The 53,786-nt window shown below is 57.9% G+C and carries 62 protein-coding genes and 2 pseudogenes (1 of these 64 running past the window's edge); 31 read left to right on the top strand and 33 right to left on the bottom strand.

What is annotated here, in order from left to right; translation table 11 throughout:
* Positions 1 to 63 precede the first annotated feature (63 nt).
* From ABLV54_RS09925 to ABLV54_RS09940, 4 genes are all read right to left on the bottom strand, one after another.
* Positions 64 to 1,185, bottom strand: a complete 1,122-nt coding sequence (locus ABLV54_RS09925) for a cupin domain-containing protein (protein ID WP_004206634.1) — start codon at positions 1,183 to 1,185, stop codon at positions 64 to 66.
* Between the two features lie 85 nt (positions 1,186 to 1,270).
* A complete protein-coding gene (phoQ, locus tag ABLV54_RS09930; protein ID WP_004206635.1) occupies positions 1,271 to 2,737 on the bottom strand; it encodes a two-component system sensor histidine kinase PhoQ in 1,467 nt (488 codons plus the stop codon).
* On the bottom strand, positions 2,737 to 3,408 hold the full coding sequence (phoP, locus tag ABLV54_RS09935) for a two-component system response regulator PhoP (RefSeq protein WP_004206636.1): 672 nt from the start codon (positions 3,406 to 3,408) through the stop codon (positions 2,737 to 2,739). The genes phoQ and phoP overlap by 1 nt, the downstream gene beginning before the upstream one ends.
* Positions 3,409 to 3,449: 41 nt before the next feature.
* Entirely contained in the window at positions 3,450 to 3,668 is a 219-nt protein-coding gene (locus tag ABLV54_RS09940) for a hypothetical protein (RefSeq protein ID WP_123822730.1), read from the bottom strand.
* Positions 3,669 to 3,689: 21 nt separating this feature from the next.
* Between ABLV54_RS09940 and ABLV54_RS09945 the strand changes: the two genes are divergently transcribed.
* Together ABLV54_RS09945 and ABLV54_RS09950 are read left to right on the top strand one after the other, a co-directional pair.
* Positions 3,690 to 4,496 carry an AraC family transcriptional regulator gene (locus tag ABLV54_RS09945; RefSeq protein WP_023289162.1) on the top strand — a complete coding sequence of 269 codons (807 nt, stop codon included), beginning with the start codon at positions 3,690 to 3,692 and terminating at the stop codon, positions 4,494 to 4,496.
* An 83-nt stretch (positions 4,497 to 4,579) separates the two neighbouring features.
* Entirely contained in the window at positions 4,580 to 4,942 is a 363-nt protein-coding gene (locus tag ABLV54_RS09950) for a cupin domain-containing protein (RefSeq protein WP_032452456.1), read from the top strand.
* 54 nt (positions 4,943 to 4,996) lie between these two features.
* Here the strand turns inward: ABLV54_RS09950 and purB are convergent, their stop codons facing one another.
* Genes purB through rluE form a run of 5 tightly spaced genes read right to left on the bottom strand, consistent with a single transcriptional unit; the run spans position 4,997 to position 9,355 of the window.
* Positions 4,997 to 6,367, bottom strand: coding sequence for an adenylosuccinate lyase (gene purB / locus ABLV54_RS09955; protein WP_004176557.1), 1,371 nt, complete (start codon positions 6,365 to 6,367; stop codon positions 4,997 to 4,999).
* A 3-nt stretch (positions 6,368 to 6,370) separates the two neighbouring features.
* Entirely contained in the window at positions 6,371 to 7,012 is a 642-nt protein-coding gene (hflD, locus tag ABLV54_RS09960) for a high frequency lysogenization protein HflD (RefSeq protein WP_004140557.1), read from the bottom strand.
* 54 nt (positions 7,013 to 7,066) lie between these two features.
* Entirely contained in the window at positions 7,067 to 8,173 is a 1,107-nt protein-coding gene (mnmA, locus tag ABLV54_RS09965) for a tRNA 2-thiouridine(34) synthase MnmA (protein ID WP_012542211.1), read from the bottom strand.
* A 56-nt stretch (positions 8,174 to 8,229) separates the two neighbouring features.
* Positions 8,230 to 8,688 carry an NUDIX hydrolase gene (locus ABLV54_RS09970; RefSeq protein WP_004150802.1) on the bottom strand — a complete coding sequence of 153 codons (459 nt, stop codon included), beginning with the start codon at positions 8,686 to 8,688 and terminating at the stop codon, positions 8,230 to 8,232.
* A 16-nt stretch (positions 8,689 to 8,704) separates the two neighbouring features.
* A complete protein-coding gene (gene rluE / locus ABLV54_RS09975) occupies positions 8,705 to 9,355 on the bottom strand; it encodes a 23S rRNA pseudouridine(2457) synthase RluE (protein ID WP_050534265.1) in 651 nt (216 codons plus the stop codon).
* A gap of 240 nt (positions 9,356 to 9,595) precedes the next feature.
* On the opposite strand from rluE, the gene icd reads away from it, so the two are divergent.
* The 4 genes from icd to ABLV54_RS09995 all read left to right on the top strand — a co-directional run bounded on the left by icd (position 9,596) and on the right by ABLV54_RS09995 (position 13,662).
* Positions 9,596 to 10,846 (top strand): NADP-dependent isocitrate dehydrogenase, encoded by a 1,251-nt coding sequence (gene icd / locus ABLV54_RS09980; protein ID WP_023289166.1) that lies wholly within the window; start codon positions 9,596 to 9,598, stop codon positions 10,844 to 10,846.
* Positions 10,847 to 11,441: 595 nt separating this feature from the next.
* Positions 11,442 to 11,708, top strand: coding sequence for a hypothetical protein (locus tag ABLV54_RS09985; protein WP_123822728.1), 267 nt, complete (start codon positions 11,442 to 11,444; stop codon positions 11,706 to 11,708).
* Between the two features lie 797 nt (positions 11,709 to 12,505).
* Positions 12,506 to 12,892, top strand: a complete 387-nt coding sequence (locus tag ABLV54_RS09990) for a hypothetical protein (protein WP_050533972.1) — start codon at positions 12,506 to 12,508, stop codon at positions 12,890 to 12,892.
* A 350-nt stretch (positions 12,893 to 13,242) separates the two neighbouring features.
* Positions 13,243 to 13,662 carry a hypothetical protein gene (locus ABLV54_RS09995; RefSeq protein ID WP_050533970.1) on the top strand — a complete coding sequence of 140 codons (420 nt, stop codon included), beginning with the start codon at positions 13,243 to 13,245 and terminating at the stop codon, positions 13,660 to 13,662.
* A gap of 204 nt (positions 13,663 to 13,866) precedes the next feature.
* Here the strand turns inward: ABLV54_RS09995 and ABLV54_RS10000 are convergent.
* The 4 genes and pseudogenes from ABLV54_RS10000 to ABLV54_RS10015 all read right to left on the bottom strand — a co-directional run bounded on the left by ABLV54_RS10000 (position 13,867) and on the right by ABLV54_RS10015 (position 15,952).
* Positions 13,867 to 14,637 (bottom strand): annotated as a pseudogene (locus ABLV54_RS10000) (metalloregulator ArsR/SmtB family transcription factor).
* Positions 14,634 to 15,026, bottom strand: a complete 393-nt coding sequence (locus tag ABLV54_RS10005; RefSeq protein ID WP_017899009.1) for an amino acid-binding protein — start codon at positions 15,024 to 15,026, stop codon at positions 14,634 to 14,636. The pseudogene ABLV54_RS10000 and the gene ABLV54_RS10005 overlap by 4 nt, the downstream one beginning before the upstream one ends.
* On the bottom strand, positions 15,019 to 15,342 hold the full coding sequence (locus ABLV54_RS10010) for an antibiotic biosynthesis monooxygenase (RefSeq protein ID WP_044522228.1): 324 nt from the start codon (positions 15,340 to 15,342) through the stop codon (positions 15,019 to 15,021). Before ABLV54_RS10010 ends, ABLV54_RS10005 begins: the two co-directional genes overlap by 8 nt.
* A gap of 136 nt (positions 15,343 to 15,478) precedes the next feature.
* A complete protein-coding gene (locus tag ABLV54_RS10015) occupies positions 15,479 to 15,952 on the bottom strand; it encodes an OsmC family protein (protein WP_050533969.1) in 474 nt (157 codons plus the stop codon).
* A gap of 157 nt (positions 15,953 to 16,109) precedes the next feature.
* Between ABLV54_RS10015 and ABLV54_RS10020 the strand changes: the two genes are divergently transcribed.
* Positions 16,110 to 16,751, top strand: a complete 642-nt coding sequence (locus ABLV54_RS10020) for a GntR family transcriptional regulator (RefSeq protein WP_032452462.1) — start codon at positions 16,110 to 16,112, stop codon at positions 16,749 to 16,751.
* A gap of 290 nt (positions 16,752 to 17,041) precedes the next feature.
* On the top strand, positions 17,042 to 17,587 hold the full coding sequence (locus ABLV54_RS10025) for a cysteine hydrolase family protein (protein WP_101881581.1): 546 nt from the start codon (positions 17,042 to 17,044) through the stop codon (positions 17,585 to 17,587).
* Positions 17,588 to 17,641: 54 nt separating this feature from the next.
* On the opposite strand, the gene ABLV54_RS10030 is transcribed toward ABLV54_RS10025, so the two are convergent.
* Both ABLV54_RS10030 and ABLV54_RS10035 read right to left on the bottom strand, forming a co-directional pair.
* On the bottom strand, positions 17,642 to 17,869 hold the full coding sequence (locus ABLV54_RS10030) for a DUF1272 domain-containing protein (RefSeq protein WP_044522234.1): 228 nt from the start codon (positions 17,867 to 17,869) through the stop codon (positions 17,642 to 17,644).
* A gap of 111 nt (positions 17,870 to 17,980) precedes the next feature.
* Positions 17,981 to 19,174: a zinc-dependent alcohol dehydrogenase gene (locus ABLV54_RS10035; RefSeq protein ID WP_023289212.1), complete on the bottom strand. Its 1,194-nt coding sequence runs from the start codon at positions 19,172 to 19,174 to the stop codon at positions 17,981 to 17,983.
* Between the two features lie 610 nt (positions 19,175 to 19,784).
* Between ABLV54_RS10035 and ABLV54_RS10040 the strand changes: the two genes are divergently transcribed.
* From ABLV54_RS10040 to cydB, 6 genes are all read left to right on the top strand, one after another.
* A complete protein-coding gene (locus ABLV54_RS10040; protein ID WP_004150795.1) occupies positions 19,785 to 19,970 on the top strand; it encodes a general stress protein in 186 nt (61 codons plus the stop codon).
* A 90-nt stretch (positions 19,971 to 20,060) separates the two neighbouring features.
* The gene (locus ABLV54_RS10045) at positions 20,061 to 20,555 is read left to right on the top strand and encodes a ferritin-like domain-containing protein (protein ID WP_023289213.1); all 495 of its coding nucleotides are present in this window, start codon (positions 20,061 to 20,063) and stop codon (positions 20,553 to 20,555) included.
* Positions 20,556 to 20,581: 26 nt separating this feature from the next.
* Positions 20,582 to 21,088, top strand: a complete 507-nt coding sequence (locus tag ABLV54_RS10050) for a ferritin-like domain-containing protein (protein ID WP_023289214.1) — start codon at positions 20,582 to 20,584, stop codon at positions 21,086 to 21,088.
* A 15-nt stretch (positions 21,089 to 21,103) separates the two neighbouring features.
* Entirely contained in the window at positions 21,104 to 21,991 is an 888-nt protein-coding gene (locus ABLV54_RS10055) for a manganese catalase family protein (protein ID WP_050533966.1), read from the top strand.
* Positions 21,992 to 22,046: 55 nt separating this feature from the next.
* The gene (locus ABLV54_RS10060; RefSeq protein WP_023289216.1) at positions 22,047 to 23,453 is read left to right on the top strand and encodes a cytochrome ubiquinol oxidase subunit I; all 1,407 of its coding nucleotides are present in this window, start codon (positions 22,047 to 22,049) and stop codon (positions 23,451 to 23,453) included.
* On the top strand, positions 23,450 to 24,460 hold the full coding sequence (gene cydB, locus ABLV54_RS10065) for a cytochrome d ubiquinol oxidase subunit II (protein ID WP_348814053.1): 1,011 nt from the start codon (positions 23,450 to 23,452) through the stop codon (positions 24,458 to 24,460). Before ABLV54_RS10060 ends, cydB begins: the two co-directional genes overlap by 4 nt.
* Here cydB and ABLV54_RS10070 read toward each other — a convergent pair.
* Genes ABLV54_RS10070 through ABLV54_RS10080 form a run of 3 tightly spaced genes read right to left on the bottom strand, consistent with a single transcriptional unit; the run spans position 24,454 to position 27,633 of the window.
* Positions 24,454 to 25,374, bottom strand: coding sequence for an HlyD family secretion protein (locus ABLV54_RS10070; protein WP_050533963.1), 921 nt, complete (start codon positions 25,372 to 25,374; stop codon positions 24,454 to 24,456). The two genes, cydB and ABLV54_RS10070, sit on opposite strands and share 7 nt — an antisense overlap.
* The gene (locus tag ABLV54_RS10075) at positions 25,371 to 25,583 is read right to left on the bottom strand and encodes a DUF1656 domain-containing protein (RefSeq protein WP_049014926.1); all 213 of its coding nucleotides are present in this window, start codon (positions 25,581 to 25,583) and stop codon (positions 25,371 to 25,373) included. Before ABLV54_RS10075 ends, ABLV54_RS10070 begins: the two co-directional genes overlap by 4 nt.
* Positions 25,576 to 27,633, bottom strand: a complete 2,058-nt coding sequence (locus tag ABLV54_RS10080; protein WP_050533962.1) for an FUSC family protein — start codon at positions 27,631 to 27,633, stop codon at positions 25,576 to 25,578. Before ABLV54_RS10080 ends, ABLV54_RS10075 begins: the two co-directional genes overlap by 8 nt.
* 77 nt (positions 27,634 to 27,710) lie before the next feature.
* Between ABLV54_RS10080 and ABLV54_RS10085 the strand changes: the two genes are divergently transcribed.
* Positions 27,711 to 28,505, top strand: coding sequence for a helix-turn-helix transcriptional regulator (locus ABLV54_RS10085; protein ID WP_032452468.1), 795 nt, complete (start codon positions 27,711 to 27,713; stop codon positions 28,503 to 28,505).
* A 59-nt stretch (positions 28,506 to 28,564) separates the two neighbouring features.
* On the opposite strand, the gene ABLV54_RS10090 is transcribed toward ABLV54_RS10085, so the two are convergent.
* Positions 28,565 to 28,762: a hypothetical protein gene (locus tag ABLV54_RS10090; protein ID WP_023289222.1), complete on the bottom strand. Its 198-nt coding sequence runs from the start codon at positions 28,760 to 28,762 to the stop codon at positions 28,565 to 28,567.
* A 568-nt stretch (positions 28,763 to 29,330) separates the two neighbouring features.
* Here ABLV54_RS10090 and ABLV54_RS10095 point away from each other — a divergent pair.
* The 4 genes from ABLV54_RS10095 (at position 29,331) to ABLV54_RS10110 (ending at position 31,825) form a co-directional block, all read left to right on the top strand.
* A complete protein-coding gene (locus ABLV54_RS10095; RefSeq protein ID WP_050533961.1) occupies positions 29,331 to 29,963 on the top strand; it encodes a helix-turn-helix domain-containing protein in 633 nt (210 codons plus the stop codon).
* A 45-nt stretch (positions 29,964 to 30,008) separates the two neighbouring features.
* Positions 30,009 to 30,164 (top strand): hypothetical protein, encoded by a 156-nt coding sequence (locus ABLV54_RS10100; RefSeq protein WP_048298651.1) that lies wholly within the window; start codon positions 30,009 to 30,011, stop codon positions 30,162 to 30,164.
* 428 nt (positions 30,165 to 30,592) lie between these two features.
* A complete protein-coding gene (locus ABLV54_RS10105; RefSeq protein ID WP_050533960.1) occupies positions 30,593 to 31,279 on the top strand; it encodes an EAL domain-containing protein in 687 nt (228 codons plus the stop codon).
* 135 nt (positions 31,280 to 31,414) lie between these two features.
* Complete coding sequence (locus ABLV54_RS10110; protein WP_050533959.1) at positions 31,415 to 31,825, top strand: Spy/CpxP family protein refolding chaperone; 411 nt, start codon at positions 31,415 to 31,417, stop codon at positions 31,823 to 31,825.
* 84 nt (positions 31,826 to 31,909) lie between these two features.
* On the opposite strand, the gene ABLV54_RS10115 is transcribed toward ABLV54_RS10110, so the two are convergent.
* Positions 31,910 to 33,412, bottom strand: a complete 1,503-nt coding sequence (locus tag ABLV54_RS10115) for a UbiD family decarboxylase (protein WP_348814058.1) — start codon at positions 33,410 to 33,412, stop codon at positions 31,910 to 31,912.
* Positions 33,413 to 33,531: 119 nt separating this feature from the next.
* Here ABLV54_RS10115 and ABLV54_RS10120 point away from each other — a divergent pair, with 119 nt between their 5' ends.
* Entirely contained in the window at positions 33,532 to 34,431 is a 900-nt protein-coding gene (locus ABLV54_RS10120) for a LysR substrate-binding domain-containing protein (protein WP_023289227.1), read from the top strand.
* Here ABLV54_RS10120 and ABLV54_RS10125 read toward each other — a convergent pair.
* Together ABLV54_RS10125 and ABLV54_RS10130 are read right to left on the bottom strand one after the other, a co-directional pair.
* Positions 34,428 to 36,212 (bottom strand): sensor domain-containing diguanylate cyclase, encoded by a 1,785-nt coding sequence (locus ABLV54_RS10125; RefSeq protein WP_348814060.1) that lies wholly within the window; start codon positions 36,210 to 36,212, stop codon positions 34,428 to 34,430. The two genes, ABLV54_RS10120 and ABLV54_RS10125, sit on opposite strands and share 4 nt — an antisense overlap.
* A 72-nt stretch (positions 36,213 to 36,284) precedes the next feature.
* Positions 36,285 to 37,493, bottom strand: coding sequence for an HD domain-containing phosphohydrolase (locus ABLV54_RS10130; protein WP_023289229.1), 1,209 nt, complete (start codon positions 37,491 to 37,493; stop codon positions 36,285 to 36,287).
* A gap of 303 nt (positions 37,494 to 37,796) precedes the next feature.
* Here ABLV54_RS10130 and fraE point away from each other — a divergent pair, with 303 nt between their 5' ends.
* The 4 genes from fraE (at position 37,797) to ABLV54_RS10150 (ending at position 41,551) form a co-directional block, all read left to right on the top strand.
* A complete protein-coding gene (fraE, locus tag ABLV54_RS10135; protein ID WP_044522254.1) occupies positions 37,797 to 38,840 on the top strand; it encodes a fructose-asparagine asparaginase in 1,044 nt (347 codons plus the stop codon).
* Positions 38,841 to 39,514: 674 nt separating this feature from the next.
* The gene (gene lpxP, locus ABLV54_RS10140) at positions 39,515 to 40,429 is read left to right on the top strand and encodes a kdo(2)-lipid IV(A) palmitoleoyltransferase (protein ID WP_044522256.1); all 915 of its coding nucleotides are present in this window, start codon (positions 39,515 to 39,517) and stop codon (positions 40,427 to 40,429) included.
* Between the two features lie 89 nt (positions 40,430 to 40,518).
* Positions 40,519 to 41,157: a leucine efflux protein LeuE gene (gene leuE / locus ABLV54_RS10145; RefSeq protein ID WP_004203730.1), complete on the top strand. Its 639-nt coding sequence runs from the start codon at positions 40,519 to 40,521 to the stop codon at positions 41,155 to 41,157.
* Between the two features lie 130 nt (positions 41,158 to 41,287).
* On the top strand, positions 41,288 to 41,551 hold the full coding sequence (locus ABLV54_RS10150; protein ID WP_004203731.1) for a DUF2534 family protein: 264 nt from the start codon (positions 41,288 to 41,290) through the stop codon (positions 41,549 to 41,551).
* 59 nt (positions 41,552 to 41,610) lie between these two features.
* Here the strand turns inward: ABLV54_RS10150 and ABLV54_RS10155 are convergent, their stop codons facing one another.
* From ABLV54_RS10155 to ABLV54_RS10165, 3 genes are all read right to left on the bottom strand, one after another.
* Positions 41,611 to 41,736 carry a hypothetical protein gene (locus ABLV54_RS10155; protein WP_004203733.1) on the bottom strand — a complete coding sequence of 42 codons (126 nt, stop codon included), beginning with the start codon at positions 41,734 to 41,736 and terminating at the stop codon, positions 41,611 to 41,613.
* Between the two features lie 192 nt (positions 41,737 to 41,928).
* Positions 41,929 to 42,030: a YoaK family small membrane protein gene (locus tag ABLV54_RS10160; protein WP_004150782.1), complete on the bottom strand. Its 102-nt coding sequence runs from the start codon at positions 42,028 to 42,030 to the stop codon at positions 41,929 to 41,931.
* 57 nt (positions 42,031 to 42,087) lie between these two features.
* Positions 42,088 to 43,101, bottom strand: a complete 1,014-nt coding sequence (locus ABLV54_RS10165; protein WP_017898645.1) for a sensor domain-containing diguanylate cyclase — start codon at positions 43,099 to 43,101, stop codon at positions 42,088 to 42,090.
* A 300-nt stretch (positions 43,102 to 43,401) separates the two neighbouring features.
* Here ABLV54_RS10165 and ABLV54_RS10170 point away from each other — a divergent pair, with 300 nt between their 5' ends.
* The gene (locus ABLV54_RS10170; RefSeq protein WP_023289245.1) at positions 43,402 to 43,641 is read left to right on the top strand and encodes a DUF333 domain-containing protein; all 240 of its coding nucleotides are present in this window, start codon (positions 43,402 to 43,404) and stop codon (positions 43,639 to 43,641) included.
* Here ABLV54_RS10170 and ABLV54_RS10175 read toward each other — a convergent pair.
* Positions 43,631 to 43,969 (bottom strand): DUF488 family protein, encoded by a 339-nt coding sequence (locus ABLV54_RS10175; protein ID WP_072096655.1) that lies wholly within the window; start codon positions 43,967 to 43,969, stop codon positions 43,631 to 43,633. The genes ABLV54_RS10170 and ABLV54_RS10175 overlap by 11 nt on opposite strands.
* Before the next feature lie 4 nt (positions 43,970 to 43,973).
* On the bottom strand, positions 43,974 to 44,483 hold the full coding sequence (locus ABLV54_RS10180; protein WP_023289247.1) for a DUF523 domain-containing protein: 510 nt from the start codon (positions 44,481 to 44,483) through the stop codon (positions 43,974 to 43,976).
* 145 nt (positions 44,484 to 44,628) lie between these two features.
* Here ABLV54_RS10180 and ABLV54_RS10185 point away from each other — a divergent pair, with 145 nt between their 5' ends.
* On the top strand, positions 44,629 to 45,321 hold the full coding sequence (locus ABLV54_RS10185) for a CTP synthase (RefSeq protein ID WP_032452478.1): 693 nt from the start codon (positions 44,629 to 44,631) through the stop codon (positions 45,319 to 45,321).
* A 31-nt stretch (positions 45,322 to 45,352) separates the two neighbouring features.
* On the opposite strand, the gene ABLV54_RS10190 is transcribed toward ABLV54_RS10185, so the two are convergent.
* Positions 45,353 to 46,528: a CynX/NimT family MFS transporter gene (locus ABLV54_RS10190; protein ID WP_072096660.1), complete on the bottom strand. Its 1,176-nt coding sequence runs from the start codon at positions 46,526 to 46,528 to the stop codon at positions 45,353 to 45,355.
* Positions 46,529 to 46,635: 107 nt separating this feature from the next.
* On the opposite strand from ABLV54_RS10190, the gene ABLV54_RS10195 reads away from it, so the two are divergent.
* A complete protein-coding gene (locus ABLV54_RS10195; protein WP_072096654.1) occupies positions 46,636 to 47,430 on the top strand; it encodes a helix-turn-helix transcriptional regulator in 795 nt (264 codons plus the stop codon).
* Here the strand turns inward: ABLV54_RS10195 and ABLV54_RS10200 are convergent.
* From ABLV54_RS10200 to ABLV54_RS10210, 3 genes and pseudogenes are all read right to left on the bottom strand, one after another.
* Positions 47,414 to 47,860, bottom strand: a complete 447-nt coding sequence (locus ABLV54_RS10200) for a DUF441 domain-containing protein (RefSeq protein WP_004203746.1) — start codon at positions 47,858 to 47,860, stop codon at positions 47,414 to 47,416. The genes ABLV54_RS10195 and ABLV54_RS10200 overlap by 17 nt on opposite strands.
* A gap of 117 nt (positions 47,861 to 47,977) precedes the next feature.
* Positions 47,978 to 48,478, bottom strand: a complete 501-nt coding sequence (locus ABLV54_RS10205) for a YbaK/prolyl-tRNA synthetase associated domain-containing protein (RefSeq protein WP_050533957.1) — start codon at positions 48,476 to 48,478, stop codon at positions 47,978 to 47,980.
* Positions 48,479 to 48,573: 95 nt separating this feature from the next.
* A pseudogene (locus ABLV54_RS10210) lies at positions 48,574 to 48,730 on the bottom strand (hypothetical protein).
* On the opposite strand from ABLV54_RS10210, the gene ABLV54_RS10215 reads away from it, so the two are divergent.
* Positions 48,725 to 49,861: a glycosyltransferase family 9 protein gene (locus tag ABLV54_RS10215; RefSeq protein ID WP_072096653.1), complete on the top strand. Its 1,137-nt coding sequence runs from the start codon at positions 48,725 to 48,727 to the stop codon at positions 49,859 to 49,861. The pseudogene ABLV54_RS10210 and the gene ABLV54_RS10215 overlap by 6 nt on opposite strands.
* A 161-nt stretch (positions 49,862 to 50,022) precedes the next feature.
* Here the strand turns inward: ABLV54_RS10215 and ABLV54_RS10220 are convergent, their stop codons facing one another.
* Positions 50,023 to 50,265: a DinI family protein gene (locus ABLV54_RS10220; protein WP_004203750.1), complete on the bottom strand. Its 243-nt coding sequence runs from the start codon at positions 50,263 to 50,265 to the stop codon at positions 50,023 to 50,025.
* A 270-nt stretch (positions 50,266 to 50,535) separates the two neighbouring features.
* Between ABLV54_RS10220 and ABLV54_RS10225 the strand changes: the two genes are divergently transcribed.
* Positions 50,536 to 50,955 (top strand): translesion error-prone DNA polymerase V autoproteolytic subunit, encoded by a 420-nt coding sequence (locus tag ABLV54_RS10225; RefSeq protein WP_044522269.1) that lies wholly within the window; start codon positions 50,536 to 50,538, stop codon positions 50,953 to 50,955.
* Positions 50,956 to 50,957: 2 nt separating this feature from the next.
* On the top strand, positions 50,958 to 52,223 hold the full coding sequence (locus tag ABLV54_RS10230) for a Y-family DNA polymerase (RefSeq protein ID WP_044522271.1): 1,266 nt from the start codon (positions 50,958 to 50,960) through the stop codon (positions 52,221 to 52,223).
* A 6-nt stretch (positions 52,224 to 52,229) separates the two neighbouring features.
* Here the strand turns inward: ABLV54_RS10230 and ABLV54_RS10235 are convergent, their stop codons facing one another.
* Positions 52,230 to 53,135, bottom strand: coding sequence for a LysR family transcriptional regulator (locus ABLV54_RS10235; protein ID WP_050533956.1), 906 nt, complete (start codon positions 53,133 to 53,135; stop codon positions 52,230 to 52,232).
* A 167-nt stretch (positions 53,136 to 53,302) separates the two neighbouring features.
* Here ABLV54_RS10235 and ABLV54_RS10240 point away from each other — a divergent pair, with 167 nt between their 5' ends.
* Positions 53,303 to 53,786, top strand: partial view of an SDR family oxidoreductase gene (locus ABLV54_RS10240; RefSeq protein WP_023289256.1) — the 5' portion only. Its footprint extends 266 nt past the window's final position; 484 of the gene's 750 nt are visible here — the first part of the coding sequence; the start codon lies at positions 53,303 to 53,305; its stop codon lies off the right edge, out of view.

Here is a 53,786-nt window from a genome sequence, read left to right on the forward strand (position 1 = left end):
TCCAACCGGTGACTGCGGAACCCGTAGGCCCGGCAAGCGCAGCGCCGCCGGGCAGGATGCCACTCAGTCGCCAAAGAACCAGTAGCCGCTGTTGACCAGCGCCGCCAGCATGGCGAGGAAAGAGGGATCTTCCAGCGCATCGCCAAAATGGTCTGCGCGCAGCGTCAGGTGGGTGGCTAAGGCGTCCAGCGCCGGGCGGTGCGGAGAGTTGATCTTCTCGCCATTGACGAACACCTCGCCGTCAATGCGCAGCACCCGCAGGCCGCCCAAGCGTTCCAGGGTATCGCCCTGCTGCAGGGCATCGTAAATTTCATCGGGCTGATACGGCGGCTCCGGCGGCGCGACGTCGAGCTCATGACGCGACTGAGTGATAAACTCGCCGAACCACTGCTTAAAGTGCTCCGGTTGGTTAATCAGCCCCAGCATCATCTCGCGCAGGCGGTCGAGTTCGGCCGGTAAAATATCCGCCGGATGGTCGCGGGAGGGCACGTCCGGATCGGCGTAGCGCTGGCTGCCCAGTTCGCGCTGGAGAACGTAGTCGGCAAAGCCGCTGAACAGCTCGCGGGCATTCGGCGCGCGATAGCCGACCGAATAGTTCAGCGAATTTTCCAGCGAATATCCCTCATGCGGGAATCCTGGCGGAATATAGAGAATATCGCCCGGCTCCATCTCTTCATCGATGATCGCCTCGAAGGGGTCAACCTGCAGCAGGTCCGGATGCGGGCAGTGCTGTTTCATCGGCACTTTTTCCCCGACGCGCCAGCGCCGACGGCCAGTGCCCTGGATGATAAACACATCATACTGATCCAGATGCGGGCCGACGCCGCCGCCCGGTACAGAGAAGGAGATCATCAGGTCGTCGATACGCCAGTCCGGCAGGGCGCGGAACGGGTGCATCAGCGCCGCCGACGGCTCATGCCAGTGGTTGACCGCCTGTACCAGCAGGGACCAGTTGTTTTCGCTCAGGTGATCGTAGCTTTCGAAGGGACCGTGACTGACCTGCCATTTTCCATCCTGATGGCTGACAAGGCGGCTATCGACCTCGCTCTCCATGGCCAGTCCAGCCAGTTCGTCCGGGCTCAGCGGGTCGATAAAATTGGCGAAGCCGCGCTTCAATACCACCGGCCGTTTTTGCCAGTAGCGTTCGATAAAGTCGGGCCAGTTAAGCGTTAATTGATAATCCATATTGATATTCCACTGCAGGTGTCTGACAGGGATTATAACGGATGCGGCGCCCCGGCGATGCAGGCGCCGTGAAAAAACTCAACGATTAACTCTCTTTGTCTTCCATCAGCTGGCGGCCAAACACCACCTCCATGCAGGCGCCGCCGAGCAGGCTCTCGCCGGCGATGATCTCCCCGTCATATTGTTCGACGATTTCCCGGGCGACGGAGAGCCCCACCCCCTGGCCGGGACGCAGAGTATCCGCCCGCTGACCGCGGTCGAAGACCGCGCGGCGCTGGCTCGGCGGGATCCCCGGCCCATCGTCTTCCACCAGAATGTGCAGATGGCTGTCGGTGGTCTGGCGCACGGAAACCTCCACGAACTCCAGACAGTACTTACAGGCGTTATCGAGAACGTTACCCATCACTTCCATAAAATCGTTCTGCTCGCCGACAAAACTGATCTCCGGCGAGATGTCGAGCGAGATATTGACCCCCTTGCGCTGATAAACCTTATTGAGGGCGGAGGTCAGGCTGTCGAGCAGGGGGGCGATCGGGTGCAGCTCCCGGCTCAGCAAGGTGCCGCCGCTGCGCATGCTGGCGCGATGCAGATAGTAACCAATCTGCTGCGAAATACGGCTGATCTGCTCCAGCATCACAGGCTCCGCCTCGTCGACGCTGATCTTCTCGCCGCGCAGCGAGCGCAACGTGCTCTGCATCACCGCCAGTGGCGTTTTCAGGCTGTGGGTAAGATCGGTGAGGGTGGTGCGGTATTTGTCATAGCGTTCACGCTCGCTGCGAACCAGCCGGTTAAGGTTGCTGACCAGCCGGGTCAGCTCGCGGGTGGTGTTGGGATTGAGCTTCTCGCGGTGATGTTCCTCCAGCTCGCGCACCTCTTTGGCCAGCGACTCGATGGGGCGCAGGCTCCACCAGGCGGCGACCCACAGGAGGGGGATCACCAGCAACAGGTTGGCGGCCAGCACGTAGATAAACCAGCTCCACACCATATAGCTGCGCTTGAGCTCCACCGGGATGGTGTCGACCACCACGATACTGAGCTGGGGCATTTTGCTGGTGGCCGGGTAGAAGTTGATCGCCACCGAGTGGGTCATCTCCGAATCGTCGCCCTGTTCGCGGATGGCGTCCAGCTGTTCCTGAACCTCATGGTTATTGCGCAACAGCATACTGCTGCTGTCGACATCGGCTTCAATTTCATGGAAGCCATTGCGTTTCAGCCAATCCGGTTGAATGCGTTTTGTCAGCCAGGGAACATCGCGCTGCGCCCACAGCAGTTTGCCCTTCTCATCGTAAATAAGGGTCACCGTCGGGCTTTCCATATTCAGATTTTCCGGGATATCGACGTCAATGGCGCCGTTCTCCCATTTGGCCAGCATATAAAAGAGATTGCTCTCGCCGCGCAGCAGACGGAAGGTGGTTTTATCGAAGCTGACGCTGTAGCCCACCAGCGCCACCATGCCATAAGCCAGGGAGAGCACCAGCACCACCCCGGCGGTCGCCAGCAGAAAGCGAACCCGTAACGACAGCGGGAAAATATGCCGCAACAGTCCCTTCATCAGCGCAGTTCGAACAGATAGCCCTGGCCGCGCACCGTAGTGATGACGTCCTGCGGGTATTCAGCCTGAATTTTCTTACGCAGCCGGCCCATCAGCACGTCGATGGTATGGCTTTCACGCAGTTCGGCATCCGGGTAAAGCTGGAGCATCAGCGAATCCTTACTGACCACTTTGCCGCGATTGCGGATCAGGGTTTCCATAATGGTGTACTCAAAAGCCGTCAGCTTGATCGGCTGGTCGTTCACCGACAGCTCGCGCCGCGAGAGGTCGACCTGGAACGGCGGCAGAGAGATCACCTGCGAGGCCAGGCCGCTGTTGCGGCGCAGCAGCGCCTGCATGCGGGCGGCAACCTCTTCAATATGGAAAGGCTTGGTGACGTAATCATCCGCCCCGGCGCTCAGCACTTCGACTTTATCCTGCCAACCTTCGCGGGCGGTAAGCACCAGCACCGGCAGTGACACGTCGTGGCTGCGCCAGCGGCGGATCAACGATAATCCATCTTCGTCCGGCAGACCGAGATCGACGATGGCGATATCCGGGAGATGTTCGCCCAGATAGTAATCCGCTTCCTTGGCATCCTCTGCGGCATCGACCTGATGGCCCAGCTCCTGTAGCTGAACTTTGAGGTGGTGACGCAGCAGGGCATTATCCTCAACCACGAGTACGCGCATGGCTGTTCTCCCTTGCAATTTCGAAAGTAGTCTAACGCTTATTATATACGCAAAATATAAACAGCTGTTAAATAAAGCTTTTTATACAAACGGCGTGCAGCATCGCCGGGCAGGTCGGCGTTGGGCGGCGCCTTTTGCGCACGGGCATGGAACTCCTTCATTCTATGCGTAATTTCAGCAAACGCCCAGCGGCAGGGCGCGGGCAGCGGCGGGTTGGTGATGTTAATTTTTTGTGTAATAGTGCTGGAATTATCCCTCAATGACGCCGCAGGTTATCCATTATGTCTCAGCAGCAGAGCGCGGACTGGGTCAGGCTGGCGCAGTCGCCCAGTCGGACGGAGCGCATCGAAGCCTTCTTCGGCGGCCACGGCTATGAGCCGCACCGGCATGACACCTACGCCATCGGCCAGACGATCGCCGGCGTGCAGAGCTTTCACTATCGCGGCGGGCTACAGCACAGTCTGCCCGGCGGGACGATGGTCCTTCACCCGGACGAAATACACGATGGCGAGGCGGGCACTGAGGCGGGGTTTCACTACCGCATGGCCTATATCGAACCCGCTCTGATCCAGAAGATACTCGGCGGCAGGCCATTGCCGTTTATCCCCGGCGGCCTGTCGGCGGATCCACGGCTACGTCGCGCCGCGCAACCGCTGTTGAAAGCGGTCACGGCTACCTTCGAGCCGCTGGAGGAAGAGGACGCCCTGTACGACCTGGCGCAGACCCTGGCCGTGGTCGGCGGGCAGCGTTCCCGTCGCCAGGCGTTTGATTATCAGGCGGCGGAGAGGGCCCGGGAGTATATCCATGCCTGTTTTATGCAGGATATGACCCTCGACATCCTGTCGCAGGTCAGCGGCCGGGACCGCTGGAGCCTGAGCCGCGATTTCAGAACGCTGTACGGCACCAGTCCGTGGCGATACGTCATGATGCGCCGGCTCGATTTTTGTCGCCAGCGGATGCGCGCCGGGGAGCGTCTGGTGGATATTGCCGCCGAGGCGGGCTTTGCCGACCAGAGCCACATGACGCGCCAGTTTATCAGCCGCTTTGGCCTCTCTCCGGGGCGCTGGCTGCGGGCGATCCGCGGCTAAAGCGGCGCAGGTTGCACAATCGTTCAAGCGTGACCGCGGCGCGGCGAACTATGCTGACTGCCTTTATCACAAGGAGACAGCCTATGTATCAACTCGTTAATCTTGCTCACAAATTTTCCCTGTTCAGCGAACAATGGCAGCCCAAAGTGGTGGCCGAAATGAACGATTATCAGTTCAAGATCGTGCGCATCGCCGGCGACTTTATCTGGCACAGCCATCCGGAAACCGATGAGACGCTGATGGTGGTGGAGGGGGTATTGCGCGTGGACTTCCGCGACGGACATGTGCTGGTGAAGGCCGGGGAGATGATCGTCGTGCCGCGCGGGGTGGAACATAAGACCTCGGCGGAGATGGAAGCGAAGCTGCTGCTGATTGAACCGCGCGGGGTGCTGAATACCGGCCACGAGGGCGGCGAGCGGACGGCGGTGAACGACGTCTGGATCTGATCGCCTTCCGGCGATAAAACGCCCCTCTTTCCGGCGGAAAGAGGGGCAGGGCGATTACTTCAGCTCGTCAACCATGGTGGTTGCCCGACCGATATAGTTGGCCGGGGTCATCGCTTTGAGACGCACTTTTTCCTCTTCCGGCAGGGCGAGGCTGTCAATAAACTGCTTCATCCCTTCCGCGTCAACGCGTTTGCCGCGGGTCAGCTCTTTCAGCTTCTCGTACGGTTTTTCGATACCGTAACGACGCATCACGGTCTGGATCGGCTCAGCCAGTACTTCCCAGTTGTGATCCAGTTCGTCCAGCAGGCGATCCTGGTTCAGCTCCAGCTTGCTGATCCCTTTGAGGGTGGACTGATAGGCGATCAGCGCATAGCCGATGCCCACGCCGAGGTTACGCAGGACGGTGGAGTCGGTCAGGTCGCGCTGCCAGCGGGAAACCGGCAGTTTGCTGGCCAGGTGCTGCATGACCGCATTGGCCAGGCCGAGGTTGCCTTCGGAGTTTTCGAAGTCAATCGGGTTCACCTTGTGCGGCATGGTGGAGGAGCCGATTTCCCCGGCGATGGTCTTCTGTTTGAAGTGGTTGAGCGCGATGTAGCCCCACACGTCGCGATCGAAGTCGATCAGAATGGTGTTGAAGCGCGCGATGCAGTCAAACAGCTCAGCGATATAGTCATGCGGCTCGATCTGCGTGGTGTACGGGTTCCACTGAATGCCCAGCGAAGTGACAAACTCTTCGCTGAACTGATGCCAGTCGACTTCCGGGTAGGCGGCGATGTGGGCGTTGTAGTTACCCACCGCGCCGTTGATTTTACCGAGGATTTCCACCTGGTTCAGCTGACGGTACTGGCGCTCCATACGGTAGGCGACGTTCGCCATCTCTTTACCCATGGTGGACGGCGTCGCCGGCTGGCCGTGGGTACGGGAGAGCAGCGGTACATCGCGGTACTGGGTCGCCAGATCTTTTACCGCGTCAATCAGCTTGCGCCAGTAAGGCAGAACCACTTCGTCGCGGGCGGTTTTCAGCATCAGCGCGTGGGAGAGGTTATTGATATCTTCGGACGTACAGGCGAAGTGAATAAACTCCGACACGGCGTGCAGTTCGGCGACGTCAGCGACTTTCTCTTTCAGAAAGTACTCTACCGCTTTCACGTCGTGGTTAGTGGTGCGCTCGATGGTTTTGATGCGCTCGGCGTCTTCGACGCTGAAATCGGCGACGATTTTGTCAAGGAAACCGTTTGCGTCGGCAGCAAAAGCAGGAACTTCCTTGATCGCTGCGTGGGCGGCCAGTTTTTGCAGCCAACGTACTTCCACCTGAACGCGGAATTTCAGCAAACCGAATTCGCTGAAGATACCGCGCAGCGCGCTGACTTTATCGCCGTAGCGGCCGTCTACAGGGGAAACGGCGGTCAGTGAGGATAATTCCATAGATCACAACTCCGGGGTTAAATGAGCAAGAATTTGCTTTGCCTGGTTAACCAGACGATTACGGGAAAACATAAGCTGCAGACGTCCGCCGCCCACCTGATGCCAGAGCACCGCGGCGCGAATCCCCGCCAGCAGCGCTGAGCGAACTTTCGCCTGCACCTGCGGGCTTTGCAGCACGGCAGGGGAGCCGGTCACCTGAATACGCGGGCCCAGCGGGCTTATCACATCGACATAGATGCCCGCCATGGCGCTGAGCAGTGTTTCGGACTGAAGGTCAAAGTGCTCCAGCTGACGGTGCAGGCCGGCGATGCGGTTGCCGAGCGTGTCCATCGCCCCTTTACTGGCGGCGAGCTTGCGCTCCAGCACCATCAGGCTCAGGGTATAGCGGGTGAGTTCCGCATTGAGGCCCTGACGGCTGCTGGTATTGAGCACCCCGAGCAGCGTTTCAAGGCCGAGGCGAAGATTGGCTTCACTGCCACCGAACACCGCCAGCGTCGACTCGGGATCGAGGTCGATGATGCTGTTCAGCGACACATGCAGGGCATCGCTGTCGCAATGTCCCTGATGCGCCAGTTGCTGAACCAGTCGCGCCGCCTGGCAAACGCCAGCCAGCGCCAGGGTGATGTCATAGTAATTCTTCGCCACACATACTCCTTGTCAGCCGCCGGGGCGGTTCGTCCCGGCGGAAATAACGCGCGTTCAGGACTGCAGAGGCAGTCGTTGTTCAATAATTCCGCCGCCGAGGCACACTTCACCCAAATAGAACACGGCGGACTGGCCCGGGGTCACCGCCGCGACCGGCTCATCGAAGCGGACTTCGATGCGGTCTTCATCCAGCGCGGTAACGGTGCAGGGGATATCGGTCTGGCGATAGCGGGTTTTCACCGTGCAGCGCAGGGTGCCCTGCAGCGGTTCACGGTCAACCCAGTGCAGCTGTTGGGCAATCAGGCCGACGGACATCAGGCGCGGGTGGTCATGGCCCTGGGCGACGATAAGAATATTATTCTCAACGTCTTTATCGACCACGTACCATGGGTCTTCGCTACCCTCTTTGGTGCCGCCGATACCCAGTCCTTTACGCTGGCCCAGGGTATGGTACATCAGCCCCTGATGGGTACCGATCTCCTCGCCGTCGACGGTGAGGATTTTGCCCGGCTGCGCCGGCAGATAGCGGCCAAGGAAATCGCGGAATTTACGCTCGCCGATAAAGCAGATGCCGGTGGAATCTTTTTTCTTCGCGGTGATCAGATCCAGCTCTTCGGCGATCTTACGCACCTGCGGTTTTTCCAGCTCACCCACCGGGAACAGGCTCTGGGCAATCTGCTCGTGGCTGAGGGTATAAAGGAAGTAGCTCTGATCTTTGTTGCCGTCGAGACCGCGCAGCAGCTGGCTTTTACCGTCGACATCGGCGCGGCGCACATAGTGCCCGGTGGCGATGTAGTCGGCGCCGAGGTCTTCAGCGGCAAACTCGAGGAAGGCTTTAAATTTGATCTCTTTATTGCACAGAATATCCGGGTTCGGCGTGCGGCCGGCTTTGTACTCTTCCAGGAAGAGCTCAAAGACGTTATCCCAATATTCGGCGGCAAAGTTAACGGTGTGCAGTTCAATGCCCAGCTTATCGCAGACCGCTTGCGCATCGGCAAGGTCGGCGGCGGCGGTGCAGTATTCCTCGCCGTCGTCTTCCTCCCAGTTCTTCATGAACAGGCCTTCCACCTTATACCCTTGCTGCAGCAGCAGGTACGCGGAGACCGAGGAGTCGACGCCGCCGGACATGCCGACGATCACTTTTTTCTGGCTTTCTGACATGGAAATACTCGCTACATTGAACTTCGAGGCGGCGTATTCTAGCACGCGCTCACCGTTCATTCACCCCCTGTGAACGGCCAGTTAAATGCGCCAATCAGCGACAGCGGCTGGCGCGGGTCCTGCAGGTAGCAGCGAATGCTTTCGGCAACCAGCGGCGAGCGCAGGTTTGGCGCGTTAAGAATTTCCTCAGCACTGAGCCACAGGCAGCGATCGATATCGCTGTCGTGCGGTTCAGTGGCGCACAGATCGCTAAGTTCGATGGCGAACAGGAAGCGCAGAAACGGGGTGTTATCGGGGGCCAGCCACTGATGCATGCGGATGAAGTGCTGCGGCGTGGCGCGAATGCCGGTCTCTTCCCACAGTTCACGTTCGGCGGCCTGCAGCAGCGTTTCATTGGCCTCGAGATGGCCCGCCGGCTGGTTCCACAATGCTTTGCCGTTAATGGTCTCTTCGACGATGAGAAATTTATCCTGGGCATGAACCACGCAGGCAACAGTGACATGAGGTTTAAACATCGCTTTTCCTTTTCGGTTATTCGGCTTTGCGCCAGTCGCCGTTGCCCAGCCCGTCGAGGGTGTAGCCGCCCATAGCGTAGCGGATCAGCCGCAGGGTGGGGAAGCCGACGTGGGCGGTCATCCGGCGCACCTGACGGTTGCGTCCCTCGTAGAGCGTGATCTTCAGCCAGCGGGTGGGGATCGATTTGCGCTCACGAATCGGCGGGTTGCGCGGCCACAGCCAGGCGGGCTCATCCACAAGTTCTACGCCGGCAGGCAGGGTGGGGCCATCGTTGAGGGTGACGCCGTCGCGCAAAGCGGCCAGCGCCTCGGGGGTGGGTTCGCCTTCCACCTGGACGTAGTAGATCTTGCCGGTGCGTTTACCCGGCTGGGTCAGCTTCGCCTGCAGCGCGCCATCGTTGGTCAGCACCAGCAGCCCTTCGCTGTCGCGATCGAGTCGACCTGCGGCGTAGACGCCCGCCACGGGAATAAAATCTTTCAGCGTGCTGCGCCCGGCCTCGTCGGTAAATTGCGGCAACACATCATAGGGTTTATTGAACAAGATCACAGTTTTTGGCTGGCGTTCTTTGCGTTGTCTGGTGACTTGTTGTGTGCTGAATCGCTCAACGCGATGTTTTCTAAATGAAGTTTTCTGCATGGTATTTTCAGGCTCTATCAATTGCCGCATTATAGCCTAATTACGAATGCCTTTCATGGACGCAAACATTCAGGTAGTATTGACATGCTCATTACAAATTATTAACAAAAAATTGCTCAAACCGATTCGCAACACAGGCAGGAAGGCGACACGGACGCGATAGCTCCGGTTAGCGGGAAGACCCGGTACTCCGAAGCTGGCCGACTCAGCCAACACCAGGCTCGCGTGAAGAGGGAAGAGCAGAACCAGAAGCGCTCGAAGGAGAGGTTAATGGAAAGCAAAGTAGTAGTTCCGGCGGAAGGTCAAAAAATCACCCTGCAAAACGGCAAACTGAACGTCCCTCATAATCCGATTATCCCGTTCATTGAAGGTGACGGTATCGGCGTTGACGTTACCCCAGCGATGCTGAAAGTGGTTGATGCCGCCGTTGAGAAAGCCTATAAGGGCGAGCGTAAAATTTCCTGGATGGAAGTTTACACCGGTGAGAAATCGACCCACGTCTATGGCCAGGATGTCTGGCTGCCAGCTGAAACCCTCGATCTGATTCGTGACTACCGCGTTGCTATCAAAGGTCCTCTGACTACCCCAGTCGGCGGCGGCATTCGTTCCCTGAACGTGGCGCTGCGTCAGGAGCTGGATCTCTACGTTTGCCTGCGTCCGGTACGTTACTACCAGGGCACTCCGAGCCCGGTTAAGCACCCGGAACTGACCGACATGGTTATCTTCCGTGAAAACTCCGAAGATATCTATGCCGGCATCGAGTGGAAAGCCGACTCTGCTGAAGCAGACAAAGTGATCAAATTCCTGCGCGATGAGATGGGCGTGAAGAAAATTCGCTTCCCGGAACATTGCGGCATCGGCATCAAGCCGTGCTCTGAAGAAGGCACCAAACGCCTGGTTCGTGCAGCCATTGAGTATGCGATCACCAACGATCGTGACTCTGTGACCATCGTTCACAAAGGCAACATCATGAAGTTCACCGAAGGCGCGTTCAAAGACTGGGGCTACCAGCTGGCTCGCGAAGAGTTCGGCGGCGAGCTGATCGACGGCGGCCCGTGGGTGAAAATCAAGAACCCGAACACCGGCAAAGAGATCGTGGTAAAAGACGTGATCGCCGATGCCTTCCTGCAGCAGATCCTGCTGCGTCCGGCGGAATACGACGTTATCGCCTGTATGAACCTCAACGGCGACTACATCTCTGACGCGCTGGCGGCACAGGTTGGCGGTATCGGTATCGCCCCGGGCGCCAACATCGGCGACGAGTGCGCGCTGTTCGAAGCGACTCACGGTACTGCGCCGAAGTATGCAGGCCAGGACAAAGTGAACCCGGGCTCCATCATCCTGTCCGCAGAGATGATGCTGCGCCACATGCAGTGGTTCGAAGCCGCAGACCTGATCGTTAAAGGCATGGAAGGCGCTATCGCCGCCAAGACCGTGACCTATGACTTCGAACGTCTGATGGAAGGGGCTAAACTGCTGAAATGTTCAGAGTTTGGCGACGCGATTATCGCGAACATGTAATCTGGCCCCCAGATTATGTCAAAACGGGAACCTGGTGGTTCCCGTTTTTGTTATTAATTTTTGAACGGTTATCAAAATTTTATCAAAACAAATTATCAAAACCCCTCCCGAAAAACCTCATAAGGCCACTTCTTTCCACTCCTTACCTCGATCACCAGGTGACCTATCCTTTGCTGTTGCTTTTTATGTACGAGCACATTGACTGGTCTCCCCATTGGTTAATACATGAGCGATGTGAGCCACGACATTATAAATTACGTGAGGGCAACCCAATGAAGAAGCAATGCACCAATAAAGCGAACATCCCTATTTTTCACGCAGTTGAAGCAGTAAGTTCTGCCAGGGACCTCTGCCGCAAGCATGCTACTTCAGTCGACACTTTGTACACACCGTTTCATGAGGAAGGGGATAAACGGGGCGCATCTGAACCTGAAGAAGAAAAGAATCGCCGGATATTTGGTGAAATATTCTGAAATCCACACAAAAAGTAATGGGATGTTTCTTGAAGAATAGGTCATTTACTCTTATTTTATGCTGAAAAATAATTAAATGTTTAGTGGGGCTTCCCCTCGAAAATAATTAATGATGATACAACATGAATAATACAACAGGCGCTTCCGTTCCATCGGTCACGCTCGCACAGTTTCCAGTCGAACGCCCGTCAGAATTTAATGAAAATATTAATTTTTTGTGTGCTGTTATTGAATGTGAGTTAACACATCTAATCATAGCTATTAACAATAAATATAATCCAACTTTTTGCACCGAATTACACAAACTTTTTGAATTGCAAAAAAACTTCGCAAAGATCAGTGATGAATTATTTTATGCGCTGGGTGTCGCTAATGAAAAACAAGCCTGAGGACTCCGTCGGTCATCCGCCGCGGCCTTTTACAGTACGTATGGCATGGCGGTACTTGAGTCGGTGGTGGTTAGCTTTTTATATCATGATTTTGATAAACCTTGCTTATGTTATCATGAATTATCACAGGGGGAATTAATGTGAATGCATATTATTTATCAGTGGGCAATAAAATACGCAATGAGCTTCATGGGGTTAATCTGTAAGTCTTGCCCCATTCCGATATGATAAGATGAAGCTTATACTGAGGTGGCAGGGATAGAGATCAAAAAGCATACTAGATTTATGCATCCTCCCGTGGCGAGAAATTAATTATCGATAAAGCGATGCATTGACTTTACCTCAATACAAATCACATTTCACAAGTTAATAACTTTGTGTTCTCATTTATTTTGCTGACAATTGCCCGATCCTACGAGTACGGGAAAAGTAAAAGCCAGACATTTGAAACATCTAACTATTATCAAAAATACAGGATTATAAATGGAAAAGGATTAATACCGTCATTGTTGTCACGATGTTATTCCTGGCTAGCCCTGCTTTTGGGGACGTCATTACGCAGATGAGAAGTGAGGCAAATGAGATATCAGGGGCCGCTCACGTTATTAGCTACCAAGGCCTGCAGTTGATTCATGGGCTCATAGTCGAAAGTAACGCTGTATGCGGCAGGAGACGTGCTGGGTCTGTTGCTTGGTGATTCATCTACTGGAACGAAGAGCGTATCAGCCTGGATCGACAGTCGTCCGTTGAAGCACTGACTTATAAATTTGAATATAACCACATGGAAACACAACCATATGATGAAGAAAATCCCCCCCACCGCGCTGCTGTTAGCTTGCGCACTGGTTGGTTGCACCGGAAACCAAATAAACGATCAGGAAAAGCACGTCGCGAAGTTTCGCGAAACCAGGAGCCTTTACAACAAAGCGCTACTGCTCTGCGAGGAGATAGCTAACAAGAAATATCATGGCCAGTTGTATGGCTCTGTCCGGGTTGAAGGTGAAGCGCGTGTCGCGGTCTCCCGCGGGTATGAGAAAGAACGCCGTGTCTGCGCTGACAATTATGACAGGAAAATGAGAGCATTGTGGGATGCTCAACCTGCCGATGTTCATGCGTTTTATGAGCAGCGCCGCGCTGAATTGCATCAAGAAAACAACGCCGTTAATGAAGAGGCAAAAAGATGAACATCCTGAAGACGCTTTCTGGCGTAGCACTGACGACGGCGCTGGCCGGGTGTGCCGTTCCCCCTCTAATGGGCGTCACTAACGCGCGCCGACGCCACCGTTAAATTTTCGTACCTGCTAAACGGTAGTCAGCCTGCCAACTTCACGCCGACCTTTAACGGCGCGCAGGAGAAGGCGGCGGCAATCTGCAAAAAATGGGGGTACACCGGCGCGGAGGCCGTCGACGAACTCGCCAAAACCGAATGCTACGAGACGAATATGTTCATCCGGGGTTGCCTGAAAGGCGAAGTGTCAGAACTGTACATGTGTAGTGGCAAGATCCAACAATAGAGAAAATAATGAAAAAATTGATGATAGCAATCATCCTGGCGACCGTCGCTGCAGCACCGGCACACGCCATTAACGCTAAATATCGCGAACAGCTGGAGCGCTCCGGATGCAATGAGATGAACGCCGGGCAGGGCTGCGACATTCACAAAACTAAAGCGCAAAACGCCGCAGAAGCGAAGAAGAGCCAGAACTTTTCGAAATTCGCCGGTAACTACTCCGTTTTCCTTCGGAATGGTCAGCGCATTGGCAACAAAATCATTGTGGTGAAGCCTCATGAGGTGCGTTACAACGGCCACCTGGCGGAGCGCCCGCGGATCGTCAACGGCGTGCTGTTGTTTTCCGTGCAGGAGGCACAATTCTCCATCACCAGCACGCACGGTAATGAGCTGGGAACCTGGTTCAACGATGCGAACGATACCGGCGGCACTATTGGCCGATAGGCTGCCCGGAAAAAAGACCCGCTGCGGCGGGTTTTTTTACACCACCGCTTCCTCCAGTGTCGCGAGTGGAGAAAGCAGGTAATACGAAGCCAGTGTTTAATTTTGAGCTCGGCAGCGTCGGCAATAAATATACGCTGAAGCTGAAAAATGGGGCCCGGAACTCAACCATTTTCTGCAGGTACGCCAGAAAAAAACGTGAGTAATCTATGCGTTGCGCTCACTATGATTAACGTTTTCTGGTGGCTCAATATGGTCTAATCTGCGGATGCTATCTTTGAGATTAAACAGCCGGGACAGCGCCGCTCTGCCGCTATCCGTCACTTGCACTTCCCGATATCCCGGTGCGCGGGTTATCCATCCTTTCTGCTCAAACAGCGCCATTAGCGCCGATCCGGCGTCGCCTCCCAGATGAAAACGTCTTTCGCTCCAGTCAAGACAGGGGCAGCAAGGCTTACGTCGCGGTCGAGCGTTAAGTACTGCGCCCAGGCTTTCAAGCTGGGTTTTACCGGCTGACGTCAGGGACTGCCCATCGGCCGTCAGCTATTTTTCCCGCAGCATAGACTCATAAATATTCACCGCCAGTTCGCCCGCCAGATGGTCGTAGCAGGTGCGGGCGTAGCGAAGCGTAACCGGCGTGCTGGTGGCCAGCGCCTTATGCGCCTGCATTGAGACGCCCATCATGTTTTCCAGCAGCCCGGCGATATGCGGGCCCGCCAGGCGGTAATAGCGGTGGCGCCCCTGCGCGAGACACAATACCAGCCCGTTGCTGAGCAGTCTGGCAAGATGTCCGCTGGTGGTGGAGGCGGAGACCTCGGCGACCGTGCTGAGCTCGGTCGCCGTCCATGCGCGCCCGTCCATCAGCGCGCAGAGAATACTCACCCTTGACGGGTCAGAGAGGGCTGAGGCCACCATCGCCATCGCGGTTTCCAGCGCCGCCTCTGGCTCACTGTCTTGCTGCGTTTTCAGGAGATTCATTCAGAAAGTATGGCCCATTTTTTGGTCACTTCCGCTGCCCGGGTGTCATCATCGGTAAGGAGAATGAGCCGGTTACGGTGGTCGCTGTACTGTACCAGAATATTAATGCCGTTGCGGGCCAGGGTGTCGGCAATGTCTCCCAGTTCCCCGGGTCGTTCCTGGGGTAACTTGCGTATCAGAGGACGGCATACATCGCTGACCGTAAATCCTGCCTCGGTCAGCACCCTGCGGGCTGTCTCACCATCTTCCACCAGAAAATGCGCATGTCCGGCATCAGGCGTGGTGAATACCCCACCACCTTCGAGCCCTACACCGTTGTTGCCCAGCGCTATACCCATTGCGCCAAGCGAGCCCGGCGTGTTGCTGAGAATGACGTGAATATCATACATCTGGCTGTGCTCCCCGCTCCGATGAGTAATCCCGGAACACGCGGGCAACGCGTATTCTGTAATATGAAAAAATCGATGCTTTGCCTTCGCGCTGGGCAGCCAGATGCCGCTCATTTTGCTGCCAGTTGGCCACCGATGCTTCATCTTCCCACCAGGATAACGAAAGGATTTTGCCGGGTGAATTCAGGCTCTGAAAACGCTCGATGGCGATAAACCCCGGCGTGTCTGAAAGCAAAGGCGTCAGCCCGGCCGCCAGCTGAAGATATCTTTCCTGTGCTTCCGGTAAGGCGTCGGCCTCAAAAAGTACCGCAATCATAAGTCTGCTCCGTGGTGAATTTCCCTGCAGTCTAATGACGGCCAGAGCAGGATGCTTCGGCGTGCAGCGAAGTGTGGCTGAGGTTGGATACCCCAGCCACATTTCCTGAGCGCCGGATGACCGCGCCAGAAACGAGTTACTCTGCGTTAAAAATAATAAATTCAGGCTGGTAGCTGACCGGGAAATTGACCGAGCGGGCGATAAAACAGACGTGATGGATCTGCTGATGAATGGCCGCGGCGGCGTCGAGATCGGTACCTGGTAATACGGTGATTTTCGGCCTGAGGGTAGCAGAAATAAAGCGACCCGCGCCCCCTTTTAATACTTCACCCGTTGCCACCGGCGAGTCCTGATATTCCATGACCGTAATGCCGGCATCTGAGGCCAGATGTAAGTACCACAGCATGTGACAGGCAGAGAGAGAAGAGAGCAGGAGATCTTCCGGGTTCATTTTGCCGGGATCGCCGCCCAGTAATGGATCATTTGAACAATGAATAGGTTCTTTTCCCTTTACCGCGATATCCCAGGTTCGGGCATAAGTCTTGTAACCCGAGGTACCCGTGCCCTGATTGCCGGTCCATGTGATATGACTGGTATAAGCATGTTCCATTGGTTTGCCTTTCTCTAGAGAGGGATGAATTTCTTCACTGCGGTATCGTCCAGGTGCATTGCCTGAACGAAGCCGCAGGTAGAATCGCAAGGTTGTCATAACGTTGGCTAGAATGGCATAATGGTATACCATTTATGAATGATGTAAAGAGAGCCAAATGAACGCTGCTACCCGTTCGACCGCCGACATCCTTGCCAGTGAGTTAAAAATCTTAATCAACAAGGGGGCATTGCGAGATGGCGACCGGCTTGTGGAGCGCGACCTGGCCTGCCAGTTTTCTGTCAGCCGTATCCCAATGAGAGAAGCGATACAGCAGCTTGAGCGCGAAGGTCTGGTTGAGATTTACAGAAATCGCGGCGCGGTGGTGAAAACGCTGACGGCCGCAGATGTCGATGAAATTTATCAGCTGCGGGCACTCCTGGAAGGTGAAGCCATTTTTCATAGCCTGAAGAATATGGACCCGGAAACGCTTGCCCGGGCAGAGCTGGCGCATCAGCTGCTGAGCAGCGCTTCTGAACCCGAGCAGCAGGGGAGGTATAACCGGGAGTTTCATGAACTGCTGTATCGGAAGTGTAACAATCAGCGCCTGTTGAAGATGATCGGTGAATTGCGCGAGCAGATTGAAAGATATGAGCTTTTTCAGAACAGACTGCTGTCGGATACGCTGAAATTCCAGGATGAGCATCAGCAGATCCTGATGGCCTGCCAGCAAAATAATCCGCAGGAGGCTCGGGCATATACCGTGAAACATATTCTTTCAGCAGGCGAAACCCTTCGCGCCTATATTGTAAGCCGTTAATGGTTGCGTAAAGCGGCTGCGTTGTTCACGCATAAATTGCAATCCGTCTCAGCTCAATGCTATAAGAAAAGAGCCGTTTTAATGGCGCTTATGTTTTATCTGTAAAGAATAAGTGAAGGTCAGATAATGATTACGTCAGGGCAGCCAACCACCACCGTCACCACCACGACCGTAACCTGCGGTGGTGTGGGCGTATCTGTGACCGGCTCCTGACAAACAGATCCTTACTCCCCGCCAATGTGGACGGGGAGCGTCCTCTCCGTTCGTGACAGACTGAATGGAGACCCATCATGATTTCATCTGAACATGCCCTGTTAATTATCGATATGCAGCAGGGGCTTTTCCGTGGCCCGGTTTCCCCGTATCAGGCCGATGCGCTTCTGGCGAACGTTTGCCTGCTGATTGAAAAAGCGAGACAGGCTGAGGTGCCAGTCTTCTTTGCCCGCCATACCGGACCTGACGACTCTCCGTTCTCCGCGCAAAGTCCATTAACCCAACTGCGGCCTGAGATGGGGGTTAACTGCGAGCGGGATATCGTTTTGATTAAAAAATACCCCTCCTGTTTCCAGCAAACTGACCTTGAGCATCAGCTCGCCCAGGCCGGAGTAAAACAGCTGGTTATTGCCGGGATGAAAACCGAATTCTGCGTGGACACGACCTGCCGAGCGGCATCGGCGCTGGGATTACGGACGGTGTTAATCTCGGATGCGCACTCAACCATGGATAACGAACGTTTATCAGCGCCTGACATCATTGGCCATCACAATGTCACCCTTGCGGGGCCCTTTGTGACGCTGTCGACCGCCGCGGAGTGGCGCTTTTCGGCAGAGAAATAAGGGTGAAGAAAGGGAGCCTGAGGGCTCCCGTTCGCGACGCCTGCTCATCCGGTTTTACTGCGTAGGGCGACGCAGGGTGGAGGCGGGGTGACGCCGGAGCGCCTCTTCGGGACGCACCGGGCGCCGCACCAGCTCGCCGCCGCAGTTCGGGCAATGGCCGTTCAGCCGGGCCGTCATGCAGTCCTGGCAAAAGGTACACTCGAACGAACAGATAAACGCTTCGGGTGAGTCTGGCGGCAGATCTTTATCACAGCATTCGCAATTCGGGCGTAACTCGAGCATGACCTTCTCCTGTGGTTAATGGCGGTATCCGCCACGGCGGGCCAGCGGATGCTGTTTTTATATCACGGCCCGCACTGGCCGCCGAAGGGTTTCGCTGCGTTAACCTCCGCCTCAAAGCGTTGCCTTTCCGGGCTGCATCCCCGGCACGAGGATCACTTTGCGGCATGCCTCTTCACGCTTCTCAAAGATCTGATAGCCGCGCGCGGCCTCCTCCAGCGGCATATGGTGCGTGATAATCTCCTCCGGGGTGAGCAACCCTTGCTCAATTAGCGCCAGCAGATCCGGCAACCAGGCATGGACGTGGGTTTGCCCCATTTTGAAGGTCAGCCCCTTATCAAAGGCATCGCCAAACATAAATCCGTGAATGAAACCGGCGTAAACCCCGGGCACGCTGACGATGCCGCCGCGGCGCACGGCGGCGATGCACTGGCGCAGCGCTTTCCCGCTGCTGCCCTCGATTTTCAGGGTGCTGAGAACGGTTTCCGTGAGGCTGCCTTTCGCCTCGAAGCCGACGGCGTCAATCACCGCGTCGACGCCGCGATGGCCGGCGGTGTTGTCGATAATCCACTGCGCCGGGTCGTCATGGTGGTCGAAGTTTATCGGGATCGCGCCATAGCGCTGCTGCGCGAAGTCGAGTCGGTAATCGTTATGATCAATGATGAATATCTGCTCTGCGCCATTGAGCCTGGCGCAGGAGGCGCACAGCAGGCCAACCGGGCCGGCGCCAAAAATAGCCACGCTGCTGCCGGGTTTGACCTCGGCGTTTTTTACCGCCTGCCAGGCGGTGGGCAGAATATCCGACAGAAACAGCACCTTTTCATCGGGTAAGGTGTCCGGTACTTTAAACGGGCCGGTATTGGCTTTGGGAACCCGCACATATTCCGCCTGGCCGCCGGGGATCCCGCCGTACAAATCACTATAGCCAAACAGCGCCGCGGGTGGCGAAATACCTTTGCGATTGAGCGTCGCCCCCTGGCCGCTATTGGTGCTTTCGCAGGCGGCATATTGCTGCAGGCGACAAAAGAAGCAGTCTCCGCAGGCAATGACAAACGGGATAACCACCCGATCGCCTTTACGAACCGCGGTGACGTCCGAACCGGCGTCCACTACTTCCCCCATAAATTCATGGCCGAAAATATCACCATGGTGCGTGCCGGGGATCTTTCCGCGGTAAAGGTGCAGATCGGAACCGCAGATCGCCGTCGCCGTGACGCGCAGAATAATATCGTCCGGCGCCTCAAGGGCCGGGTCGGGCATGGTGTCAACGCTGACATGATGGGGGCCATGATAAGTGAGTGCTTTCATAGAGTCTTCTCCTGGAGAGAATGGCTGATCGCATCAGGCGCAAAGGCAAAGTGACCTGACGCTATTGCCGCCGATAAACCACCGTGAAAATAAAGCGTAGAGTACTAATAATGGAACTGCGTGATATTCCAGTCGCTGAATATATGCCACGCTTCGCTTATTTATTGGCGTTATTTGCCTGTTTCCCCTGAATATGCCAGGCTTAATCGGGCATGATATTCGCTCCATTTTATTTTTCCAGCCGCTTCCCCAGCGGCTTTTTTTTGCCTTAAAAACAAGAAAAATTCCTAATTTCAGTCGGGCTACAGGCAATACTGCCGCTTCGTTATATAACCCAACGGGAGTAACCCGCCGGTATAAATAATTCTTTGCCGCATGGGTGGTCTCTATGCATTATTTCCCTGAACACAGTAAGTTAGCCGAAATGTGCCGTCTGGTTGTTTTTGATGTGTTTTGTAGAATTATTCCGAATTGCTGCTAAAAGACATCGAAAGCACCGGATAATAATTTGACTAACCAGCATTACCCGCTAGATTTAAATATCGAACGACGAGTGATACGGAATATTTTCGTATCGTACTGACATAACCGATATACATGAGGTGAAAATATGGCAGAGCATCGTGGTGGTTCCGGAAATTTTGCTGAAGATCGTGAAAAAGCTTCTGAAGCAGGTCGTAAAGGTGGTCAGCACAGCGGCGGGAACTTTAAAAATGATCCGCAGCGTGCGTCCGAAGCGGGTAAAAAAGGCGGACAAAACAGCCACGGCGGTGGCCGCAAGTCTGATAATTCCTGATTATCCTTTTCCTTGCACCCTGAAGTGAAAGTATCTCCTGCGAGTCTGTCACAGACTCGCAGTTATTTTCTGACTCCGGAAGGTATTTCTATGAATATGAAAAGCATTGAAGATGTATTTATTCACCTGCTCTCAGATACCTACAGCGCAGAGAAACAATTAACCCGCGGGCTGGCTAAACTGGCCAGAGCGGCGTCCAGTGAAAAACTCAGCGCGGCGTTCAATGCTCATCTTGAAGAAACCCAGGGCCAGATTGAACGTATCGACCAGATCGTTGAGCAGGAATCCGGTCTGAAAATCAAACGCATGAAATGCGTGGCCATGGAAGGATTAATTGAAGAGGCCAATGAAGTCGTTGAGAGCACGGAAAAAAATGAAGTACGTGATGCCGCGTTAATTGCCGCTGCGCAAAAGGTCGAGCATTACGAAATTGCCAGTTACGGTACCCTGGTGACCCTGGCGGAACAGCTGGGTTATAAAAAAGCGGTCAAACTGCTGGCCGAAACCCTGGAAGAAGAAAAACAAACCGATGTGAAATTAACCGACCTGGCGGTAGGTAATATTAATAAAAAAGCAGAAAAATAAACGCTCCCTGACACGAGGAAATCACGATGAATCACATTGAACATTATCATGACTGGCTACGAGATGCGCATGCCATGGAAAAACAGGCAGAATCCATGCTGGAATCAATGGCTGGCCGTATCGATAATTATCCGGATCTCCGTGCCAGAATCGAACAGCATATTAATGAGACCAAACGGCAAATTACCGTGCTGGAAGAGATCCTCGACCGCAACGAGATTTCGCGCTCGGTGATTAAAGATTCGATGAGTAAAATGGCGGCTCTCGGCCAGTCCATCGGCGGGATGTTTCCTTCCGATGAAATAGTCAAAGGCTCGATCAGCGGATACGTCTTCGAGCAGTTTGAGATCGCCTGCTATACCTCTCTGCTGGCGGCGGCTGAAAAAGCGGGCGATACCGCTTCCATTCCGGCCATTGAGGCCATCCTGGCGGAAGAGCAGGCCATGGCCGACTGGCTGATCAAACATATTCCTCAGACCACGGAGCAATTTCTCCTGCGTTCAGATGCTGACGGCGTAGAAGCGAAAAAATAACCAGGAGGCAGGCCTATGTTTCGTCATGTGAAACAACTGCAGTATACCGTGCGCGTTGCTGAACCCAATCCGGGGCTCGCGAATTTACTGCTCGAACAGTTTGGCGGCCCTCAGGGCGAGCTGGCCGCCGCGTGTCGTTATTTCACTCAGGGATTAAGCGATGACGATCCCGGCCGCAAAGACATGCTGATGGATATCGCGACAGAGGAGCTGAGCCATCTGGAGATCATTGGCACCCTGGTCGGCATGCTAAATAAAGGCGCCAAAGGGGCGCTGGCGGAGGGCACCGAGAGCGAGGCGGAACTCTATCGTTCGCTCACCGCCAACGGCAACGACAGCCATATTACGTCGTTACTGTACGGCGGCGGTACCCCGCTGACCAATTCGGCGGGCGTGCCGTGGACGGCGGCCTACATTGATACTATCGGCGAACCCACCGCCGACCTGCGGTCGAACGTCGCGGCGGAGGCGAGGGCGAAGATCGTCTATGAACGGCTGATCAACGTGACCGACGATCCCGGCGTAAAAGACGCGCTGGCGTTCCTGATGACCCGCGAAGCGGCGCATCAGCTCTCTTTTGAGAAGGCGCTGCAGTCGATTCGCAACAACTATCCGCCGGGCAAACTGCCGCCCATTAGCGAGTACGCGAACACCTACTACAATATGTCTGAAGGTGGAGAAGTACGCGGCAGCTGGAACAGTGACAAACACTTCGATTATGTCCAAGATCCGCAGCCGGCCGTGGATGGCGGAGATGGCAGCGCCTCTGTCGGCCTGACGCCGGAGCAGGAAGCGCTGTGCAAAGCGATGCTGAAGCGAACAGAGTCTGACCCACAGGGTGATCCTTTGACCGGCGCTGAACTGGGCGCCGGTAAGCAAAACACGTCATCATCGGCTAAGTGATGTTCGCATAAGCCCCGGCTGCGGCCGGGGCGTTTCATAATGATGGGTGCGGATTATGTTTGAATTTGACGCGTTTCATCTGGCCCGACTGCAATTTGCCTTTACCGTTTCCTTCCATATTCTGTTTCCGGCCATCACCATCGGCCTTGCCAGCTACCTTGTGGTGCTGGAAGGGATGTGGCTGCGAACCCGGGATAACGTCTGGCGCTCGCTCTACAACTTCTGGCTGAAAATTTTCGCCGTCAATTTTGGCATGGGCGTGGTTTCCGGATTAGTCATGTCCTATCAGTTCGGCACCAACTGGAGCGGATTCTCCCAGTTTGCCGGCAGTATTACCGGCCCGCTGCTGCTGTATGAAGTGCTGACCGCCTTCTTCCTCGAAGCGGGATTCCTCGGCGTGATGCTGTTCGGCTGGAGCAAGGTGCCGCCGGCGCTGCATTTTTTTACCACCTGCATGGTAGCCCTTGGCACCCTGGTCTCCACCTTCTGGATCCTCGCCTCCAATAGCTGGATGCAGACGCCGCAGGGTTTTACCCTCGAAAATGGCCACCTTATCCCGCAGGACTGGCTGGCGATTATCTTTAACCCCTCATTCCCGTATCGCTTGTTCCATATGGCGATCGCCGCGTTCCTCAGCAGCGCCATGTTCGTCGGGGCCTCCGCCGCCTGGCATCTGCTGCGCGGCAACGACTCGCCGGCCATCCGCAAAATGCTGTCGATGGCGATGTGGATGGCGCTGCTGGTGGCGCCCATCCAGGCGGTGGTGGGGGATATGCATGGCCTTAACACCCTTGAGCATCAGCCGGCGAAGATTGCGGCGATTGAAGGACACTGGGAAAACCGGCCGGGCGAGGCCACCCCGCTGCTGCTGTTTGGCCTGCCGGATATGGAAGAGGAGCGGACCCGCTATGGCCTGGAGATCCCGGCGCTGGGCAGCCTGATCCTCACCCACAGCCTGCATAAGCAGGTGCCGGCCCTGAAAGATTTCCCGAAAGAGGACCGGCCCTATTCGCCCGCCGTGTTCTGGTCGTTCCGTATCATGGTTGGGATGGGCGTGTTGATGATCGCCTTAGGGATCTGCAGCGCCTGGCTGCGCTATCGGCGGCGGCTGTACCATTCGCGTCCCTTCCAGTGGTTTGCGCTCTGTATGGGGCCCGCCGGTCTTATTGCGCTGGTCGCCGGGTGGGTGACCACCGAGATGGGCCGTCAGCCGTGGGTGATCTACGGTTTGCTGCGCACCCGGGACGCGGTGTCGTTGCACAGTACGCTGCAGATGGCTATCAGCCTGCTGGTGTTTATCGTGGTCTACTGCGCGGTGTTTGGCGTGGGGTATTACTATATCTTCCGGCTTATCAAAAAAGGGCCGCAGCCGGTGACGGAGCTGACCTCGCAAACCGCAGGCACCCCGGCGCGTCCGCTCTCGGCGGCAGAGCCGGTGCGGGATGAGGAGAACGCATCATGAGCATCGATATCTCGGTGATTTGGTTTGTCATCATTGTCTTCGCCACGTTGATGTATATCGTGATGGATGGTTTCGATCTAGGCATCGGGATGCTGTTCAGCGTGGTGCATGACGCCGAAGAGCGCGATGTGATGGTTAACAGCGTGGCGCCCGTCTGGGATGGTAACGAAACCTGGCTGGTGCTCGGCGGGGCAGGGCTATTCGGCGCGTTTCCGCTGGCTTACGCGGTGATCACCGATGCGCTGGTTATCCCGCTGACGGCGATGCTCATCGGCCTGATTTTCCGCGGCGTGGCGTTTGAGTTTCGTTTTAAAGCGATTCCCTCGCATCGCACCTTCTGGGACTATGCCTTCGCCGGCGGCTCGCTGCTGGCGACCTTCAGCCAGGGGATTGTCGTCGGCGCCTTTATCAACGGCTTTGCGGTAGCCGACCGCCGCTTCGCCGGCTCGACGCTGGACTGGCTTACCCCCTTTAACCTGTTCTGCGGTCTGGGGCTGGTGGTGGCCAATCTGCTGTTAGGCACCACCTGGCTCATCATGAAAAGCGAAGGCGCGCTGCAGCAGCGGATGCGCGAGCTGACCCGCAAGGTGCTGCTGGCGCTGATGGTGGTGATCGCGGTGGTCAGCGTCTGGACGCCGTTGGGCTGGCGCTACGTGGCGGAACGCTGGTTTACGCTGCCCAATTTCTTCTGGTTCGTGCCGGTGCCGATCCTGGTGCTGACCCTGAGCCTGTGGATCTGGCGCCTGAGCGCGCGCCCCGCCAGCCACGCTCGTCCCTTTATCCTGACGCTGGGCCTGATATTCCTCGGCTTCAGCGGGCTGGGGATCAGCGTCTGGCCGAACATTATTCCGCCGCACATCTCCCTGTGGGATGCCGCCGCGCCGCCCTCCAGTCAGGTGTTTATGCTGCCGGGGGCGCTGCTGATCATCCCGGTGATCCTGATGTATACCGCCTGGAGCTATTACGTCTTTCGCGGCAAAGTGTCCGGCAGCGAAGGCTATCACTGAGAGGACAGCAAGTCGGCTATTGATGATTGACCGGCGCGCCGCGCCGTCCGGTCAGGGATGACCGAAATGGTCGCGGACAGACCGGCGACCCGTTCCACCCCCGCGGGCAGGGTATCGATATGGATACGCACCGGCACACGCTGCGCCAGCCGCACCCAACTGAACGTTGGCTCGACCTGCGGCAGGCCCAGGGCGCCGGTTTCATCATTGGTATCGCCGATCCCGTGCCCGATGCTCTCCACATGGCCGGTAATAACCGGGTCATAGCCCATCAGCGTGATGTGCGCGGTATCGCCAATGTGGATGTGGCGCAGACGGGTCTCTTCAAAATACCCCACCACCCAGAAGCTCTGACCATCGATAATGGCGACGGTCGTCACCCCGGCGGTGGCATAGTCGCCGGGGCGCAGCCGGAGATGGGTCACGTAGCCGGATACCGGCGCCCGCACGGTGGCATGCGCTACATTCAGCTGCGCCAGCGCCAGTGCCGCCAGCGCGCCCTGGTAGTTAGCGGCCGCGACGCTGGCCGCGCTGTTGGTCTGTTTCAGATCTTCGCTGGAGATGACGCCCTGGATCTGCGCCCGACGTCTGGCGGCATCCTGGCGCATCGCCATCTCCTGGCGTCGGGCTTCCACCTCCGCCTGGGCGCTGCTGACCGCCAGCTTCAGCCAGCGCGGATCGATGGTATAGAGTACCACTCCCCGATTGACCCACTGGTTGTCTTTCACCGCCACGCTGGCCACCGGCCCCGAGACATTGGGGGCGATCTGCACCACGTCGGCCCGCATCCGGCCATCGCGGGTCCAGGGCGTCTGCGCCTCCTGTTTCCAGAAAATGAAAGCCAGTAGCGCGGCGGCGGCGACGGCGCCTAAGGTCAGGGCATAGCGGCCCAGAAGTGTCAGATACAGTGTCATACGGATAACCCCAGCGAGTGAACGCCCTGCAGGAGCAGGAAGAAAAGCGCGATAAAAAGGGACAGTCCCCACAGCGGCCGGCACGGCAGGCGACCCGGGCCGCGGGCGGAGAAGATAAGCGGTTGCAGCAACAGCGTAGCGAGCAGGGCGATAAGGCCGACAATCAGCAGGCCGGGGAAAAATACCCCGCCCAGCGCGAGGTCACGCATGGTTCTGGCTCTCCTCAGGCAGGTGTAAGGCGCAATACAGCGCGATGAGCGCTTCCGCGCGTTCGCGCGAGGCGGCATCGGTCGCCGGTAAAGCCTGGGCCAGCAGCGCATTGACCGGTTGCTCCAGGGCCGTCATGTCCGGCTGCGAGTTCAGCGCGTCCAGGAGCGCTTGCACTGCGTCCGCCGACGCACTGTCCGCCTGCTGATAGCGACGGCGCAGATGGATCACGGCGAGACCGGTACGAATATCGCGCAGCATCTTGTCAAGCAACTGACCGGCTGCCGGTCCGCTCTGCGGCAGGCGGGGCAGCAGTAATGCGGTGCGGTCGATCATCAGGTTGGTCCAGCGGTGGGCATTGTGCGCCAGCCGGCCGCGAGCGGCGCGGCGGATATCGCGCTGGCACAGCGTCAGCAGTCGACGGATAGCGGTTTCCGCCTGCACGGTTTGCAGCAGGCGCATACCAAACGCCGCATAACCGACGGCGATAAACAGCGCGAGCGCGGTATTGATCGCCGTCGCGAAGTCGCCGCGGTAGCTGGCCCCCAGCTCGCACAATATCGGCAGCGTCAGGGTGATGCCCATCGCCATAAAGGTGGTGGCTGGCCGCGCCTGCAGCGAGCCGGCCAGCAGATAGACCGGGGCGAGCACCGCCGCCAGCAGCGCAAATTCGTTCACCTGCGGCAGCAGGACGAAGCTGTAGAGCAGGCTGAACAGCACGCCCCACACGCAGCCGATCAGGTATTTCACCAGATGCGCCGCCGGCGCGTCGAAGCTGGCGAACAGGCTACAGCAGACCCCGAGGATCGAGACCGCGGTGCCGCCATCGGGCCAGGCGGATCCTATCCAGATCAGGCAGCCGCTAAGGATGATGACGAAGGCGCCGAAGGAAGTCCGCAGGGCGCTGAGCGGGTCGCGATGGAAAACATAACCCTTCGCCGCGCCGGCGTCGGGGGGCAGGGCAGGCGACTGCCGACGATAAACCGCCACCGCCAGCCGCTCGCTCTCCTGCAGGAGGCGGATGGCTTCCGCCAGATGGCGCGCCAGGCTGAGCCGCAGCGCCTCGTCCATGGTCTGCGCGTCAGCAGCGTACCGGACGATGAGCCGCTCGCAGCGGGAGAGAAGTCCGTCTGCCGAGGGCGCCGACCTGGCGGCTTGCGGGCCTGTTAGCCAGGCCTCTGCCTCCGCCAGCAGCGCCTGCAGGTCGTCAGGTGGCGGCCCGCTCCGCTGTAAACGGTCATATAATTCGCCATTGACGATCAACAGTCGCGCCAGCCGGTCGTGGATCGCTTTTCTCGCCTGGCGGTGAGGGACAGACAGGCCGTCATCCCAGGGCAGGTGGTGGTTGATGCCCTGGAGAAACTGCAGGCTCAGCGCCAGCCGCAGCGTTTCCGCCGCCACCGGCTTGCCTGCCAGCGTATCGGCGATCCGCTGCCGAGCGGTTGCCAGCGTCTGTGCCAGCGTGCTGTTAAACCGCCCGGCGATGCGCACCGGCAGCACGAAGCGATGGATCAGGCCGGCGCATAAGATACCGATGGCGATCTCTTCCACCCGGGTGACGGCGAGATCAAAGATCGTCCCGGGCGCGGAGACGGCGGGAAAGCCAATCAGGCTCGCGGTGTAACCCGCCAGCAGGAAGGCGTACCCGCGCGGCATGCGTTCAAGCAGGGACAGGCAGAGGCTACCCGCGATCCACAGGGCCAGCACGACGCTGCACAGGATCGGCTGGTTAACGAACGTGGGCACGATGATTACGGTGGCCGCCGCGCCGACGACGGTCCCGACCAGCCGATAGACGCTACGGCTCAACGAGGCGCCCGCCGAGGTCTGCGAGACGATATAGACGGTGATGATGGCCCAGGAAGGCCGCTGCAGACCGATGGAGAGCGCGAGATAGTAAGCCAGCATCGCCGCGGAGAAACTCTTCGCGGCATAGATCACCGCCTGGCCATCGCTGCGCAGCGCGGCTGAGGGTGTTTGCGGCATGAAACGGCGCGCGACGGCGCCTGCGGCCTGCAGCCAGCGGGCCTGACGAAAGAGGATGATGTTCATGCCGCCGATTATTGCCGGCTTGCGCTTGCGGAGAAATACTCTATTCTGTCAAAAAATACCTGAATATTGCCAACCGTATGCCATCACCCTTTGCCAATACGCTGTACGATCCGGACGCGTCTTCCTGCCCGGCCGTCGCGCGTCATCTTGATTTTGTCGAGTATGAAGCCGAAGTGCCGGTGCATAGCCATCGCAAAGGACAACTGATTATCGTGCTGTATGGCGCGGTGCGTTGTCGGGCGGAAAATAACCTGTGGATCGTGCCGCCTCGCTGCGCGGTATGGATCCCGGGCGGTATTGCCCACAGTGTGACCGCCACCTGGAACGCGCGCCTCAACTACCTGTTTATTGAACCCGGGGCGGCGGCGCTGCCCGACAGCTGCTGCGCGCTGGCGCTCTCTTCCCTGATCCATGAGCTGGTGGGGCGGCTCACCCGCGAAGGGGCGGACTACGCGGCGGATAGCCATGCCGGGAGACTGACCCGGGTGACCCTTGACGAGCTGGCGACCATGCCGGCGCAGCGCCTGAATCTACCCGTCTCAGCACACCCCAAAATACGCGCCATGGCCGACAGGCTGGTGAGTCATCCTGACGATCGCAGTACCCTGCCGGTGTGGGCGAAACGTCTGGCGCTGAGTGAACGCTCCCTGGCGCGCCTGATGCGGCGGGAGACCGGCCTCACCTTCGGACGCTGGCGCCAGCAGCTGCATCTGATTATTGCCCTGCAGGAGCTGGCCAGCGGCGTTTCGGTACAAAACGTGGCGGCTAAGCTGGGGTATGAGTCGGTGAATGCTTTCATTACCCTGTTTAAAAAAACGATGGGGACGACGCCGGCGCACTATTTTGCCGAACGGCAGACCGGCACTCGTTAAGAAAAAGGGACGGGCGACGACCGCTGGCCTGACGCCCGCCAGAGAGGGCGGGCAGGGGCTTAGGCTTTCGGCGACTTGATCTTAATAATAAATCGCTCATTCAGCCGGGTGATCCTCGCGCCAATGTCGCCAAACTCGGTGGCGATTTTAAAAAAATCGTCCGCGGCGACGTCGAAATCGAGTTCAATTTTCTGATGTTGTCCTGTCGCCAGTAATTCATAGAAATGGTCAAGGCTGCGGGCTTTTTCGCTGGGCATCGTATTTCTCCATGGTCAACCAATCAGCAGGGCGTTTATGACTTATCGCGCTTTCCGGATTATTCAGCAGAATGGCAATGGGGCCTGATATAAGATTATGCAATGACAGTAAGAGTGGGGTAGGGCGATATTATTCCGTGTTGTTAAACCGTGCGGTCGCGCGTTTGCCGGCGATACCATGACGGCAGGAACAATCCTGAGGCGTCGGCTGATGATAGACATTGTTTGATGACAATTTGATGTCAGTAAAATGAACCTGCAAGGGCTCGGGATTTCATATCGCTAAATAATTTTTATTCTGTGGCTGTTAAGGTAGTTCTTAACTACTTTATGGTGATGGGGCTTTATATTTTATGGCCAACGGCGAGGGAACAACGATGCAATTACTTGATTTATTCGCAGGCTTATTGTGGTTAAGCAGCGTTATTTTCCTGCTGTTTGTTCTTGATGTGGTCATCACCCGTTATCTTTATCGTAAATAACCGACAGCGGCGACGGCGCTCGGCGTAGGGTACAGCGCCGGAGGATGATAGTATAACGCCGGGACTGATTCAGGAAGGAATGCGCGGTGGCCGGGAGAGTTGATTACGATATTGAAAAATACCAGTTTACCGAAGCCGGTGAAACGTCGCGGCTGCGGGAGCAGTGGCGCGAAGTCTATCAGGAGTGCCGTCAGATGCAGGCCGGGGCAGAGGAGCGCCTGCGCATTGCGTTACTGAACGTCGACTATGTCACCAGCTTCGAGCTGCCTTTTCGCCTGCTGCTGGTGCGCGCGCCGCAGCTGATCGCCGACGTCCGCGAGACGCTGCAGCTCAGCCGTAAAGCCGCCGTGTTCAACGGCAAACGTTACGGCTGCGTCTACAGTTTGAGGCAGGATTTACAGGCTGTACCGGAGAGCTTTCATTACCACCTGACAAACCGCATTCGTCGCGTCGAAGCGACGGGCCTGACGGCGGCGCCGTACCAGCAGATCGCCCGGGAGATTAAACCTGCCCGGGATCGACTCCGCCAGGCATTAATCGCCGGCCTGCCGGTTACCGCGCTTGATGCCCTGTTCTGGTTCGGCAGTCAGCGGGTGGCGGCGGACATTGCCCAATTGCGCCGGTCCGGGATGGCTATTGTCACTGAGGAGGTGGAGGTCAGCGACAATCTGTTCAATACCACCCGGCGGGTACCGGTTTATCGTCTGACCAGCGCGTGAGCGGGTCTCGCTTCGCCCAGCCGCTGCCTCTGCAGGCAGTCGACCATTGCGCCATCAAACCAGACGCACAGCCCTCTGGCGGCATGCCGCGGAGCCGGTTCCCGCCACGCGCTGACGCTGAGCATGATCAGCATCAGCGCCAGCGGAACCACGTATATTCTTTTCACTTCCCTTTTCCCGCTTCGCCTTTTCTGCCAGTAAGGTAGCGGGAAAATATGACGTTTCGTTGACCCGGCTGCCTGATTTATCGCCCGCAGAAGGCATGGCCGGCGGGGCGTGCCGGGTGATGCGTTATTCATCTTCGGCATAACAATATGACAAAAACTGGCGGCTTGTTTTTTTCGTTTTTATTACACCATGCTTTTTATCCTGCAGGGAAAAAGCATGAAGTCGCCATGCCTGGCGGCGGGGTTATCTTGTAACTGGCTGGTTTGAAACGATATTTTAATTGTGATTTACGCGGGTCTGACAGCGGGGGCAAATTTATATTAATTCACTTTACCGATCAATAAATTATATCTTGATAGTTTTTAGCTATCGAATGTTTCTTATCGATCATTTTAAACTATTTTTGTTAGCGGGAAATATATGACATGCTTTAACCCTTTCTTATTTCTGGTATTTTTTAAATGGTTAAAGAAAACGTGAAAAATACCTCTTATCGCTTCGTTCTGGAGCCCGCTATTAGCGATGGTGGCGGCTACCACTCGTGGGAATTGCTCACTAAAGACATTATAGCACCCGCACAAAATAACACCTCAGCGCCCACGTTTTCTTTCTCCACGCTCACCGAAAGCGATAAGCTTGCACTATTTACCCGACAAATCGAGTTGCTTTCCGTATTTGATTTTTCCCAGGTCGATAATAAGCCGATCTCTCTGAATATTGATGATTTATTAAGCCATTTTATTCTGACCGACCGCTATCTCTGTGATTTTCTGCGCTCCTGTAAATACATTGCTCTGGAAATAAATGAGAATTTTCATGAATTTATCGCCGGCCGTGAACTGACGGCGCTGAGCACGCTGGCGGCGCTTTGCCCGGTCTGGCTGGATGACTTTGGTCGCGGACGAACGACGTTCCGGCTGCTGGAGCGATTTCGCTTTGATTGCGTCAAAGTGGATAAAGACTATTTCTGGGACAAAGAAAACGATCCCGCTTTGCCCGGGCTGTTACAGGCTATTCATACCCTGACCGGGCATGTGATTGTGGAGGGGATCGAAACCGAAAAGCAAAAACGGCTCATCACTGCGGCCGGGGATATCATTGGTCAGGGCCGTTACTGGAAGGATGAATATATCTTTCTTTGCTGCTGAGCCCCCGCCGGGGCCAGGTTTCGGTTACCTGCCATTCTTTTCTTATCCAGTTTTAAACGAATGCTTTGTTACAGATAGTCTTTATTCCCGCGATGATAATCCAGTCTCTTTTACTTGCCTGAAGGATAACTCATTGTGAATACACGCTTGCGTAACACCCTGATCGCCATTGCGCTGACCACCTGCTTCACCGCCGCCAGCCAGGCGTCGACCTCAGCTGACGTGCCGTCTGTCTCGCAGGACCCGGTCGTCCAGCACCTGAAGCTGAGTGAGGATCAGATTGCCAAAATTCAGGCGCTGCGTCAGGGCTTCGAAAACAGTGTGAGCCAGATTAAAATCAGCGGCTATCAGGACGGCGCCCTGGCCGACGTGATTCACTCCGGGAAATGGGATGAAGCCAAAGTCAAACAGCAGCTGGCTGCCTTTAGCCAACTGGATCAGCAGGTGCGCTATTATCGCGTGAAATACTACTTCGATGTCAGCCAGGTGCTGACCGCCGAGCAGCGTGAGCAGGTGAAAAAAGACCTCGCCGCGGCGATCAACTAACCCGCCTTCGCCATCCGCTCCGGATGGCGCTGAATCGGGCGACAGACGCCGCGTGTCCGGCGCCTGTCGCCCCGCTTGACTGACTTACTGACCGTGGCCGTTTTCCAGACGGGCAAAATACTCCGGGGCAAACGGACGCGGGTCGACATCGGCAAACGGCGCACGCTCAAAGTGCGCTTTCAGCGCCCAGGGAACCGTACAGTCAAAAATCGTTTTGCAGCTGATACCTTCCCCGCGGATCGACGGACTGTATTCCGGCGTCTGGGAAGGATCGAGCTGGTGACCGCGGATACCGGGGAGGGTGGTGATGCTGACATCCCCCTGCATGCGGGTGGTCATCGCCCACAGGATATCGTCGCTGTCAAAGATATCGACATCCTCATCAACCAGAATGATGTTTTTCAGTTCGGAATAGGTCGCCTGCGCCAGCAGCGCAGCCTGTCCCTGACGTCCTTCGTCGGCGGGCTGACGTTTTTTCACCTGCAGGATCCCCAGAAATTTACCGCCGCCCGCGGTGTGGGCGTAGACGTTTTGTAAAAAGCCCGGGATGGCGGCCTCGACGGCATTCCAGATACTGGCTTCGGTCGGCAGCCCGGCGAGGGTGGTATGTTCTTCCCCCGGTCCCACCAGCGTCTGCAGGATGGCATTGTGCCGCATGGTTACCGCTTTGACTTTGATCACCGGCAGCGACGGGTTGGCGCCGCCGCAGTAGCCGGGAAATTCCGGCATCGCGTGGCCGCTGTTGGTGTGTTGATCTTCTCTGACGCGCACGCCGGGCAGCAGTTCGCCTTCAATGACGATCTCGGCCCGGGCGATGGCTTTCTCCGGGACGCTGACGCCCTGCACCAGCTCCACCGGGCGCTGACGCAGCGCGCCGGCGACGCCCAGTTCGTTATAGCCAAACGGCGTGGTAGGGGCTTCGAAGCAGGCGCCAATATAGATGGCCGGATCGAGACCCATATTGATGGTTATCGGCAGCGGTTTGCCGGCAGCCTCGGCTTTCTGGCGAAACACTTCGATATGGCGGCCGGCGGCAAGAAACATCGACAGCTCATCCCGGCCCTGCACGCACAAGCGGTGGATGGTGACGTCGGTGAGCGAGGCGTCGTCAGGATCGCTGGCCAGCGCCAGGCCCAGGCAGAAGAAGGGGCCGGCGTCGATCGGGGTGTTGGTGGGCGCCGGGAGCAGGGTGCGCAAATCAAAGTCCGGATCGTCGGCCAGAAAAACCTGCTCCTGACAGGGGGCGCTGCCGGCCGGAACCACCACCGGCGCGACCGGTGTTTTCACCGCTTTACCCACCTCCAGCGCCAGCTGCGAAGCTTCGCAGCCCAGCAGCAGCGCCGCCCGCTGGCGGCTGGCGTGCATGCCCACCAGAATGCGCGAATGCGGATAGCCTTTAATATTGTTAAACATCATCGCCGGGCCAATGCGGGTGGGGCGCTTCACGGTGCCGCCGGCGCCGATATGACGATAGACGCCGGCCAGCTCGGCGTTAGGGTCCACCGGATGATTGGTTTCGAGGTATTGATTGTCATGCTGTTGCAGCAGTGCGATGGCGTCGCGCAGATCCTGAATCGGTGCGGTCATGATGTTCTCCTTAGCGTGTCGATGCGCACAGTATGCTTCGCAGGCTAATGGTTATCAATTGCATCATTCATGCGTTATTGATAAGATTTTTATTATCAATAAAACCCTGGAGTCCGGCCATGTCCTTGCGAGCGTTACGCCATTTTGTGGTCGTTGCCGAAGAGTTACATATGCACCGGGCGGCGGAGCGGTTACATATCGCCCAGCCCGCCCTCAGCCAGCAGATTAAACAGCTCGAGCAGCGTCTGGGGGTGGTGCTCTTCTCCCGCGCCAACCGCCGTCTGACCCTGACCGCCGCGGGCGAGGCCTTTTGGCAGAAGACGCGGCTGGCGCTGGAGATGGTCGACCAGGCGGCACTGGACGCCCAGCGCACCGCGCGGGGCGAGCAGGGAAGGTTGCATCTGGGGTATGTCTCCAGCGCGATGTACGACAGTAAACTGCCGGGGCTGCTGCGCGAGCTGCGCGCCGACTGGCCGGGGATTGAGCTGTCGCTGGTGCATGGCGATGTGCAAATGCTCTACGAAGCGCTGCTGGATCTGCGCCTGGATATCGCCATCATCCGGGCGCCGCTGGCCTCGCCGCCGGAGGCGTTGGTGGTCAGGCCGTTTGTGCGGGAAAAGCTCTGCCTGGCGCTCTATCAACAGCATCCGCTGGCGGGCGTGGGGGCGCTCAATCTGGCCTCATTGCGCGCGGATAACTGGATCTCGCTTGACGATCCGCAGGGCACCGGGCTGGAGCAGGTGTTTATTGACGCCTGCCGCGTCGCGGGCTTTACGCCGCAGGTGGCGCAGCGGATTAACGACGTCACCTCGATGATTAGCCTGGTCTCCGCCGGGGTCGGGGTGGCCCTGGTTCCGGTCTCGGCGCGGGCCTTACGCCTCGATAACGTGGTGTATATCGATCTTCAGGACCGGCTGGCGGAGAGTGAGCTGAGCATGGTTTACCACCGCCATATCCGTTCGGCGGTGGTGCGGAAAGTTATCTCGCTGCTCAATGCGACCGAGCAATCACCCGGTTAGCTGGTCTTCAGGCGGCCAAAGCTGACAATCCTTGAGCGGCCCAGCTCTTTCGCCCGGTACAGCGCGGCGTCCGCCGCGCGCAGCAGGCTGTCGCTTTGGGTATGCTGCGGGTAGCTGGCGATGCCAATCGACACATCCACCTGGCCTATCTCGGTCAGACCATCTCGCAGCGTCATCGCGTGCACCTGGGTATAGATCTCGCTGGCGCACTGGTGCGCCTCGGCTTCGTCAAGGCCGGGGAGCAGCACCAGAAACTCTTCGCCGCCGTAGCGGAAAGCCGTGCCGATATCGCGCACCGCGCGCTGCACGATGGTGGCGACGCTCTTAATCACCAGATCGCCGGCCTCGTGGCCGTAGCGGTCATTGATGGCTTTAAAATGATCGATGTCGATCATCAGACAGCTCAGCGGGGTGTGGGTATGGACCGCCAGCGCCATCTGTGAATGCAGCGCTTCGTCCAGATGATGGCGATTACGCAGGCCGGTCAGGGAATCGAACAGCGCTTTTTCCAGCAGGGCGCTGCGTAAGCGCTGATTGGCCAGCGCCAGGCCCAGCGCTTCCGCCATCAGCTCAAGGTAGGCCCGGGAAGGAGCGTCACTGGCGGTAACGTTCTGAAAGGTCAGCAGCCCGATGGCTTCGCCCTGGGCGATGAGCGGTACGCAGAGCGACTGGCCGGCATACGCCTCCGGCAGATGATAGCAGGTGATATCGGGTTCGCCCTGCACCGGCGGATGGCTGAGTCCCCGACGTATCGCCCAACAGTCGTCGGGTGAAAAGGACGTCGTCTCCCCGGCGGGCGCCAGCCACTGCGCCACGCAGCGCATCTGCCAGGGATCGGTATCGAGAATATACAGTTTCCCGGGGATCGTCGGGGCGATATTCGGCGCAAACAGTTCCGCCACCTTAATCACATCCTCAATGGTTTCACAGCCCTGCAGACGCTGGGTCATGCGCGCCAGCAGTTCGCGGATCGCCCAGTCAGCGTCGCGCTGCTGCTCCAGCTGCTGGCGGGCCAGGCCGTTCTCGCGAAAAATGCGGATGGCCTGGGCCATATCGCCAATCTCATCCACCTGAGTAAACTGCGGCGTCTCCACCGCATAGTCCTGGGAGGCGAGACGCTGCACCACGTCGCTCAGGCGAACCACCGGGTAGAGCACCCGCCGCTTGAGAATAAAGCCGAGGACGAACAAAAACATCAGCGCGGTCAGGCCGACCATGATTTCCGACAGGGTGCGCCAGATCCGCGAGCGTTCGGTGGCCTGGTCAATGGCGACGGCGGCGCGATTTTCGAGCATCTGGCGGAAGCGATCGATCTGCGTCTGCATGCGTTCCAGCTCGGTCTCGTATGCATTGCCGTACAGCACGGCGATGGCCGCTGGCGCATCGCCGTGGGCGACATGCGTCAGGGCGGCCTGTTGTTCATCCTGCAGTTCAGCGGCAATCTGCAGGCCATCGTGCAGCAGCGCCAGCTCCTCGCGGCTGGCGCCGTTATCTTTCAATCTGGCCAGCCGCAGCTCAATGCTTTTGTCGGTCCGCTGCAGCTGCTGGTACTGCTCCAGCGTCTCCGGCGAGGGCTTAACCACGTATAGCCGGGCGAGGTCAGACAGCGCCCAGGCGTCGTTTTCCACCTCGTCGGAGAGGGTATCAAAGACCTGGCGCTGCTGTACCGCCTGGCGTTCGACGCGGTCGGCGCTGGAGGCCATGAGCATGGCGCTCCCGGATGCCAGCGTCAGGCCGACGGTGATCCCGTAGGCCCAGTTGGTGATGGTGGCGATTCTCACCCTGTGTTTCCTTGCATGCAGATGAAGCTGTTTTAATTATAGAACCCGTCCCCGTCACGACGGCGGTCCGCTTCAGGGACGGTGCTCGCTGCGGGGGTGTTCGAGGGTCTGAAGAATGATGGCGTGTAGCGTTTCCGCATGGTGGCGCAAAACGAGAAAGACATCGCGATCCAGAGCGCCATTTATAACATCCGTTTCCATAATCTGTAAGGCCTCCTGCCAGGCCATCCCTTTACGATAAGGGCGATCTTCGGTCAGGGCGGTGAAAATATCGGCGATGGAGATAATGCGGTCGGCGAGGGTCAGGTGATCCTTTTCGAGATGCAGAGGGTAGCCGCTGCCGTCCAGTTTTTCATGATGATTCGAGGCCCAGTTGATAATGTCGCCAAGCTCGCTGTAGTCGCTAAGGAGATCCCCGGTCATGTAGCTGTGCTCGCGTACCTGGCTCAGCTCGTCGTCATCCAGCTCCCCCTCTTTTTCCAGAATAGAAAGAGGGATATAAACCTTACCAATGTCGTGCAGATAGCCGGCAACCTGTATTTGCTGGCAGATGGGCTCCGGCAGCTGCATCCAGTGGGCAAGCTGGCGGGCGATTTCCCCCACCATAATACTGTGGCTGGCGGTAAAGCTGCTGTAGGTGTCGACAATTTTGGCAATCAGCAGGCAGACATCTTTCAGACCGTCAATATCCAGATACAGCGTGTTGATGGGGGCAATAATTTCCAGCAGCCGTTGAATATGCCCGGGATGCAGGTGCTGCCAGAAGCTCGCATTTTCAGCGACCTCGCACAGGGTATCGCAGAGTAACGGATCGATCTCCCGGTGCAGGGTGACGAACTGCTCCACCACTGCCCGCGTGGGCCAGGCGGTCACGCGGCTATCCGCCGGCAGCAGCCGTTCAAAGGCATCGGCGAAATAGACAATATGCTGTTCGCGGCTGCCGCGGTGCTCCGGGCTAAAGTGGTGGTCGCGAATAAAGGGGACGATGGGCCGGAAGGTTGCTAACCCCTCGAGCATCGCCGCCCCCTGGCGCTGATGCGGATCGTGGATATTATCGATAGCATCCAGCGAATGAATGGTGCGTCTATCACCCAGTACGCCGATATCGTGCAGCAGCGCGGCGCAAAAGATGGTCTGCTGCCGCTCGGCAGGCAAGCCCAGCCTTTGCGCCAGTGTCAGGGCGATTAAGGCCGTTCGTTGCATATGCCGGTGCAGATCAGGGTTAATGATCTGAATGACGTTGGTGGTCAGCATCAGGGCCGACTTCAGGGCAATACGCATTTCTGTTCTCCGTTCGCGTCACCCGGCGGGCATAAATGACCTCGGGGGTGACGGAAGTGTCGATAATCTGATCCCAATGCGTGTTGTGTGTTGCTGAAAGGGTAAAAACTCATAATGTATGGGTTCATGGCGCTTGCCCGGTTCAGATCCAGTCATGCACCAGATTTGGGCGATGTTGATGCGAGAACCTTATTATTGTCTGATAGTTAACCATTTACCCCCCGTAAAAGATATCAATTCTGGCAAGCCCTTTGCATTAAGCAAGCGTAAGTTTGATTAATGTCTATGAAGGGAGTGACTTGTATGAATTTTAGAGCATTACTTGCCATTGCGTTACTGACGATGAGCAGCCTGGCGTTTAGCGAGACGCGCTTACCGCATATTGTCATTTTAGCCACCGGTGGGACGATTGCCGGCTCGGCGGCCAGCAATACCCAGACGACGGGCTATAAAGCCGGGGCAATTGGCGTGCAGACGCTGATTAACGCCGTGCCGGAAATAAGTAAAATCGCCCACGTCGAAGGTGAGCAGGTGGCGAATATCGGCAGTGAGAATATGACCAGCGATATTATTCTGCAGCTCTCGAAGCGGGTGAATGCGTTATTAGCCCGGGATGATGTCGATGGCGTGGTGATCACTCATGGCACCGACACCCTCGATGAAACCCCTTATTTCCTCAATCTGACGGTGAAAAGCAATAAACCGGTGGTCTTTACCGCCGCGATGCGTCCGGCGACGGCGATCAGCGCCGACGGGCCGATGAACCTGCTGGAAGCCGTCACCGTCGCCGCCGACCCGGATGCCCGTGGGCGCGGGGTCATGGTGGTGCTTAACGACCGCATCGGCGCGGCGCGCTTCGTCACCAAAACCAATGCCACCTCGCTGGATACTTTCCGGGCGCCGGAGGAGGGTTATCTTGGCGTCGTGGTGGGGGGAAAACCCCAGTTTGAAACGCGGGTGGATAAAATTCATACCCTGCGCTCGGTCTTCGATGTGCGTCAGCTGAAGGCTCTGCCGAAAGTGGTGATCATCTATGGTTACCAGGACGACCCGGAGTATATGTACGATGCGGCGATCGCCCATCATGCCGACGGTATTATTTACGCCGGCACGGGGGCGGGTTCTGTATCGGTACGTAGCGCCGCTGGTATTAAAAAAGCGCAGCAGGCGGGTATCGTGGTGGTGCGCGCCTCCCGCACCGGCAGCGGCGTGGTGCCCCCGGACGACAGCCAGCCAGGGCTGGTGGCCGATTCCCTCAACCCGGCGAAAGCGCGTATTCTGCTGATGACGGCGCTGACGCAGACGAAAAATCCGCAGCTGATCCAGCAATACTTCCACACCTATTGATCCTCTACGGCCAGGGCGTGGTTCGCGCCCTGGCCGCGTTGTTCTCTCAATCACCCGACGCGAGTGCAAACCGGCGGCGGATCATTGTCCGTCATTCACCCCCGCCTGTTTTTATGCGCGAGGCGTAAAGAAATATTTTTTTAGCAGCCGGCGAGGGCGCCATTAAAATGCCTCCGCAGGAAAAGACGAGTATTTTTAAAGCAGGCTTAAATAAGCCTATTCTTAATTATTGTCTTAAGGCGAATTTAATCTTCCTTATGCTGATAGATTAAACATGATACATTCCACGGCGCGCGCGCTTTAATTATCACGCCCACAAATGACGACGCGACGCGATGCGCCACGCCGCTGGCCGCGCGGCTTAGCGGACGACATCTCCCCGCAGGCAGGGCGCCCCCGATGAAGAATTCGGTTTTTTCTGCTAGTAACGCGGATGATTAGCGTGAAAATGATATACATGATGAATATATTAAAAGGGTCGCAAGATTTAAGTTTACATTTAGTAACATTTGTGCCGCAATTATGTTTTTTTGTCAGCACGCAGTTTTTTACTTGCCGGAAGGAATTTCGCCGGATTAGTATTGTCGAACTTGCTGTACGTACCGCCTAATGATGATAAATGGACTCTGTTTTCCTTAAGCGTTACCACATAATTAATGTTTACAGGAAAAATCATGGCCTGCGTATTTCATAAACAACTTTTACACCCGCGCAACTGGCTGACCTGGTTCGGGCTCGGCATTCTCTGGTTGATCGTGCAACTGCCTTATCCGCTGCTGCATTTTATCGGCACCAGCGCGGGTCGTCTTTCCCGACGCTTTCTCAAACGCCGCGAACATATCGCCCGGCGCAATATTGAGCTCTGCTTCCCGGAGATGTCGCCGGCGGCGCGCGAGACCCTCATCGATCAAAACTTTATGTCGCTGGGAATGGGACTGATCGAAACCGGCATGGCCTGGTTCTGGAGCGATGAGCGGGTTAAAAAATGGTTTGATGTCGAGGGCTTTGCCAACCTTAATCATGCGCTTAGCGGCGGGAAAGGGGTGATGGTCGTCGGCATACACTTTATGTCGCTGGAGCTGGGCGGGCGCGCCATGGGGCTGTGTCGTCCAATGATGGCCACCTATCGTCCGCACAACAGTCCGCTGATGGAGTGGGTGCAAACCCGCGGTCGCCTGCGCTCGAACAAAGCGATGATCGATCGCAACAACCTGACCGGCCTGGTACATGCCTTAAAATCAGGCGAAGCGGTCTGGTTTGCTCCGGACCAGGATTACGGCCCCAAGGGCAGCGTGTTTGCGCCGTTTTTCTCCGTCCCGCAGGCGGCTACCACCAACGGCACCTATGTGCTTTCCCGTTTATCGGGGGCGAAAATGCTGAGCATCAGCATGGTGCGCAAGCTGGATCGCCAGGGCTACAGCCTGCACATTAGCGAAGTGATGAATGACTATCCGGGTGAGGATAAGCAGATCGCCGCCGGCTATATCAACAAGGTGATTGAGCGCGAGATCCTGCGCGCCCCCGAGCAGTATCTGTGGGTGCATCGCCGTTTTAAAACCCGCCCGCTGGGTGAACCCTCCGTCTATTAACCTTCCCGCACAGGCTGCGCTTTCAAAATCCCGACAGTTGGGGTAACGTGAGCCGGATCATGTTTTAGTCGTGCGCGAAGGAGTGCAGAGTGTTCGCTGAGTTTGGTGTTCTGAATTATTTGACCTACCTGGTCGGGGCGGTGTTTATCATCCTCGTCCCTGGCCCTAATACGTTTTTTGTGCTGAAGACGGGCATTGCCCACGGCGTGAAGAAAGGCTATCTGGCGGCGGCGGGCGTCTTTATTGGCGACGCGGTGCTGATGTTTCTGGCCTTTGCCGGCGTGGCGACGCTGATTAAGACCACGCCGGTGCTGTTTAACGTCGTCCGTTACCTCGGAGCGATTTACCTGCTGTGGCTGGGGGGCAAAATGCTCTATGCGGTGCTGACCCAGCGTGACGGCCAGGCCGACGCCAGCGCAGAGCCGGCGAGCGCAATCCTCAAGCGCTCCCTGACACTGAGCCTGACCAACCCGAAAGCGATTCTGTTTTATGTGTCGTTTTTCGTGCAGTTTATCGACGTCAACGCCAAAGCACCCGGGGTGGCGTTCTTTATTCTGGCGCTGACCCTCGAGGTGATAAGCTTCTGCTATATGAGCTTTTTGATCCTCTCCGGCTCGTTTGTCACCCGCTACGTCAAAACCCGCAAGAAGCTGGCCAAACTTGGCAACAGCCTGATTGGCCTGGTTTTCGTTGGGTTCGCCGCGCGCCTGGCTACCCTGCAGTCCTGATCCCCACGGGCCGGTTACCCACAGACCGGCCCGCCGCCTCTTATTCTGCCCTGTAACAAAAACCCTTCATTTTTTATTGCATTGGTGTTACATATACAGCCGTTTATCGCTCAGCAAAAAGGAAGCCCGGATGATTCTGCAAAAACTCCTCAGCAATAAAAACTGCAAAAAATACTGTCTGTCGCTCGCGGCGGTGTTTGCTATCGCGCTGGCGGTGGTGGGACGGGCGACCTTTGGCGGCGTGGTGAGCGAGTACAATATGCCGTACTCGGAGTGGACGACGTCCATGTTCTTCCTGCAGGGGGCGATGGTGACGGTTTACAGCATCGTCTTTACCGCGCTCTTCGCTATTCCGCTCGGCTTTATTTTCCTCGGCGACGAGCGTCAGGATTAAGCGTCAATGGGCGAACCAAAGTTCGCCCTGTTTTATCGGCTCATCAACAGCGTGAAGCATTAATCATCGTCATGATAGTGATGATGGTGGTGATGGCGATGGTGGTGATAGCCATCGTCAACAATGCATCCCGATAACAGCGTGCACAGCGCAATAATCAACGGTAACACGATCGGTTTTTTCATCCTTACTTCTCCCGCTATTTTTCTTTCCCCGGGGCCGAGAATGCCGCGGCGGATAACGTGAGTGTAAAGCGTTAACTTATTGATGGGATAGGACAACTCCGCAATATCGCCGCGGCGATCACCACCAGCCGAACTGGGCGCCGGCCACCGCCACGATGGCGACAACCAGCATAATAATGGTGCTTTTTTTCATTATGCTCCGCCCGGCGCCGCATAGCCGCCGACAAAAAACCAGCCGAGAAAGACGACGGCGATGATAAAGATCGCCACCGGGAAAAGAATACCCAATTTCATGATAGTGTCCCTGTACCCACGAATGATGCCCAGCATGATACTGGATATCGCGTGACTTTAGTCAATATGAATAAAATTCTCCTGCCGGCGAGACTTCTTATCCTGATACATCGCCTCATCGGCAGCGCGTAAGGCCGCTTCAACATCGATACTCTGCGGATCGCAGATGACCACCCCGAAGCTGGCGCCCTCATAGTTGATACGCTGTTCGCCGAGGAAGTAGACGCCGCACAGGGCCTGGCGCAGGGTGGTGACATACGCCTGCTGCGCCGCGGGCGGCTGGGCGCTACCGACGATCAAAAACTCATCGCCGCCAAGGCGGCCAACGATATCTTCCCGGCGCGCGACGGCGGTGAGTCGTTCGCCGACCTGCACCAGAAAGCTGTCGCCGCACGGATGGCCGAACCGATCGTTAATGGCTTTGAAACCGTCGAGATCGATAAAAATGAGCGCGACCTGTTGCTGCTGAGCGCGGGCGGAGGCAAAGCGTAGCGCCAGCTGCTTAAACAGCGCGCGGCGATTAGGGAGCTGGGTGAGCTCATCGGTCGACGAGTGCAGCTCCAGCGCGACGTTTGCCGCCTGCAGCTGTTGCACCAGGGTGTCTTTTTCCACGTAGTGGGAAATGAGCTTCGCGAACAGGCCCATGACCTGTTCACCTTCAAGGTTATAAGGCTGTTGTTGCCGGCTGGTGGCGCAGAGGGTGCCGAACAGAGAGCCGTCGGCCAGGCGCACAGGAATGCTTAAAAAGGTGGCGATCCCCAGCTCCTGGGCGGCGATGCAGGAGTGCCAGCGACGGGCGACGTCATTGCTAAACGTACACTGATCCTCAAGGGCGCGTTTGCACAGAGATTCATCCCAGGGGACGGAAAATCCTTCCGGGATCTGCATTTCGCTGCTGTTGTGGGCGAACATGATCTGCTGCCGCTGGGCGTTGATATCGATGCGGGTAAGGTAGGTGGACTCCATTCGCGTCACCGCCTCCAGCATCTCCAGCAGCTGGCGCACCAGGGTTTCCAGGGACTGTTCCGTAGCGAGGGTTTGCGACACCCGGGCAAGAATAAAATCTGACATGAATAATACAGCTCCAGCACGCCAAACGTCACCCCAGCATATTGGGCTGCAAACGGACATCAGCGTCGAGTAAACAGTGATATTTTTAAATTTATCACATCTGTCTGGGGAATACTTGTCGACACGGCGGGAAAAAAGCCCCGTCGGGGGCGACGGGGAAAAACTCATTGATTATGGAATGATCTGTTCTCTGGTCAGTTCGAGAACAGGGGCTACTCTACGGGGGAAAAGTGCAGGCAAGATGGAGAAAACGTGGAGATTCAGGCTAAAATCCCCGGGAATTGAAGAAAGGGAGAAAAGATGAAAAAGTTACTGGCTATTTTGCCCCTGGCGCTGGCCGGCTGCGCCCAGCCGCAGCCCACCGCGCCGACGAAAACCATCGGCATGGCCAATCCCGCGTCGGTCTACTGCCAGCAATCCGGCGGCACCCGGGTGCCGGTGCAAACGCCGCAGGGCGTCAGCACCCAGTGCAAGCTGCCCAGCGGCGAAACCCTCGATGAGTGGGCGCTATGGCGCCGGGACCATCCGGCTAAATCGTAACCGGCAGGGCCGCCAGCCAGGCGGCCAGCACCCGGGCATGATTCTGCTCGGTGTTCTTCGCGGCGTACAGCAGCGTCAGCGGCTGGCGCTGCGCCAGCGCCGCCAGCCGCAGGCCCGTTTCGCGATGTGCGTCGAGCTCCTGACGATAGCGCTGGCTGAAGTGGTCGAAATCGATCGCCTCGCCGTGAAAGGCTTTCCGCAGCTCAGCGGACGGCGTTAACTCTTTACACCACTCATCGCAGGCCAGCGCCTCTTTTTTAATCCCCCGCGGCCAGAGACGGTCGACCAGCACCCGATAGCCGTCGCTGCTTTCCTGTGGATCGTACACCCGTTTACATTGAATCATCATCCTGCTCCCTCTGTGCCATCCAGGCGAGCAACTGCGGGATCTGCCCGTCGGAAAATACCGTGATGCCGTGAGCGCGCAGCAGGTCGGCGGCCACGCCGGCGCCCGCTTTGCGCCGCCCGCGAAAGGAACCGTCATAGATAAACTGACTGCCGCAGGTGGGGCTGCCGTCGGTGAGTAATGCCGCCTGACATCCCGCTTCCCGGGCGGCGCTGAGCGCCAGCCAGGCGGCCAGCTGATAATGTCCCGTGACGTCGCGGCCGTCGCTTTCCACGATCCGCGCCCGTCCGGCAAGCACATCGCCGCCGGCGCCGCCGAGGATCTCCGCCGGCAGGCGGGGCGTCGGCAGACCGGCCGCCAGCTCCGGGCAGTGGATCACCAGACGATCCGCCTGCTGCCAGCGGGACAGCGTCGCCGCCAGCTGCGCTTTCTCGCTACCGTTATATCGCACCTGGAATCCCATCAGGCAGGCGCTGACCAAAAGCTTACTTTTCATCCTTTCTCCCTTTTGCGCTTGCTCCAGTATACCTCACCCGCCGGCCACGGCGGTGGGGTGAAAATAAGGATTGTGTTCCGCGGAGGGGATCGCTATCCTGACGTTCCTTGTGCTGCTCGTCTCGTCCAGACATAAGGAACCTGCTATGAAAACCCCTTTACGCCTCGCCCTCGTCGGCGATTATCACCCCGATATTGTTGCCCATCAGGCCATTCCCCTGGCGATAGACGATGCTGCCGCCGTGCTGGAGCAGCCGGTGAAATATGACTGGCTCGCCACCCCGTCGATCGCCTCCGGCGACGCGCTGGCGGAGTACGATGCCGTCTGGGTCGTTCCCGGCAGCCCGTATCGTCACCCGGAAGGCGCGTTTGCCGCTATCCGCTATGCCCGTGAAAACAGCATTCCTTTCCTCGGCACCTGCGGCGGCTTTCAGCATGCGGTGATTGAATACGCCCGTAACGTGCTCGGCTGGCAGGACGCGGGTCATGCGGAAACCGACAGCGAAGGGCGGATGGTGATCGCTCCCCTCAGCTGCTCGCTGGTGGAGACTTCTGCCGTCGTCGAGCTGCGGGCGAATACGCTGATTGCCCGCGCCTATGGTCGGGAGAGCATTGAAGAGGGCTACCACTGCCGCTACGGGGTGGACAGCGCGTTTGCCGCGGAGCTGGAGCAGGGCGATCTGCGCGTCACCGGCTGGGATGAAGAGGGCGAGATCCGCGCCGTCGAGCTGGTGACGCACCCGTTTTTTGTCGCCACCTTGTTTCAACATGAACGCCACGCGCTGGACGGGCGTCCTGCGCCGCTGGTGCAGGCGTTGCTGCGCGCCGCGGCACAATAACCCTACCGGCAGCGGGCGCTGCCGGTCATCTTCAGGGATGAATCTCCCGGTCGCGCCCGGCGAGGGCGCCGCAGACCGCCATCACCAGCGAAATCAGCGCCACCGCCAGCAGCGGAATATGCCAGTCGCCATTGGCATCGTGGATCCTGCCCATCAGCGGCGGTCCGCAGGCGGCCAGCAGATAGCCGACGCTCTGCGCCATCCCCGACAGCGCCGCGGCCTGGTGCGCCGAGCTGGCGCGCAGGCCGATAAACGTCAGGCCGAGGATCATCGTGGCCCCGGAGCCAAAGCCGAACAGCAGCGTCCAGCCGATGGCCAGCCCTGGCAGCAGCCACAGCCCGGCGGCGCTGATGGCGCACATCAGGGCGACCAGCACCGCGATCCCGCGCTGGTCGCGCAGCCGATGCAGGATCAGCGGTATCGCCAGGCCGGGCGCGGCGGTCGCCAGCTGCAGCAGGCCATGCAGCGAGCCGGCCTGCGCTTCGCTATAGCCCATACTCTGCAGAATCGACGGTAGCCAGCCGATAATCACGTAATAGACCAGCGAGTTGATGCCGAGGAACAGCGTCACCTGCCAGGCCAGCGCCGACCGCCAGATCCCCCGGTTATGCATGGCGCCTGAGCCGGTCAGCGGCGCCTCCGCTTGACGCCGGGACTGCGGCAGCCAGCTGACGAGCGCCAGCAGCGGGAAGATCATCAGCAGCAGCAGCGCCCCGCGCCAGCCGAATCCGGCCATCGCCACGGGGACCACCAGCGCCGAGCCAAGCGCCGCCGCGCCGCCCATCGTCAGGGAATAGGCGCCGGTCATCCGGGCGACATGCTGCGAGAAATCCCGTTTAATCAGCCCGGGCAGCAGCACGTTACCCAGCGCAATGCCGCAGCCGATCACCGCCGTGCCGATAAACAGCCATGCAGCGGAGGGCAGGGAGCGCAGGGCAATGCCGGCGCAGATCAGCAGCATCGCCAGCAGCAGGCTGCGCTCCATGCCGAACCGGCGGGCAACCCCAGCCGCCAGCGGCGAGACAAGGCCAAAGGCCAGCAGCGGCAGGGTGGTGAGCAGCCCGGTCTGCGCGGTGGTCAGGCCATAGTCGCTACGAATCGCGTCCAGCAGCGGCGCCGCGCCGGTAAAGACCACGCGCAGGGTGGTGGCGATGAGCAGGATACCGGCAATCAGCAGCGCGGGGCGGCGGCCGGTGGAGGAGATCACAGAAGACATATCATTCTCAAGGTAACTAACGAGGGGGGTTACGATAGCGACTTTGTCCCCTGTTTAAATCAAGCTAAAATGACAGATTATCGCTAATATCGGACAACATGATGATCGGACTGGGTCTGGATGGTTATGAACCGGACAGTGGCCACGAATCGGCTATTGCCTTTCGTATTCGGGTGGTGGAGGCGGAGCAGTATATTCCGGCGCATTCCCACCGTAAGGGGCAGCTGATCCTCGCCCTGCACGGCGCCTTGACCTGCGAGGTGGAGAACGCGATGTGGATGGTGCCGCCGCAGTATGCGGTGTGGGTCCCGGGGCAGCTTTCCCACAGTAACCGCGCCACCCCCGGCGCCCAGGTGTGCTTCCTGTTCATTGAGCCGGGCGCCGCGCCGATGCCGGACCGCTGCTGTACGTTAAAGATTTCCCCGCTGGTGCGGGAGCTGATCCTCACCCTGGCGGAACGCGGCGGCGAGTCGCTGGCCGCCCCCGCCACGGCCCGGCTGGTGCAGGTGCTGTTTGATGAGCTGCCCCGGCAGCCGCAGGAGCACCTGCAGCTGCCGGTATCGAACCACCCGAAAATTCGTCAGATGGTGACGATGATGGCCGAGGATCCGGCGCGCTGGCAGACCCTGAGCCAGTGGGCGGCGGAGTTCGCGATGAGCGAGCGCAATCTGGCGCGGCTGGTGGTGCGTGAAACGGGGCTGAGCTTTCGCCGCTGGCGCCATCAGCTGCAGCTGATCCTTGCGCTGCAGCAGCTGATCCGCGGGCAGACGGTGCAGCAGACGGCCCAGGCGCTGGGCTACGATTCCACCACCGCCTTCATCACCATGTTTAAGAAAGGGCTCGGACAGACGCCGGGCCGCTATCACGGCAGCCTGGCTACGACTTCCCAATAAACAACGAGATGATCCCGGCGGCAATCAGCGGCCCGACCGGGACGCCGCGAAACAGGGCGACGCCGAGCACCGTACCGACCAGCAGTCCGGCCACCAGATGCGGCTGGGAGCCCATCAGCGAGACGCCGCGCCCGCCGAGCCACGAAACAAACACCCCGACCGCAATCGCCAGCAGTGATTTCCAGTTCATAAAGGAGTGGATCAGGGTCGACGGCGGCAGCGTGCCGCTGGCGATGGGCGCCATCACGCCGATAGTCAGAATGATGATCCCGACGGTCAGTCCCTGTTTCTCAATCCAGGGAAAGAAGGCGTTCAGCGGCGTGACGCGCACGATAATCAGCACGAGGATGGAGATCGCTACGGTGGTGTTATGGCTGATAAAGCCGAGCGCCGCCAGACCCAGCAGGATCAACAGGGTGGTATCAAACATGTACAGAGGTCCTTGCCAAAAAAAGAATGCCAAAAAATATCCCGCTTACTCTACGCATCGTGTCGTGAATAAACAGGATTTTTGCGCCATGCGGCGGAAATCAGGGCCGATGCCCGGTTAGCTAAGACGGCGAAAGGTCGCGATCTCCGGTCGGGCGATATGTAAATAGTCTTCGGTATCGAGAATGATCGACCGGTCCAGGCGCCCGGCGTTAAAGGCGATTTGTGGAAAGCGCTCAAACAGCAGCGGGTCGGCCAGCAGGCGCAGCGCCGGATGGAAGCTGAAGGGGGGAATGGCGCCGAACACGCAGGCGGTGAGCGCCTCCACTTCCGCCGGGCTGGCCAGCGAGGCTTTGCTGCCGCCGATATGCCGGGCCAGGCTGGCCAGATCGGCCTGCTGATCGGCGGCGAGGATCGCCAGCACATGCTGGTTGACGCCGTTTCCTTTTACTTTACAGACTAACGCTTTCGCGCCCTGGCCAAGCGCGGTGCCGCGGATCGCCGAGACGGCTTCGCACTGGCCGACCGCGTCGTGCGCCATCACCCGGTAGCGCGCCTGGTGTTCGTCGAGCAGCGCGCACAGGCGCTGGTGGATATTACCTTCTACTGCTTCAAGCATAGCGTCCTCCTGACAGCATAAAGCAGCCAGCTTAGCGCTGTTGCGCCAGCCTGCCAACGGTGGGCCGGGAAATTCACCATTCGCTCATTATTGCTTCACAGTGCTGTGTTGCAATCCCGCAGGGCTGGATGAGTTTTGTAAATAAAAAAAAGAATGATTTTCATTTTCAATCGAACTTTTTTTATTTCGCTCAGTCTTTATCGGACGACACAGAATATTAATGATTGCCGTAATGAGGTTAGGATGATGCACGATGCAACCATGCAGGGTTCCCCACGCAAGAAGTTTAATAAAATAAGGGAGCTCAACAGACGGCGAAATTACTTTACTAAGAAAGTACGTAATGCCCTGCGGGTGGGAGTGGCGAAAGCGCTCTGGGATCGCCGACGCCGTCAGCCGGTGGATTTGTCGTCCGCGAAAACCGTCTTACTGATGCGCAATGAGGGGGCGGTCGGCGATGTGGTAGTGGATTCCGCGCTGGTGAAATGCCTGCATCAGTCAGGCTATATCGTTGATTTCCTGCTGACGACCTCTAATAGCCAGGTGATGCGTTATAACCCGCGGATCCGCCATATTTATGAAGCTGACCCGGTCACGTCCGCCGATTTTTTGCGAAAATTTAATCATAACGTTCCCCGCGACGTTATTAATGAACTGGCTAATAATAAGTACGATATTATTATTGACCCTTCGCTGTTCGATATTCCCGTGCATCGTCTACGGCTTTTCCGACAAATAAAAGCGAAATCGGTGCTCGGGTTTAATAAATGGCCGTCGATTAAGCACTACTCCCACTCTTTTGATTTTGACTGCCAGCGCTGGCACGTGACGAAAACGTTCGAGTTGATCGCCGATTATCTCAAACTGGACACCTGCGGGCTGGATGCTTACGACCTGGCGATCCCCGGGCCGATTATGCAGGAGGTGGCGCAGTATCTGGCGTCGCTGAGCGGAAAAGCGGTAGTGATTAATATTTTTGCCGGCCATGCCGACCGGAGTCTCTCCCAGACGCAGCTGGCCGAACTCCTCGACAAACTGCTGGCTCGCCATCCGGGGATCGCGGTGATTCTGCTCGATCACCGGCGCGAGATCCGCATCCCGCTGCCGCCGGAGGTGGTGGTTAATCCATTTAACACGTTGCACCATGCGATGGCGCTGATTGCCCAGGCGGAGCTGATTATCTCCCCGGACACCTCGGTGGTGCACATGGCGGCGGCGTGGAACAAACCGCTGATCGCGGTCTACAAGGACGTTCTGCTCAACAACCGTCTGTGGGCGCCGGGCTATGACAACGCCAGGCAGGTTATCGTTAAATGCGGGAAGGTGCATCAGCATCGCGAGCTGGTGGATCGGATAATGGCGGCGCTGCCGGAGACGCTGTGAGGCGATGAGGGGAGGCTCACCTGCTGGCCGTATGCAAGAGCCAGCAGGTGAGCGAAGGTTGCATTGCCAGTCTGCAACCGCCGCTATTGTACTGTTGCCCGCTGCTCTGCCACATCCGGGAAAGCTCTTAAAGAGGGGGGCGCCGCCAACGACGGGCGGCATCACTCTTCAGTGAGCCACATATCCGCTTCTTCAAACATCTCCTGCACCGTACGGCTGATCAGCTCTTTTTCATGCTTGCTGGCGTCGGTGTTGATCGCCGGGAGCGTCATCATCGGCTTCACGCGCACTTCCGCCTCCGGAAAAATGCGCTGCATGCGTTTGGTCAGCTCGTTAAGAATGGTCTCTCTGGCGCCCGGCAGCCCGGCAAAATTGCGCTTGTCATAAATCAGTTCCACAAACATATTCTGTCCTCTGTATGCTGATCGCGGGCGATAGTTTTACTGTATTAATGTACAGTGTCAAGCGATTGCCGCGGCGCTGCGTATCCGCCACCTCGCGCGGGAGAGGGGCTGCGCGCAAAAGCAGCAAACGGTTCGCCACCGACGACGGTGACCTTCAGTGACATCAAGGAGTTATTTCAGTGCTGGAGATTGATAGCTGGAGCCGATATTGACCGGCAAAACCGGCAAAACTACTGTATATATATTCAGTATTATATGGTGGGTTGAAAAATGAACTTTTACACGCCGGTTGAGCTACGTCAGATTGTCTCCTTTCCCTTTTTTGCCGACCTGGTGCAGTGCGGCTTTCCCAGCCCGGCTCAGGACTATGTCGAGAAGCGAATCGACCTCAACGAGCTGCTGGTGCAGCATCCCAGCGCGACCTATTTTGTCAAAGCCGCTGGCGACAGCATGATCGACGCCGGCATTGACGAAGGCGATCTGCTGGTGGTGGACAGCGCGCGCAAAGCGGAGCATGGCGATATCGTGATTGCCGCCGTCGGCGGCGAGTTTACCGTAAAAAAGCTGCAGCTTTTGCCGCGGGTGCAGCTTAACCCGATGAACCCGGACTATTCGCCCATCGTGGTCGGCCGCGAGGAGACGCTCGATATTTTCGGCGTGGTGACCTACATCATCAAGGCGGCGGGCTGATCATGTTCGCGCACTGTGATGTGAACGCCTTCTATGCGAGCTGCCAGACCGCCTTCCGGCCAGACCTGAAGGGGCGGCCGGTAGTGGTGCTGTCGAACAACGATGGCTGCGTGATCGCCCGCTCGGCGGAGGCGAAGCCGTTTGTGAAAATGGGCGAACCCTACTTTAAGCAGAAGCAGGCGTTTCTTCGCCACGGCGTCGTGGCGTTCAGCAGCAACTATGAGCTGTACGCCGACATGTCCAGCCGGGTGATGTCCACCCTGGAAGAGCTCGCCCCGCGCTGCGAAATTTACAGTATTGATGAAGCCTTTTGCGATGTCAGCGGCGTGCGCCACTGCAGAGATCTGACTGACTTTGGCCGGGAAATCCGCGCCACGGTGCAGCAGCGCACCCATCTGACGCTGGGCGTCGGGATCGCCCCGACCAAAACCCTGGCGAAGCTGGCCAACCACGCGGCGAAGCAGTGGCAGCGGCAGACGGGCGGGGTAGTGGATTTATCTTGCCCGCAGCGGCAGCGAAAGCTGATGGCGCTGCTGCCGGTGAGTGAGGTCTGGGGCATCGGGCGGCGGATCGGCAAAAAGCTCGAGGCGATGGGGATCGGCACGGTACTTCAGCTCGCGGAGAGCGATATCCGCTTTATCCGCAAGCACTTCACGGTGGTGCTCGAGCGAACGGTACGGGAGCTGCGCGGCGAGCCTTGCCTGGCGCTGGAGGAGTTTGCCCCCGCGAAGCAGGAAATTATCTGCAGCCGCTCGTTCGGGGATCGCATTACGGCCTATGAGGATATGCGCCAGGCGATCTGCAGCTATGCCGCGCGGGCAGCAGAAAAGCTGCGCGGTGAGCATCAGTACTGCCGGTTCGTCTCCGCCTTTGTCAAAACCAGCCCCTTCGCGCTGAATGAACCCTATTACGGCAACAGCGCCTCGCTGAAGCTGCTGACGCCGACGCAGGATTCCCGGGATATTATCGCCGCGGCGACAAGCTGCCTGGACGCCATCTGGAAAGCGGGGCACCGCTATCAGAAGGCCGGGGTGATGCTCGGCGATTTCTACAGCCAGGGCGTCGCCCAGCTGAACCTGTTCGACGAGCTTGCCCCGCGGCAGAACAGCGCCAGGCTGATGCAGGTGCTCGACCAGCTGAATGCGAAAAACGGCAGGGGGGCGCTCTATTTTGCCGGCCAGGGGATCCAGCAGCAGTGGCAGATGAAGCGAGAGATGCTATCGCCGCGCTACACCACGCGATACGGCGACCTGCTCCGCGTCAGATAACGCGCGCTATCCCTGCACCGCAGCCGGAAAAACCGCCGCCAGCCATTCAATAAAGACGCGGAGCCGGGGCGGCACGTGCCGGTGCCGGGCATAGACGACGTGAAAGGGATAGGGGGCCGGGCGCCAGGCGGCGAGGATCTCCACCAGTTTGCCGCTTGCCAGCGCGGGTCTTAGCGAATAGGTAAAGGTCTGCACAATGCCTAAGCCCGCCTCGACGGCGGCAATATGCGCGTTGCTCTCATTGATGCCGAGATGGGGCTCTGTCTTGAGCTCGGTACTGACGCCGTGACGCGTAAAGCGAAACGGAAACGCTCTGCCGCTGGCCGGCGACAGATAGCTGATGAGCTGGTGGCCATGATGGAGTTCATCCGGCGAGGCGGGCGTGCCGCAGCGCTGAAGATAGCCCGGGGTGGCGCAGGTAACCAGCGTCGCCTCGCCGATTTTACGGGCGATCAGCGTCGAGTCTTCCATCGGCCCGCCGCGGATGGCGCAGTCAATATTGCCGCTGATGAGGTCCGCGGGTTTATCGGCCACCTGCAAATCAATACGGATATCCGGCCAGGAGGTCATAAAGTCCGCCAGCAGCGGGATCAGCACATCGCGCGCGGTCGACCCGCCGATGGCGATCCGCAGATGGCCCTTCGGCTTATTGTGGGCGGTATTGAAGGAGGCGTCGATCTCTTCCAGGTCTTCCAGCAGGCAGCGAGCTTTTTCATAGTACTCCCGTCCTTCCGGCGTTACGGTAATACGCCGGGTGGTGCGCTGCAGGAGGGAAACCCCCAGGTGCGCTTCCAGTTGCTTGATGGTTTTGCTGAGCGTGGCGTTGGGCATATCCAGCGAGTCCGCGGCGCGGGTAAAGCTGCCGGCTTCGACAACGCGGGTGAAGGCTTTGAGGGCTGAAAACCGGTCCATTATTCGCAGTATCCTGGTTAGCGGGCGTCCATTATCCACGGAGGGGAAAAGTGTTTTTCAGATTAGGCCATTTTTCCGCCTCTCTGAGGCGATTACAGTGCTTTCCATACCCGGCGGGACGCTTTCGCGAGCCTGGCCTGTTTATACTCTAACCAAGGAAATGCACCATGAGCAAAAAACTTGCGGATAAAGTGGCGTTAGTGACCGGCGGCAGCACCGGGATTGGCCTGGCGTCGGCGAAAGCGCTGGCGGAGCAGGGCGCGAAGGTGTATATCACCGGCCGCCGACAGGAGGAGCTGGATGCGGCGGTAAGATTCATCGGGCCCGCCGCCCGCGGGATCCGCGCCGACGCCGCCGTGTTAAGCGACCTTGACGCGGTATTTGCGACCATTGCCGACGAGTCCGGCCGCCTGGATGTGCTGTTCGCCAATGCTGGCGGCGGGGATATGCTGCCGCTCAGCGCCATCACCGAAGCGCACGTCGAGCGGATTTTCGCCACCAACGTGCGCGGGGTGGTGTTCACCGTCCAGAAAGCGCTGCCGCTGCTCACCGACGGCGCCTCGGTGATTTTGACTGGCTCTACGGCGGCGGTCAAAGGGACGGCGAACTTCAGCATCTATAGCGCCAGTAAGGCCGCGGTACGCAGCCTGG

It is taken from the genome of Klebsiella sp. JB_Kp042 (genome assembly GCF_040065275.1).
Taxonomy (GTDB): domain Bacteria; phylum Pseudomonadota; class Gammaproteobacteria; order Enterobacterales; family Enterobacteriaceae; genus Klebsiella; species Klebsiella quasipneumoniae.

Excerpts from the sequence above, each read along its gene's own strand:
- ABLV54_RS09925 (WP_004206634.1), bottom strand. The coding sequence starts at position 1,185 with ATGGATTATCAATTAACGCTTAACTGGCCCGACTTTATCGAACGCTAC.
- phoQ (WP_004206635.1), bottom strand. The coding sequence starts at position 2,737 with ATGAAGGGACTGTTGCGGCATATTTTCCCGCTGTCGTTACGGGTTCGC.
- phoP (WP_004206636.1), bottom strand. The coding sequence starts at position 3,408 with ATGCGCGTACTCGTGGTTGAGGATAATGCCCTGCTGCGTCACCACCTC.
- ABLV54_RS09945 (WP_023289162.1), top strand. The coding sequence starts at position 3,690 with ATGTCTCAGCAGCAGAGCGCGGACTGGGTCAGGCTGGCGCAGTCGCCC.
- ABLV54_RS09950 (WP_032452456.1), top strand. The coding sequence starts at position 4,580 with ATGTATCAACTCGTTAATCTTGCTCACAAATTTTCCCTGTTCAGCGAA.
- purB (WP_004176557.1), bottom strand. The coding sequence starts at position 6,367 with ATGGAATTATCCTCACTGACCGCCGTTTCCCCTGTAGACGGCCGCTAC.
- mnmA (WP_012542211.1), bottom strand. The coding sequence starts at position 8,173 with ATGTCAGAAAGCCAGAAAAAAGTGATCGTCGGCATGTCCGGCGGCGTC.
- ABLV54_RS09970 (WP_004150802.1), bottom strand. The coding sequence starts at position 8,688 with ATGTTTAAACCTCATGTCACTGTTGCCTGCGTGGTTCATGCCCAGGAT.
- rluE (WP_050534265.1), bottom strand. The coding sequence starts at position 9,355 with ATGCGGCAATTGATAGAGCCTGAAAATACCATGCAGAAAACTTCATTT.
- icd (WP_023289166.1), top strand. The coding sequence starts at position 9,596 with ATGGAAAGCAAAGTAGTAGTTCCGGCGGAAGGTCAAAAAATCACCCTG.
- ABLV54_RS09985 (WP_123822728.1), top strand. The coding sequence starts at position 11,442 with ATGAATAATACAACAGGCGCTTCCGTTCCATCGGTCACGCTCGCACAG.
- ABLV54_RS09990 (WP_050533972.1), top strand. The coding sequence starts at position 12,506 with ATGATGAAGAAAATCCCCCCCACCGCGCTGCTGTTAGCTTGCGCACTG.
- ABLV54_RS09995 (WP_050533970.1), top strand. The coding sequence starts at position 13,243 with ATGATAGCAATCATCCTGGCGACCGTCGCTGCAGCACCGGCACACGCC.
- ABLV54_RS10005 (WP_017899009.1), bottom strand. The coding sequence starts at position 15,026 with ATGTATGATATTCACGTCATTCTCAGCAACACGCCGGGCTCGCTTGGC.
- ABLV54_RS10010 (WP_044522228.1), bottom strand. The coding sequence starts at position 15,342 with ATGATTGCGGTACTTTTTGAGGCCGACGCCTTACCGGAAGCACAGGAA.
- ABLV54_RS10015 (WP_050533969.1), bottom strand. The coding sequence starts at position 15,952 with ATGGAACATGCTTATACCAGTCATATCACATGGACCGGCAATCAGGGC.
- ABLV54_RS10020 (WP_032452462.1), top strand. The coding sequence starts at position 16,110 with ATGAACGCTGCTACCCGTTCGACCGCCGACATCCTTGCCAGTGAGTTA.
- ABLV54_RS10025 (WP_101881581.1), top strand. The coding sequence starts at position 17,042 with ATGATTTCATCTGAACATGCCCTGTTAATTATCGATATGCAGCAGGGG.
- ABLV54_RS10030 (WP_044522234.1), bottom strand. The coding sequence starts at position 17,869 with ATGCTCGAGTTACGCCCGAATTGCGAATGCTGTGATAAAGATCTGCCG.
- ABLV54_RS10035 (WP_023289212.1), bottom strand. The coding sequence starts at position 19,174 with ATGAAAGCACTCACTTATCATGGCCCCCATCATGTCAGCGTTGACACC.
- ABLV54_RS10040 (WP_004150795.1), top strand. The coding sequence starts at position 19,785 with ATGGCAGAGCATCGTGGTGGTTCCGGAAATTTTGCTGAAGATCGTGAA.
- ABLV54_RS10045 (WP_023289213.1), top strand. The coding sequence starts at position 20,061 with ATGAATATGAAAAGCATTGAAGATGTATTTATTCACCTGCTCTCAGAT.
- ABLV54_RS10050 (WP_023289214.1), top strand. The coding sequence starts at position 20,582 with ATGAATCACATTGAACATTATCATGACTGGCTACGAGATGCGCATGCC.
- ABLV54_RS10055 (WP_050533966.1), top strand. The coding sequence starts at position 21,104 with ATGTTTCGTCATGTGAAACAACTGCAGTATACCGTGCGCGTTGCTGAA.
- ABLV54_RS10060 (WP_023289216.1), top strand. The coding sequence starts at position 22,047 with ATGTTTGAATTTGACGCGTTTCATCTGGCCCGACTGCAATTTGCCTTT.
- cydB (WP_348814053.1), top strand. The coding sequence starts at position 23,450 with ATGAGCATCGATATCTCGGTGATTTGGTTTGTCATCATTGTCTTCGCC.
- ABLV54_RS10070 (WP_050533963.1), bottom strand. The coding sequence starts at position 25,374 with ATGACACTGTATCTGACACTTCTGGGCCGCTATGCCCTGACCTTAGGC.
- ABLV54_RS10075 (WP_049014926.1), bottom strand. The coding sequence starts at position 25,583 with ATGCGTGACCTCGCGCTGGGCGGGGTATTTTTCCCCGGCCTGCTGATT.
- ABLV54_RS10080 (WP_050533962.1), bottom strand. The coding sequence starts at position 27,633 with ATGAACATCATCCTCTTTCGTCAGGCCCGCTGGCTGCAGGCCGCAGGC.
- ABLV54_RS10085 (WP_032452468.1), top strand. The coding sequence starts at position 27,711 with ATGCCATCACCCTTTGCCAATACGCTGTACGATCCGGACGCGTCTTCC.
- ABLV54_RS10090 (WP_023289222.1), bottom strand. The coding sequence starts at position 28,762 with ATGCCCAGCGAAAAAGCCCGCAGCCTTGACCATTTCTATGAATTACTG.
- ABLV54_RS10105 (WP_050533960.1), top strand. The coding sequence starts at position 30,593 with ATGGTTAAAGAAAACGTGAAAAATACCTCTTATCGCTTCGTTCTGGAG.
- ABLV54_RS10115 (WP_348814058.1), bottom strand. The coding sequence starts at position 33,412 with ATGACCGCACCGATTCAGGATCTGCGCGACGCCATCGCACTGCTGCAA.
- ABLV54_RS10120 (WP_023289227.1), top strand. The coding sequence starts at position 33,532 with ATGTCCTTGCGAGCGTTACGCCATTTTGTGGTCGTTGCCGAAGAGTTA.
- ABLV54_RS10130 (WP_023289229.1), bottom strand. The coding sequence starts at position 37,493 with ATGCGTATTGCCCTGAAGTCGGCCCTGATGCTGACCACCAACGTCATT.
- fraE (WP_044522254.1), top strand. The coding sequence starts at position 37,797 with ATGAATTTTAGAGCATTACTTGCCATTGCGTTACTGACGATGAGCAGC.
- lpxP (WP_044522256.1), top strand. The coding sequence starts at position 39,515 with ATGGCCTGCGTATTTCATAAACAACTTTTACACCCGCGCAACTGGCTG.
- ABLV54_RS10150 (WP_004203731.1), top strand. The coding sequence starts at position 41,288 with ATGATTCTGCAAAAACTCCTCAGCAATAAAAACTGCAAAAAATACTGT.
- ABLV54_RS10155 (WP_004203733.1), bottom strand. The coding sequence starts at position 41,736 with ATGAAAAAACCGATCGTGTTACCGTTGATTATTGCGCTGTGCACGCTG.
- ABLV54_RS10160 (WP_004150782.1), bottom strand. The coding sequence starts at position 42,030 with ATGAAATTGGGTATTCTTTTCCCGGTGGCGATCTTTATCATCGCCGTC.
- ABLV54_RS10165 (WP_017898645.1), bottom strand. The coding sequence starts at position 43,101 with ATGTCAGATTTTATTCTTGCCCGGGTGTCGCAAACCCTCGCTACGGAA.
- ABLV54_RS10170 (WP_023289245.1), top strand. The coding sequence starts at position 43,402 with ATGAAAAAGTTACTGGCTATTTTGCCCCTGGCGCTGGCCGGCTGCGCC.
- ABLV54_RS10180 (WP_023289247.1), bottom strand. The coding sequence starts at position 44,483 with ATGAAAAGTAAGCTTTTGGTCAGCGCCTGCCTGATGGGATTCCAGGTG.
- ABLV54_RS10185 (WP_032452478.1), top strand. The coding sequence starts at position 44,629 with ATGAAAACCCCTTTACGCCTCGCCCTCGTCGGCGATTATCACCCCGAT.
- ABLV54_RS10195 (WP_072096654.1), top strand. The coding sequence starts at position 46,636 with ATGATGATCGGACTGGGTCTGGATGGTTATGAACCGGACAGTGGCCAC.
- ABLV54_RS10200 (WP_004203746.1), bottom strand. The coding sequence starts at position 47,860 with ATGTTTGATACCACCCTGTTGATCCTGCTGGGTCTGGCGGCGCTCGGC.
- ABLV54_RS10205 (WP_050533957.1), bottom strand. The coding sequence starts at position 48,478 with ATGCTTGAAGCAGTAGAAGGTAATATCCACCAGCGCCTGTGCGCGCTG.
- ABLV54_RS10215 (WP_072096653.1), top strand. The coding sequence starts at position 48,725 with ATGCACGATGCAACCATGCAGGGTTCCCCACGCAAGAAGTTTAATAAA.
- ABLV54_RS10220 (WP_004203750.1), bottom strand. The coding sequence starts at position 50,265 with ATGTTTGTGGAACTGATTTATGACAAGCGCAATTTTGCCGGGCTGCCG.
- ABLV54_RS10225 (WP_044522269.1), top strand. The coding sequence starts at position 50,536 with ATGAACTTTTACACGCCGGTTGAGCTACGTCAGATTGTCTCCTTTCCC.
- ABLV54_RS10230 (WP_044522271.1), top strand. The coding sequence starts at position 50,958 with ATGTTCGCGCACTGTGATGTGAACGCCTTCTATGCGAGCTGCCAGACC.
- ABLV54_RS10235 (WP_050533956.1), bottom strand. The coding sequence starts at position 53,135 with ATGGACCGGTTTTCAGCCCTCAAAGCCTTCACCCGCGTTGTCGAAGCC.